This is a genomic window from Noviherbaspirillum sp. (genome assembly GCF_035254685.1).
Classification (GTDB): Bacteria; Pseudomonadota; Gammaproteobacteria; order Burkholderiales; family Burkholderiaceae_D; genus Noviherbaspirillum.
In genome coordinates this window covers 1-40,396 of sequence record NZ_DATFAI010000054.1, presented here as the reverse complement: position 1 = coordinate 40,396, position 40,396 = coordinate 1, and the positions used below count along the sequence as shown (strand labels likewise).

The following is a 40,396-nucleotide window of genomic DNA, read 5'->3' as shown; positions in this document are numbered from 1 at the left end:
GGGAGATCTGCACGTCCGGTTCGATGAGGAGGGTGTGGAAACGGGGTGATGGCAGACGCTACTAGGGCACCGCATAGCGAAAGCAGCGGCCAACAGACAAGCCGAGCCTAAGACTACCGCGCCACATCCTTACTCTACCGTTTTGGTCTATGCCGGCGGATATCCGGGCTGACCGCTTTGAGTCCATTTCCAGACGGCCTGGCCTTGACCACATATCACGGGACGCGACCCAAACAGGGCATAGCCGACTGCCGAAAGCAGTCATTCGCCAGCAAATTGTGGAGCCCAAAAGTGTCAACGAGACCAATGGCGATTCAAATCGTCCTGTTTTTCGAGATACAGCATCAGGTAAATCTGTCTTTTACCGCGCCGTATCCTATGGAACTATGGAGATGCGGTTTAGATAACGCCGTATCTCAAGATCTGAAGGAGGTTTCCATGCAAGTACATTTCACGACGACCGAGTTCGTATTGACCCCGTCACTTCGGGACCATCTCGCACGCCGCCTGCGTTTTGCATTCGTATCGCTTCAAAACAGGATTCAATCTATCTCTGTGCGCCTGCGGGATTTGAACGGGCCAAGGGGTGGGCGTGACATGTTATGTCAGGTTGCCGTGGTCATTCCTGGCCGTCCGACGGTGTTAATCAAGGACGTACAGGAAGATATGTACGCAGCGATCGATAGCGCATTCAAGCGAGCGGCCTACAGGACGACTCAGATCGTAATGCGTCAACGCAATGTCCTGCGCAAGATTCGTAGGCACGCGAATCGAAGCCCATCTCAGCTTGATCAACAACGGGAGAACGAAGAATAATTGTCTGCAGGGCGGCATCAGCGTTTGATGCGGTCTTGCAGTAACGGGCGCTGCGCTATTGCTAACTTCCCACTCTATTTCTTCGCCTACCCCCATAGCTGGGGGCAGGCGCAATATCTTTCTCTATTGTTCCTGTCACGTTCTGTTTGCTTATACCGTTGAGCGTTTGTCCTGAGCGTCCGTATCTGATCGCACTGCTTTGGCGGTTTCACAGTAAAATTTCAGCCGCAAATTACCGAGAACGACCCATTGCCGACATTTCAGCCTGAGGTCCCGTCCCCGAAGCGGCCTCACATGAAACCTGGATTGCGCGGTAGATAACGTGTCCAGTCGCCGAAGTCGCGTGTTGACATGAGCACCATCGGCAGTGCGAATCGCATGCCTTGGCTGGCCGCGATCGCCAGTGCATTGTTTGTCCCTGGAACGAACACGGAGATCTGCTTGGCATGGCCCGCGCCGGCTATCAACAGCGCCGCCCTGAATGCATCAGGCATCGCATGCGCATGCATGACTGCTAGAGGGCCGATGTGGCCCGTTGCGGCAATGTACGCGTAGCCGGCGCACTCGCCGCCATCTTCCAGGAACACGCCTTCCGTCCTGGGATCACCCAGCAAGTACCGGTGATGCTTCTCTCTCGAGACACCCAAGGTTGCGACGTCGAGCTGCCGCAGCATCTTGTAATCGTCGGCAGTACCCCGGATAGGCGTCGCTCGCAGCGCGGAGCCCTGCGCGTGACGCATCAATGATTCACGCTCGGCACTGCATAAATGGATCGGCACGCGCGGAAACAAACCATGTCGCACGTACAATCCCTGAGACACGACGTTGAAGGCGAAGGTGATCAAACTCTGTTCGGTCGCACCGGCCTTGCTCGCATGCAGCATAGTGCGATCCAGTAGCTCGTTGCCAATGCCCTGTCCCTGCCGGCCGGGTGCAACGAACAGTTCCGCCAGGAACCAGAGTCGGCCGCAAACCCAACTCAGGGCGAAGCCGACAATCTCACTATCCTCCTCGGCCAGCCACACGCCGCGAGGATCGTCTTGAAGGCAGAACGCCTGGAAATCTGGAGACCGCGACGCGGCGATTGGTCCGAAACCGTGGCGGACGGTCAGATCGTTGATGCTGCGGACAACGAGTTCTTCAGCGCCTGCCAGTTCATGAGCACATACAGGTCGAACAACGAGCGACATGGGCACCTCCGCAGTAACAACACAGAGAAGTATGGCAAGAGGCTATCACAGGGCCAACCGCCCAATCAATGACTGGGCTCCGTCTGCTTCTGGCCGGACCCAGACGGTTGTTCTTCCACCTCCAGCGTCCGCTCTCCTTCGCATCGCAGACAAACACGTCCTCCATCGCGAGGATACGCAATGGAGGGCGGTGAACGTCGAATCACCCGTTGAAATTTCTCTCGCACGCTAGGGGTCAGTCGCGGCAACGATGGCTGAGCGAAAGAATCACGTCAGCACCGGCGTCGCTAATCCCATCGATTTGTTTGGTCCGCATGTCGCAGTTACTGTGACGCCCCATGGCGTGCAGTCCAGCCACTCCTGCACCCGGACCTCATGCGTACGATGCATCCGAACCTCATGTGGCCGATCGCATCCTGCCCAGTCTGGCGTTCAGCCGCGTCGCGCGGCTTCGATCGCAGCGATGTCGATCTTTCCCATTTTCATCATTGCTTCAAATGCGCGCTTGGCCACGGCCGGATCAGGATCGGTGACGGCAGCCGTCAGCGCACGCGGTGTGATCTGCCACGACACCCCCCACTTGTCCCTGCACCAGCCGCACACATTTTCCTCACCGCCATTTCCGACAATCGCGTTCCACAAGCGATCCGTTTCGGCCTGGTCGTCAGTCGCTACCTGGAATGAAAATGCCTCGTTGTGCTTGACCGATGGCCCGCCGTTCAGGCCCATGCAAGGGACGCCCATCACCGTGAAATCGACCATCAGCACATCGCCCTGCTTGCCTGCCGGATAGTCGCCGGGTGCGCGATGAACCGCTTTCACCTCGCTGTCCGGAAATGTTTTCGCATAGAATGTCGCGGCGTCGAGTGCGGTACCGTCGTACCAAAGACAAATGGTGTTCTTGCTGATCATCATGGCCCTCCTGAGCTGGAACAGAGAGATGCATTCAGGCCGCGCAAGCGGTTGAAGTCATCCTAACAGAGGAAAGCGCGAACTGCAGGATGCCAGCCAGTCGCCAGCTGCGACGAGGGAAATCCGCCCCTGGCAGACCGGGGAGAAAAATCAGCGGTAATCAGCGGTACATCGACTCGATCAATTCCTTGTACTTCTCATTGACCAGCTTCCGCTTCAACTTCATTGTCGGCGTCAATTCTTCATCCTCCGCGGTCAGCTTCTGCTCGATCAGGCGAAACTTCTTGATCTGCTCCACCCGCGCAAATTTCGCATTCACCTTCTCGATCTCCCGCTGGATCAGTTCCTGCACCGGTTCGCTGCGGCATAGGCTGGCATAGCTGGAAAACGGAATGGCATTGTCCTGCGCGAACTTCTCGACATTTTCATGATCGATCATCACCAGGCAGGTGAGATAGGGCCGCCGGTCGCCGATCACGACGGCGTCCGTGATATACGGCGAAAACTTGAGCTGGTTTTCCCACTCCGATGGCGTGATGTTCTTGCCGCCGGCGGTGATGATGATGTCCTTCATCCGGTCGGTGATCTTGACGAATCCCTCTGCGTCGATCTCGCCGACGTCGCCTGTGTACAGCCAGCCGTCGCGCACGGTCTCGGCGGTTTTCTCCGGCTGGTTCAGGTAGCCCATGAACACATGCGGGCCGCGTATCATCAGCTCGCCTTCCGGCGACACCTTTACATCGGCCCAGTCCGGCGCACGTCCCACCGTGCCCGGTTTGATGCGCCCGGCCGGCATCACCGTCGTCATGCAGGAGCATTCGGTCTGCCCCCACAGCTCGCGCATTTCGACGCCCAGCGCAAGATACCAGCGCACCAGTTCCGGCGAGATCGGTGCGGCACCCGTGATCAGGTAATGCGCACGATGAATGCCTATCAGCTTGCGCACATTGGTCAGCACAAGAAAGCGTGCAAGGCCGTGCAGCAACGCCAGACCAGCGGAAGGCCTGCGCCCGGCCAGGCGTAGCTCGGAGACGCGCGTACCGATGGCAATTGCCTTCTCGTACGCCCAGCGCTCCAGCGGCGTCGCTTCGGCGACCTTGATCGTTACCGTCGAATAAAATTTTTCCCAGATGCGCGGCACGGCAGCAAAGATCGTCGGTGCGATCTCGCGCACGTTTTCCGGAACGGTATCGGGATTCTCGACGAAGTTCATGCGTGTGCCGGTGAGCATGGAAAAATAGCAGCCCATGACCCGCTCGCCGACATGGCACATCGGCAGGAAAGCCATGCGTTCATCGTCCTCGCCCTGCGGCATGTAATCCGCATAGCCGCGCACCGCCGCAATCACATTGGCATGGCTGAGCATGGCGCCCTTGGGCTTGCCGGTCGTGCCCGAGGTGTAAATCAGTATCGCGAGGTCCTCGGGGCGCCGCGCAATCAGGCGCTCCTCCCAGAAGCCCGGATGCTTCATGTCGAATTCGCGCCCGATCTCGCGCAGCCGGTCCAGGCTGATTACCTGCGGGTCGTCCAGGTCGCGCAGGCCTTCCATGTCGAACACAATGATCGTGCGCACGCCGGGCATGCGCGACCGCACTTCGAGCGCCTTGTCGAGCTGCTCGTCATCCTCGACAAACAGGAAACTCGAGCTGGAATCGTTCACCAAGTATTCCACCTGCGCCGCCGCGTCGGTCGGATAAATGCCGGAGGAGACGCCACCTGCGCCCAGCACGCCAAGGTCCGCAAAGAGCCATTCCTTGACGGTGTTGGCAAGGATCGACGCCGTGTCCCCCGGCGCAAATCCGAGCGCGGCCAGCCCCATGCCAATTTCGCGCGCCACCTGTCCCGCCTCGCGCCACGTCACGCTCTTCCAGATGCCAAATTCCTTCTCGCGCAGCAAGATCTTGTCGGCGCGAATTCGGACGCCGTTCCAGAACATGCAGGGAATGGTGTCGCCGGGAAGGAGGTGCGGCGCAGGCGATGCGACAATGGGCCGCTGGCCATGCAAGGGCGTAGCGGCAACGTGTTCGATGCCTGCCTTTTTCCGGTCAAGGGTCTGAGCGCTCACTTGTGTCATGCCTCCTTGTTTCGGCGGGTCAGCGCCAGGTTTTCTTCTTCTTCCAACGCCGTGTGCCGCGCACGCCGCTATCCTTCTGGCCCAGATAGAATTCACGGATGTCCTGATGCTGCAGCAGCCGCTCGCAGCTGTCTTCCATGACGATGCGGCCGACTTCCAGCACATAGCCGTAATCAGCGGTATGCAAGGCGACGTTGGCGTTCTGCTCCACCAGCAGGATGGTGGTGCCGCGCTCGCGATTGATGCGCCGGATGATGCTGAAAATTTCTTGGGTGAGCCGGGGCGAGAGTCCGAGGCTGGGTTCGTCCAGCAGCATGATTTTCGGCCGTGCCATCAGCGCGCGGCTGATGGCCAGCATCTGCTGCTGGCCGCCCGACAGCTGTCCGGCATCCTGTTTCGCGCGCTCCTTGAGAATCGGGAAATAGTCGTAGACCGTTTCGAGGTCGCGCGCCACTTCGTCGCGATCCGTGCGCGTATAGGCGCCCATCATCAGGTTGTCATGCACCGACAGCAGCGGAAAGACCTCGCGCCCCTCGGGCACATGGCCGATGCCGCGCCGCACGATCCAGTCCGGCCGGTGGTTGTGAATCGGCTCGCCCTGGAAGGTGACCGACCCCTTTTGCGGATCGATGATGCCGGAAATAGTTTTCAGGATAGTGGTCTTGCCTGCGCCGTTTGCGCCCAGCACCGTGACGATGCTGCCCTCTTTCACACTGAGCGAGACGCCGCGAATGGCCATGACCGGGCCGTAGCTCGATTCGATGTTGTTCAGTTGCAGGATGGGTGCGTCGCTCATTGGACACCTTCCACAGTTCCGAGATAGGCCGACACCACGGAGGGATGTGCCTGCACTTCCTTCGGCGTCCCCGTTGCCAGCACTTCACCCTGGTTGACGGCGAGCACCCGGTCGGAGACGCGTGACACCAGGCTCATGTCGTGCTCTATCATCAGCACCGTGATGCCCAGTTCACGCTTGATGTCCTCGATCCAGAATGCCATGTCGTCCGTCTCCTCGACGTTCAATCCGGACGAGGGCTCGTCGAGCAGGAGCAGCTTGGGCTCGGTGCATAGTGCGCGTCCGACTTCGACCACCTTGCGTACGCCGTAAGGAAGATTCTTTACGAGACTGTCGCGATGATGCTGCAGGTCGAGCAGGTCGATCACCCGCTCCACCGCATCGCGGTGCGCGATCTCGGCACGACGTACCTTCGGCAGGAACAACACCTCCTCCCACAGCTTGGTGGTGCGGTGCGTGTGCCGCCCGACCAGCAGGTTTTGCAGCACCGTCGCGTGCTCGAACAATTCAATGTTCTGGAAGGTGCGCGCGATGCCCAGCCGCGCCACCTTGTGCGCACTCTCCCGCGTCAGGTCGCGCCCGTCGAACCGGATGCGGCCCTGGCTTGCGCGGTAGATCAGACTGATCAGATTGAAGATCGTGGTCTTGCCGGCGCCATTCGGCCCGATGATGGTGAAGACCTCACCCTTGTCGACGGTGAAGCTCACGTCATTCACCGCGCGCACGCCACCGAACTGGATGCCGATGTTCTGTACTTCAAAGTAGGCCATGGTCGCTCGCTGGTTCAGGGCACTAGTTAAGCCGCTCGGATTTCATGTAAGTCTTTTGGCGGCTGAACATGGCGCGCCGGTAGAACGGAAACAGTTCGAAGTAGGTGCGGATCTTCACCCATCGGCCATGCAATCCTTCCGGTTCAAACAGAATGAAGCCGATCAGCACGATGCCGAATATCGTCGGCTGCAATCCTGTCTGCTGCGCTATCGCCGGGGGAAGGTAATCCTTGAACGCCGAAATCGCTTCGGGCAGGGCGATGATGAAGATGGCACCGAGGATGGCGCCATGCAGCGATCCCAGCCCGCCGATCACGATCATCATCAGCAGCTCGACCGACATCTGGATGCCGAACTGCTCCGGGCTAATGAAGCGCAGCTTGTGGGCATACAACACGCCCGCGACACCGGTGATGGCCGCCGACAGCGCGAAGGCCGTGGTCTTGTATTTGGCGAGATTGATGCCCATGCTCTGCGCCGAGATCTGCGAATCGCGGATCGCGACGAAGGCACGGCCGGTTGGACTGCGCAGCAGGTTCAGCGTGCCCAGCAGGATGAGCACCAGTATGGCCAGGCTCAGATAGTAGAACTTCGTCCCGCTGTCGATGGCAAGGCCGGGCAGCTGGATATGTCCGAGCTGCAGGCCGTTGCTGCCGCCGGTGACGCTCTCCCAGCGCGTGAGTGCTTCTTCCACGATAAAACCGAATGCCAGCGTGGCGATCGCGAGATAGATGCCTTTCACGCGCAGCGCCGGCAGGCCGACGATGATGCCGATCAGTCCGGACGCAATGAAAGCCGCCGGCAGGGACACCAGGAAAGGCGCGCCCCACTTCGCAAACACTGCCTCCGTATAAGCGCCGACGGCGAGGAAGGCGGCGTGCCCGATTGAAATCTGGCCGGTATAGCCGGACAGGAGCATCAGCCCGACCGACACCACGGCGTAGATGAAAATCAGGGTGAGCTGCGAGATGTAGTAGCTGTCGAGCCAGAGCGGCGCGATGAGCACGATCGCCGCCAGCAATGCATACCATGTGACATCGATCGGCAGTTCGAACAGGCGAATGTCCTGGCGATAATCGGTCTTGAACGGGAAGCGCATGGTCTATACCTTTTTCGTCAGACGTTCGCCGAACAGGCCATTCGGCTTGATGACAAGCACCGCCAATACGACGATATAGGCCGCGATGTCCTTGAAACCCTCCGGCAGGAAAAACCCTGAGAACGATTCCACCAGCCCGATGATCAATCCTCCCGCAATGGCTCCGGGCACGCTGCCGAATCCTCCGAGAACCGCCGCCGGGAAGGCCTTGAGGCCGATGAAGCCCATGTTGGCATGCACGAAGGTGATCGGCGCCAGCAGGATGCCGGCAAAGCCAGCCACGCCGGCACTGATGCCCCAGATCATGGTGTTGATGCGTCCCACGGGAATGCCCATGTAGTAGGCCGCGAGCTGGTTCTGCGAGCAGGCCTGCATCGCCACACCGACGCGCGTGAAGCGGAAGAACGCATACAGCACCGCGCACAGCACGGCGGTCATCACGATCACGGCAAGCTGCTCGCCGGAGAGTACGACACCGCCCATGCGGACCACCGAGCCGGTGAATGGCGACTTGAGCGTGAACGTATCGGTGCCCCATCCCGGAATCATGGTGACAACGCCGCGCGATACATAGCCCAGACCGATGGTGACCATCACGATCGAGAACGCTGACTGCCCCAACATCGGCCGCAGGATGACGCGTTCCAGCAATCCACCCATCGCGGCCATGGCAAGTACGGAGAGAACAATGGACAGCCAGTACGGCAGTCCAAGCAGGGTGGTGAAGGTCAGGCCGGCAAAACCGCCGAGCATCATGAGCTCGCCCTGCGCGAAGTTCACAACTTCGGTCGCCTTGTAGATGAGGACAAAACCGAGCGCGATCAGGCCGTAGACACAGCCCATCGCGATACCGCCAACGGATAGTTGCAGCAGTTCGCCGAGCACTCTCTCCTCCTTGACGCGTGAATGGTCCTGTCGGGCAGGCTTTGAGGCTAGCTTAGCGGCAGCGCTGCGGCAGATCTTGTGTCAACTGGCTGCCTGCGTCTTGACGCACTGCAATGCCATCGCGGTCAGGCGCAGCCAGTTTGCGCAAGACCTTGCGGAAAACGGCAGGCTAGACTTTTTCGTCCGGAACAGCTGGCCTCGCAACGATGACCTCCAACGAATTCCTCGCATCCCGTCTTCGCGCCATCATCGGCCGCCTCGTTCCAGGCGCGGGCGATCTGGCCGAGCTGCGCGCGTTGCCGGGCGGCGCGAGCCAGGAAACCTGGGCATTCGACGCCGTGACACCTGGCGGTCGCGTGCCGCTCATTCTGCGCCGCGCGCCTCCGGGCTCGGTCAAGCCCGCGGAGGCGGTCGGCCTGGAGATTGAAGCGCCGCTGCTGGAGCAACTGTTTCTCGCGGGCGCGCCGGTGCCTCGCGTGGCCGGCGTCCTGCGCCCGCAAGACGGCATAGGCGAAGGCTACGTGATGGAGCGCATCCAGGGCGAGGCCAATTCACGGCGGATTCTGCGCGAGCCGCGCTACGCGAACGCGCGTTCCCGGCTGGCATGGCAATGCGGAGAGGCGCTGGCACGCGTCCACCGCATTCGCCGCGAAGAACTGCCGTCGCTGCCGCTGGTCCACGCGCACGACGCCGTCGCCTACTATCGCGAACGGCATGACCTGGTCGGCACGCCGCGCCCCGTGTTCGAACTGGCGTTTCAATGGCTGCGCAATCATTTGCCGGATCGCGCGACCAGCACGGTGCTGGTGCACGGCGATTTTCGCAACGGCAACATCATGATCGATGAGCATGGCCTGCGCGCCGTGCTCGACTGGGAGATCGCGCACCTGGGCGACCCAATGGAAGACCTCGGCTGGATGTGCGTCAATTCCTGGCGCTACGGACGCGAGCTGCCGGTGGGCGGTTTCGGCACGCGCGAACAACTGTTCGCCGGTTATGAAGCCGGCGGCGGGCAGGTTGACCCGGCGCGCGTGCGGTTCTGGGAAGTGATGGGGACGCTCAAGTGGGGCGTGATCTGCGAATCGATGGCGGTGTCCTACCAGAGCGGTGATGTACGCACCGTGGAGCGGGCGGCGGTGGGACGTCGCGCCTCCGAAGCGGAGATCGATCTGCTGTGCCTGATGCAGCAAGGAGAAGCATGATGCGTGAACAGCCAACCTCGATCCAGCTCATCCAGTCCGTTGTCGATTTCCTGCGCGACGACCTCATGCCGAAACTCGATGGCCTCACCGCCTTCCATGCGCGTGTCGCGGTCAGCGTGCTCGAGATTGCCCAGCGCGAGCTGGAAACAGGGCCGCGCGCCGACGCGGCGGAGCTTGCCGGCCTGCGCGCGCTGCTCGACATGGATGGCACACCTGAAGAATTGAACAAGGAGCTGTGCGAACGAATCGCGCGCGGCGAGATGTCGGCCGATACGCCCGGCCTGGTGCAGCACCTGTTCGCCTGTGCGATGGACAAGCTGGCCGTCGACCAGCCCGGTTATTCGACCTTTGTACGCTTAAAAGAGCAACAACAGCAGAAGTAAGTTTTTCTAAACAAGGAGAGCGCGAGATGGCAGTGGTGAATGGAGAATCGCACTGGGTTCCGGCCGAGGAGGAATCGGCCGCGTTGCGGGAGATGACCGTCGGCGACCTGCTCGATGAGGCCGCGCAACGCTGGCCGCAGCGCGAAGCGCTCGTCTATGCTGCCTACGAGGATCGCGGCCTCAACCTGCGGTGGTCGTTCACTGAATTGCGCGAGCGCAGCCGACGCGTGGCGCGTGCACTGATTGCCTCCGACATCGGCCATGGCGATCGCGTCGCGGTATGGGCAACCAATTTGCCGGAATGGCTGCTGCTCGAATTCGGCGCGGCGTACTGCGGCGCGGTGCTGGTTCCCATCAACCCGCTGCTGCGCACGTCTGAAGTATCGTACATCCTGCGCACCGCCGGTGTCAGTGTCTGCTTTGCCTTGCCGGAAAACCGTGGCGCCTCGCTGTGGTCGCTGCTGGACGAAGCCGCGCGCACAGCGCCCACCTTGCGCCTGCGCGTGGCCTTCGGCCAGTCGCCCGATGCGCTTGGCGTCAGCTGGGAAGACTGGCTGTCGCGTGCCGATGCGGTGTCCGAGGACATGCTGGAGCAGCGCCGCCTGCAGGTGACGCCGCACGATAGCGTACAGATCCAGTTCACCTCCGGCACCACAGGTTCCCCGAAGGGCGCCGAGCTGTCCCATCTCGGCGTGGTGAATGACGGGCGGCTATTCGCACAGCGCGCCGGCCTGAGCGAAGGCGGTCGCAACGTCAATCCGATGCCCTTGTTCCACTGCGGCGGCTGCGTGATTGCAACGCTCGGCGCGCTTGCCACCGGCTCGACGCATTATCCGATCGTGACCTTCGAAGCGGAGCGTGTGGCCCGCACCGTTGCCAACGAACGCGCGACCGTCTTGAGCGCCGTACCCACCATGATGATTGCCGTGGAAGAAGCGGCGCAGCGCGAAGGACTGGACATCTCCGGACTGCAGCGCGTAATCACGGGCGGTTCGACCGTTCCGCTCGAATTGCTGCAACACTGGAATCGCAAGTTCGGCACGCGCTTTTCCATCACTTACGGTCTGACCGAGGCCTCGCCCATCATTACCCAGAGTTCGCCTTTCGATCCGGATGAACTGCAGATGGGCAGTTGCGGACAAGCGCTGCCGGCAGTGGAAATGGACGTGGTGGACGCCGACGGCAAGCGCGTGCCGCTCGGGGAACAGGGTGAAGTACGCACGCGTGGATGGCTGGTGATGAAAAGCTATTTCGGCAATCCCGCCGCGACACGCGAGACGCTCTCGGCCGACGGCTGGCTGCGCACCGGCGACCTGGGCCGCATGGACAGCAACGGCTATCTCTGGATCAGCGGACGCGCCAAGGACATGATCATTCGCGGCGGCGAAAACGTCTATCCCCGCGAGATCGAGGATGCGCTCATCACACTGGACGAGATCGTGGATGCGAATGTGATCGGTGTGCCCGATGAACGCTACGGCGAGGAGATCTGTGCCTATGTACGGCTCAAGCCTGGCGCCAGCCTTACGGTCGAGGAATTGCGCGAGCGTTTGAATGACCGGATTGCACGTTTCAAGATTCCGAAGTACCTGCGTGTTGTCGAACAGTTCCCGCTGACGCCTTCCGGCAAGGTGCAGAAGTTCAGGTTGCGCCAAATGTTCGCCGAGGAAACCGCATGATGGATAAAGGATGGTAGGTGGGTAGGATAGTAGGGTGGGTAGAACGAAGCGAAACCCGCCAGCGCCTCGACTGCCGTTGGCGCAGCATCAAGGCTCTTCCCAACGCTGAAGGCACGCGGCGCAACCTGCGTCGTCATCCGTACTCCCGGCCGGCGCATTTGCGCCACGTGGTTCAAACGCCCCGGCCGAAGATAACTGCACCGCTATTTGATGATATCGGTCACATTCACCCAGCGCCCGCCCTTGATCTGCTGCACGCGCATGCCTGCCACGCCGAGGTGGTTGGTCTTCGAATACTTGAAGTCCGCACCGAAGATATCGCGCGGGAAGGTCATCGATTGCAGCGTGTCGAGGAAGGTATCCAGCGTCAGGTTGGGTCCCGTCTTTTCCGCTGTCTGCACGAACAGGTTCATGCCGATGTAGCCCCACACCGAGTAGGTGTCAGGATCATCGCCGAACTTGGCCTTGTAGCGTGCCACCCAATCGCGAATGGCCGGCGACGGATCATCCGCATAAGGAAGGCTGAACTGCGAAATCGCATACAGGCCTTCAACCGCATCGCCGCCAAGCTTGTGCGCGACGGCGGAATTGGTTGCGGTCGTCCCGAGGAAATCCGCCTTCCAGCCAATCTTTTTCGCTTCGGTCATGATGGCGACCGGCTCACGCACGACGGCGCCGAGCACGACCAGTTCGCAATTGGCACTGCGCAGCTTCGCGACCTGCGAGGAAAAATCCGTGGCGCCGCGCTTGTACGAGGTCTTTTCGGTCGGCTGCATGTTCAGCGCTTTCAGACCTGCCTCATAACCTTTCAGCACATCCTGGCCAAAGTCATCGTCCTGGTACAGCGCACAGATCCGCTTGTAGCCCTTCTCCTTGACGAGGTAGCGCAATCCAATCACGACCTGGTCGATATAGGGCGGCGCGTAGCCGTATTTCAGCTTGTGCAGCGGCTCGTACATCTGTTGGCCCGCGCTGAGCGCAAACAGGTTGGGCACATTATTTTCGATCAGCACCGGAATGGCGGCCATATTCGTTGGCGTGCCGACGGTGGAAATCATGGCGAAGATCTTGTCCTTCTGCACCAGCTTCTGCGCGCCGAGCAAGGCCTTCTTCGGATCATAGCCGTGGTCCTCCACCACGAGCCTCAGCTTGCGGCCGTGAATGCCGCCGGCAGCATTGGCCTCGTCCACACGCATCTGCAAGCCGTTGCGCCCGTTCTTGCCGAAATTGGCAATCGGCCCGCTCAGGTCCTGCAGCGAACCGACCACGATCTCGTTCTTTGTGACGCCCTGGGTCTGCGCATGGCCAATTCCGGCAAGGCCGAAGCCGGCGGCAGCAATCGCAAGGGCTCGCACGATTTTTCGTTGGTGCATCATCTCCTCCTTTGAATGGCGAGTGGTTAATGTATACACGGAACACACGTCAGCCAGTGGATGCGGTGCAGTGCTTCACCGGCCCAGAAAATTCGGCGGGCGCTTTTCGAGGAAGGCCGCAACGCCTTCCATTCCATCATGAGAGCGCCCGGAAGCGATCATGTATTCACGCTCGATATCCAGATGCTCCGCAAGCGATCGGCTCGATGCGCCGGCAATGAGCCGCTTGATGCGCCCGAGCGAGAGCGTGGCACCCGCAGCGAGTTGGCTGGCCAGCGTCCTTGCCTCGACGGGCAGGCGCTCGTCCGGATATACCGCATCGACGAGGCCACAGGATAGGCATTCACCGGCGGTCAGGACACGATTCAGAAACAGGATTTGCCGCGCGCACGTCGCTCCCGCGCGTTGCACAAGGAACCACGAGGCACCGAGATCCGGCGTGAGGCCGATCGCGGAATAGCCGCCACGCAACTTCATCGATTCGGCTGCAAGCACCAGGTCCGCGCACAGTGCAATGCTCAGCCCGCCGCCGCCGACGGAACCATTGACCGCGCTGATAATGGGAACAGGAAGACTGGCCAGCTTGAGCATTGCGTCATGTAGCGGCGGCAGGTCGCGTTCCATGTTTTGCGCGAGCGCTTCTCCCGCTGCCTTCATGCCGTCGATGTCGCCGCCAAGGCAGAATTTCGTGCCTGCGCCTGTGATGAGCACGGCACGGACGCGCGGCTCGGAGGCAAGCCGGTCAATGGCACGCATCAATCCATCCGCGAGCGCGGCGTCAATGGCGTTGCCGTGTTCCGGCCGGTTGAGAATGATGGTTCCCACCGCATCTTCCAACTGAAGCAGTACTTCATCAGCCATTGTCGCCTCGGGATGGTATGAATCCAGTCCGACAGTAGCAGAGGGGAGGAAGCTCAGTCTTGCGTCAATTGGCTGCGCCGGGATGCGCCACATGGATCGAAGCCAGCCGTGCTTCCACCTCGCGCGTACTTCCCAACACGACCTGGCACAGCCGCGCGCCGCCATCGATATCAATTTCCGCGCCATTGATGTAGGCCGCATCGTCCGAGCAAAGGAAGGCGACCAGCGCCGCGACTTCATCGGGCTTGCCGGGGCGGCGCGCCGGCGTCAGGCTCATCGTGTAATCCATGATGAGTTGCGGCAAGTGGGTAGCGACAACGGGCGTCTCAATCAGGCCTGGAAGAACGGCGTTGCAGGTGATCCCATGCGCCGCATATTCGAGCGTGACGTTGCGCGTGAGGCCAAGCAAGCCGGCTTTCGATGCAGAATAGCCGGCCTGCCGGTGCAATCCTCCCCGCCCCGCGAGCGACGAGATATTCACGATGCGGCCCCATTTCTGCTCCACCATGCGTGGCAGGACCGCGCGTGTCAGGTTGAACGGCCCGCTCAGGTTGACGGCGAGTTCGCGCTCCCATTGTTCATCCGCCATGCGGTCGATGGGAGCGATGTTCGCCGTCAGTGCGGCATTGTTCACCAGGCATGACACCGGGCCGAGCGCGTCGTTCACCTCGGCGACGGCTTCCCTTGCCTGCCTGGCGTCCGCGACATCGGCCAGCACGGTCATTGCCTTGCCGCCCTGGCCCTTGATGATCTCGGCGGTCTCGTTCACGGCGTCAGTGATATCGAGCAACGCTAGATCGGCACCTTCGCCGGCAAGGCGAAGCGCAATGCTCCTGCCGATGCCGCCCGCCGCGCCGGTGAGCAGCGCAACTCTTCCTTTTAATCGCATGGTGTGTCTCCTCCTTGTTGCGCACGCCTTCGGTCAAATGATCCGGCGTTCCTTGAGCTCGTCGATGACGGCGGGATCAATTCCCCAGTCGTGCAGGATTGCTTCGCTGTCAGCACCGGGTTTCGCCGGGGCCGACGGTGTGGCGGGTGCGCTTTTGCTGAAGCGTGGTGCGGGCGCGGGCTGGGTGACGCCGTTCACCTTGATGAAAGTCTCCCTTGCCCGATTGTGCGGGTGTTCCGGCGCCTCGTCCCAATCGAGCACCGGCGCGAAGCACACGTCGGTTCCCTCCATCAATGCGCACCATTCGGCGCGCGTCCGGGTCTTGAAGACATCCGAGAGGCGGTATTTGAGCATGGGCCAGCGATGGGCATCGCGCTGCTGCTCGAAAGCGGGATCGTCGATGCCGCACAACTGGATCAGATTTGCGTAGAACTTCGGCTCGATGGCGCCGATGGAGATGTACTTGCCGTCAGCGCAGGCATAGGTGTTGTAGAAATGCGCGCCTCCGTCGAGCAGGTTCTCGCCACGCAGGTTGTTGAGCGAGCCATCTGCCTTGAATCCATACATCATCGCCGAGAGCAGCGCTGCGCCATCCGTCGTCGCTGCATCCACCACCTGCCCCTTGCCGCTGCGCGCGGCGTCGAGCAAGGCACACAAGACGCCGAATGCGAGCAGCATGCCGCCGCCGCCGAAGTCGCCGATGTAATTCAGGGGAACGACGGGCGGCTCGTCCGATCGGCCTATCGCATGCAGCGCACCGGACAAGGCGATGTAATTGATGTCATGCCCCGCCGCGTGGGCCAGGGGACCGTCCTGCCCCCATCCGGTCATGCGGCCATAGACGAGCCTCGGATTGCGCGCATGGCACACCTCCGGGCCGAGGCCAAGGCGCTCCATCACGCCGGGACGAAAACCTTCGACCAGCGCATCGGCCTGCGTGATCAGCCGCAGGAGCGTTTCCGCGCCGGCCGGCTTCTTCAGGTCGATGGCCAGCGAGCGCCGGCCGCGCGCGGTGACGTCAAACCGGCAATCCTCCGGCGCCACGGGAGACGACGCCCCAAGGCGATCAATGCGGATGACTTCCGCTCCCATATCGGCAAGCATCATGGCGCAAAACGGGGCCGCGCCGGTGCCGACCATCTCCACCACTCTCAACCCCTTCAGCGGTCCTGCCATCCTGTCCCCCGATTCAGAGCGCGATTGTGATGACGGATTATTCCCGAGTACGACAACCGGAGCATCGTCCGAAGCGACGAAATCAGCGCTGCCTGCACTTGCACAATTGCAGCTTGCCCGCGAGCAAGGAAGGAATCGAAACCGGGCGGCCGGTTTCACGCGCGATGAGCACCAGCACGTTGTCCGCGACCGCCAGGCAGGCACCGCCGCTGAACACGCCTACCCGTAGATGCACCGAGGATCGCCCGATGGCCGAAACGCCGGAGGCAAGAAAGACTTCGCTGTCCGGCGGACGATGACTGGCCACTTCGATCTTCACGTGTGCAACGAGAATGCCGAGCGGCCCCTTCCGAAGATCGATACCGCATTCCTGCATGACCTCGGTGATCATCTGGGAGCGTGCCTGTTCCACGTAGCGCGCCAGTGCGGTATCGCTGACACAGGCATCGGCATCCATGTCGCCGAAACGCGATGACAAGGACACCACGCTCGGATAAGCCTGCATATCCATTCCCTCCGTCAGCATGGCGCCGGCTCCCCGGCAAGTCCAAATTCCAGCAGGCGCGCGCGCACATGCGAAGGCAGGCCGCGCCACTCACCGGCGTGCCATGCGCCCGTGCGGCACTCCTGCAGCCCTACGCAGGCGCCGTCCTGGAACATGCCCACTGCGAGAGTGTAATCCCGCTCGTTCACCGCGATCAGGCTGACGCCGCAGGTGACCGGCGCGGGATAATGCGTCACCGCAAGGAAGTCGGTTTCAATCCCCGCTGTGCGCAAGGTATCCGTCTGCGCGAGCCACGCATCCCTGCCGAACAAGGAGAGGTGCAGCCGGCTGCGTGCCTCTGCATGCATGGACAGGACCGCAACATTGTTGACATGCCGCTCCGTATCAACATCCGCATAACGGGTTGGTATCTCTGCCTTGAATTGATAGAACGCGAGCTCGCGCCGCCACTGCTTGCTTCTCATGCCGCACCTGATGAAAGAATTACATTGCATTGAATGGAGGCCGGCCAACACCGGCGCGGCCCACGTGCACATGGTAATTGGCGCCCGTTTGGCAGGCATCGTCGGATCAGACGATTGATGCGGCGTGCATTCACCGTTAACCTTGCAGCTTCGACAGAAAGGAAACCAGGATGAAGGTGAGCGAAGCCATCACAACGCGCCGTTCCGTGCGCGGATTTCTCGACAAGCCGGTGCCGCCCGACCTCATTCGCCGCGTGCTCCGGACGGCGAGCCGCGCTCCCTCCGGCGGCAACCTGCAGCCCTGGCACGTCCACGTCGTCAGTGGCGAATCCATGGCCCGGCTCATGCAGATCATGCAACAGCGGGTGCTGGACCAACCCGACGGCGAAGCGACCGAATACGACATTTATCCGAAGAGCCTGATGTCGCCCTATCGCGAGCGACGCTACAAGGTCGGCGAAGACCTGTATGCGTGCCTCGGCATTGCGCGCGAAGACAAGGCCGGGCGCAAGCGCCAGTTCGCGCGCAACTTCGCCTTGTTCGGCGCGCCCATGGGGCTGTTCTGCAGCATCGATCGCCGCATGGGAAGGCCGCAGTGGGTCGATCTGGGAATGTTCCTGCAAACCGTGATGCTGCTGCTGCGCGAGGAAGGCCTGGACAGCTGCCCGCAGGAGGCCTGGTCGCTCTATCCGCAGACGATGGGAGACTTCCTGAAGCTGCCGGAACACATGATGCTGTTCTGCGGCCTGGCGATCGGCTATGCGGACCCGGATGCGCCGGCGAACCGCCTGTCCACCACCCGCGCGGAACTCGACGAATTCGTGGAGTTCATGGACTGACGACGCCGGTCACACCAGTGTCTGTTCGGGCAGGTTGCTCGCGGCCCAGGAATACAGCGCGATGAAGGCTAGCACGTCGAAGGTCGTCCCGAAGCACATGTAGAGAAGCGGCATGAACAACACGGAGCCGTGTTGCAGCAGGAAACCGTGCACCACTGCCTTGTGCGGAATCATCACCACGAAATAGCCGAAAATGATCGCGGTGTACCACGTCTTCTTCAGCAGGTTTGCATTGAACACGTAGTAGCCGGCACCAAGCATGAAGGGAATGGCCAGCATGACGCGGTAGCCGTTGTTGACGACGCCGGCGACATGGTCATGCGCGGTGAAGGAAAAGGACGCAGGGAAGAACCAGATGGCCGCGGTTGCCGACAGCTGGATGCCGCACAGGATCCGCACCAGGTAGCGGAGCGGCATTTTCTCGCGCTGCAGCCGGTAAGACAAAGCCCATCCCGCGACCGAGACTGCCGCCGTCGCCAGCATCAGCGTCGTGCCGGGCAGGCCAAATGCATCGCCCGGGGCGAGCGGCGCAAAGGCGATGTCGGCATCAGGCGGATGAGGCGCGACCGACCTGAGCGGGACGCCCAGGTACGCCAGCCAGAAGTCCATCACGGCGCGCCACAGCGCCATCAGCTCCGCCTTGAACCCGACCAGCAAAATCCAGAGCAGGATCGGCAAGCCGATGGCGTAGGCCAGGTTGCCCGGCGTGAGCGCGATACGCCCGATGGAGCGATGCAGCGCTTTGCGGCCATGACGCGCCCGTGCGTCCCTGAGCGCCTGGCGCGCTCGCGAGAATGCCGCATCGCGTTTTTCCGGCTTGAGCATGCCACCTCGCCCGCAGATCAATCGAATTCATGGAACAGGTTTGCAGCCACACCGGTACGACGGTAAATCGGATTGTGGTAACGCTCGGCGCGCAGCATGACGCCCGAGTGGCGAGTGAACCAGTGCCGCCATGCGAGGCTCCGTTCACCGCTGTTGAAGCCCACGATACTGCTCGCGGGGCCGATCGCCTGATACCCTTCGCTGCCCCAGGCGACTCTGGCAACGACCAGGTTGGCGCCACTGCGGCCGTAGGTCGCCGCCACGAATTTCTGGGTGGAGTCGACGGCGCCGGGTGCGCTGCGGTTGAAGCGCACGCCCCCTTCGACGACCCATGGTGCGTCGAAATAATAGATGAGCCCGGCGGTCAGGCTGCGATCGATGTGGTGGTCAGGCGCCCGGTAATAGCCCGCGCCGAGCGAAGTGACCAGCTGCCGCGACGGGAGCCACTTCTTGTTGATGAAGGCATCGACGCGATAGCGCGGCAGGAAGAACGCGCCATCGCCAGCGCCGACGGCCAGGCTGCCGTACCAGTCGGGATTGATGGTCCATGTATCCATCACGCCCGCGTACTTGCCATCGGTATCGAAATGGCGCTGCGCCGACAGCTCGCCGCGCAACAGGTGCGCACCGCGCTGCACGCCACCGCGCAGCGTGAAGTCGCGCCAGTCGCCGAATCCATTGCTGAGGTTCGCCTTCAGGGCTTCTGCTTCGATGAAGCCTGTGGACGCGGCCGCCGGTGCAGCCGGAATGACGGGTGTGTTTTCTTCGGCCAGGCCGGGCACCAGCCAGAGCCATGCCGACGCGCCGAGCACCCATGCTTTGATGTTCATCGCTGCTCCCTTGCTCACGATGGATTCTGCGGCATGGCGCCCTCGTCGCTGCCGAGAATGTTTGCAATGCGCTGTCCAGAATGACCATCGCCGAAGGGGCTGGAGTCCAGCTGCATGCTTTGGTATAGGGTAGCATCAGTCAGCAACGCGTGCGCATGCGCATGCGCAACGATACTCGCAATGTCCGTCCCGACCAGCACCGCGCCACCCGCGTCCACCAGTTCCTGCCGCTCGGTGCTCTCGCGCGCCACCAGCACCGGCTTGGCAAAGGCAGACGCTTCCTCCTGGATGCCGCCCGAGTCGGTCAATGTGAAGACGCAGCGGCTGAGCAGATCGATCAGGGAAGGATAGTCGGCCGGCTCCGTCAGGCAGAGCCGCGCGCGAACATCTTCGTCGATGGCTTCCAGCGCTGAACGGATATCCTTGCGCACTGCCGGGTTGGGATGCACCGGCCATACCGCCACGACCTCGGGATGCTGTCGCAGCAGTTCGCTGACCGCCTGCGCGATGCGCCGGATCGGCTGGCCCCAGTTTTCGCGCCGATGCGCCGTCACGAGGAGCAGTTTCCTGTCCTGCATCGCGTCAAGAAAACTGCCGAGGTCGGGCGCGTGCAGTGCAGGGTCAGCGGCGCTGTCGCCCGCCAGCCTGTCCCGCGCCATGAGTGCCGCATCGATCACCGTGTTGCCGACTTCGTAGATGTGCTGGGCAGGAATGTGCTCCTGCAGCAGGTTGCGGCGTGCCTGCGGCGTCGGCGGGAAATGCCAGTAGGCGAGACGACCGATCAGCTCCCGGTTCTTCTCTTCCGGGAAGGGTTCGCGCTGCCATGTGCGCAGGCCGGCCTCGACGTGAGCAACGGGCAAGTCGTGGTAATAGGCGACGAGCGCGCCGACCATGGCCGTGGAGGTATCGCCTTGTACCACCACCGCATCGGCGCGATGCGTGTTCAGGACATCTTCCATCGCGTCGAGCAGGGACGTGGTGAGGTGCGCAAGCGACGGCGATTTGCGGTGCAGGTCAATGCTGACGTCGGGGGGCATGCCGAAGAAATCATACAGGCCCTGTGCCATGCTGTCGTGCTGGCCGGAATGCACGACGCATACCTGCTCTCCCTGTTGCGTCAGCGCCTTGAAGACCGGCGCCATCTTGATGATTTCCGGGCGCGTGCCGATGAACATCATGAACGTCCGTCTTTGCATCTTTCGCTCCCGTCTGTTTCCTTCTTCGCCACTACATTCATGCGTGCCGCGGCATTCTTCTAGCGGCATGACGCCCGCGGACTTGCAGCCTGCACATGCCGCGCCTGCAGGATCTGGAGCACCGTCTCGTCTGTCACCGTCCAGTGCTCCGAATGCCGGAACGGCATTGCTTCCCGCAGCCAGCATCGCGCACTGGGCAGGTCGTCCTGCCGCAACGCGATCAGCGCGATCAGGCCCCACGCGAAGTCATGCCTGATCTGCGCCAGCCATTCCTTGCGGTGCTGTTTCATCCACTCCTTGTAGTACGGACGAGGAGAGGCCGGCAGGTCCGGGTAGCCAAACAGCAGCGGAAAGATCTGTGCCACGCTGTCGGGATAAAAGTGCGGTGCGGCCAACGCCTGCTCTGGCTGCGTCGACACCAGAAAGCGTTTTCCCTTCGCGTCCCAGAACACTCTGTGGATGGCCTGAGCGAGACGCTGCGCCTCGCCCTCGCTGCGTGCGTCGCGGCGGCTCGACTGCGCGGCCCACACCTCGAGGTTGTCCATGAACAGGCCTTGCTGATAGATCGCCGATACCAGGTAAATGCCGCGTCGCGCATCAAACAGGCGCGCCAGCACGTCGGCACTTTTCTTGTAGCTGGTGCGCAGCACGACGTCGGAAGCAAGCGCAGCCGGATCCGACTCAAGCAGTTGCATCCACATGGCCTGCAGGGCATCGTCGGCATCCGCGGCCTTGCAGCCGACCCATGCCGGGCCGGCCCGGCAATAGCGGTCGAACGTGCCATCCAGCTTCTGCCGGCTTACCAGCCATCGGATCCACTTCTCGCGATACGGCGTGATGTCCAGCCCGTTTTGCTGCGCCAGCAGCAAGGCCTGCACGACGAAGTAAGGATCGACGATATCTCCGCCGCGCAAGATGAGGATGGGGCCGGACGGTTCGGCATAGCCCGACAAGTCCAGCGTCGCGGCCGCGGCGGGCGGCTGCGTGAACAGCGACCATCCCAGCATGGCCACGATGACGGCATGGGACAGGAGAGCCTTCATGCTTCCACCAGTCCCGCGCGGCGGGCCCACAGCGTTCCGTGAACGACGGCGCCGATGCGTGCGAGGATGACGGGCGCGGTGATGGTCGTCAGGGCATCGGGCGAACCGATGCGCGCACCGGCACCGAGGTGCACGCGCGCCTCCGACACCACCGGACCCTCGACATGCGCACCGGCCTGGATGTCGATGTCCTGTTCGGAAACCAGCGCGCCGTCGACGAAAGCGCCCCGCCCCGCAATGATGCCGCGGCGAGCCTTGAGATTGCCGACAACTGCCGCCCTGTCGCCAATGCGGAGCAGGCCGGACACGATCAGCGCTCCCTTGAAAAAGCGGCCCGCTGGCAGCACGCAGTCGCCGCTGACCAGCCAGGTATCTGCAGCGCGCCGGATCGCACCGGGAAACCTGGCGACCACGAAATCATCCGCAGACAGACGGCCCATCATCGCATCCTTCATCGCCCCCGGCATCGGTGGACCGAAACGAATGGCCGGTGCGGACACGCGGCTGAAACCGGAACCGGGGCCGAATTCAACCGAGGTATCCGATGACAGCCGGTCCAGCGCGATGCTCGCGGGCCCCAGCCGCACGGCACCCCGCGCATGCGCCCATGCGACGATCTCGCTCTCGTTGCCGAGTTCGAGCGCGCCTTCGCACATCAGTGCATTGAAGCAGCTGCCGGCCGGCAGGGACAGGTCGCCTTCCGCCAGCACCGGCTGCATGCAGTGGACGGGTTGCGCAATGCGTGTGCCGGCGGACAGGAGGATCGGCCTTGTGAGCGTCGACCATGGCACGTTGCTGCAATCGGGTGTTGCGCGCAAGAGCGATTGTTCCTGGTGCTCTTCCTTGCCGGGTGCCGACAGTGCCCGCTGCAGGAAACGGTCGCGGAGATACAGGATGTCGCTGGTCGGGTCATGCGGAATGGGCAGTGGAGCGCAATCGGTCGGATACTGCCACTCCTGCCATGCGGGTACGAATGGCAATAACAGCAAGGCCACGGCAAGAATGGCGAAGGCAAAAAAGACAAGTAGGGTCATCGCGACGGTTCCGGTTGTGAAGGTGCACCTTGGCGGTAGCGCACCGTCTTGTCCCAGATCATCTCACGCTTCATCAGCGAATCGACAAACAGGCGCCACGATGCGTAAGAGATGGAAAACAGGCTGACGAAGAAGCCGAGCAGGTTGAATGGCAGCAGCCGCAGGCGGCGGCGGTTTCCGTCCAGGATCACGGCAATCACGATTTCATAAAACGCGGCGAAGTTTCCCTGCGTCCCGTAGGCGACGAAAACGCTGGCCGGAATCAGGTCCACCAGCGGCGATGTGCGGTTGGCGAAATACAGGACAAGGGTCAATGCCCATCCGGCGAGCAGCAGCAAGGGCATGGCAAAGACAAACAGCAGCAAGGCGCCGTCGATGCGCTCGCGCAGGCTCAGCTGCCTGCTCGTCAGGAAGCGCAGTCCATGCCGCACCAGCACCTGGTTGTGGCCTTTCGACCAGCGCATCACCTGCTTGAGGCGTACAGACCACTCTTCGGGCACTTCCTCGTAGCATTCGGAGCGGTTGCTGTACACCACCTTCCATCCATTGCAGAGCAGGCGATAGGTCATGTCGGTGTCTTCCGCCAGTGTGTCGTCGCGAAAGCCGCCTATTGATTCGACTGCGGACAACCGGATCCCGCCGACCGTGCCTCCATACTGCGGCACCAGGCCGAGGTTCATGCGCGCCTGCTGGTCGACCTGGTATCCGCCGGAGCGTTCAAGGTCAAGCAGGCGCGTAAGCAGATTGCTGCCGGCATTGAGTGGCACCACGCGGCCCATCACTGCGCCGATCTCTGCGTCGAAGAACGGAGCGACCAGCTGCTTGAGCAGGCCGCGCCCCGGCACGTAGTCGGCATCAAAGATGATGATGACATCACCCTCTGCGAAGGCCAGTGCATCCTTCAGTGCCGCGGCCTTGCCGGCCTTGCCGTCGGTGCGGTGAAATGGGGAAATGCGCCCGGGGTGACGGGCAACATAGCTGTCAATGATTTCCCTGGTCTGGTCAGTGGAGCGGTCGTTGACCGGAATGATCTTGAGCCGGTTCGGCGGGTAATTCGTTTCCAGCAACGCCTCGATGCATCCTGCAATCACCTTCTCTTCATTGTGCGCGGCGATGAACACCGTGATCATCGGCCATTGCGCGCAATCGATGTCGATATAGGGATGGCGCTGCCGCCCGAGCAGGCGGCTCAGGGTGAACAGCAGGTGGCGCAGCGCGTAGATGCAGATGATCAGGACGATGACGGACAGAAGGTTCGCCATGACTTCGACCACGCCGGGCAACGTGGCCGACAGGATTTCGTCGAGCTTGCCGCTCCACTCCGCGGGAGGACCGTACGGCAGCAATGCCAGCATGGCGGCCCGCTTGCCGGCGATCGGCCTTTGCGCTCTTGCCGGGCTGCGGCAAAGATCCTCGATGCTTTTCATGGCAGGGTTCTGATCGTTGTGCAGTCGGCAGCCCTGCTGCCCGGGCCGGGGCAGCAGGAATCGCGGTGAAGGAAACTTATCGCGGAATGCTCATGAATACCAGCGAGGTTCCTCCGGTTGCACGTACGATCCAGTCGTCACCGCCATCTGCGACCACCGCCTGGCCGGAGAGCACCAAAGGAGACGAATAGGCGCTCTTCGGCAGCTGCCAGGACATAGTGGCGAGGCTGACCGGATGCGAGGCATTGAACTGGCGCATGCCGAGCGTGGATTTTTCGGTCCACGTTACCTGGTTGCGCGCGGTCATGAAATTCGCCAGTTCAGCCATGGTGTACCACTGGAAGTTCTTGCCGCTCGATTTCGACTTGGCGTAATCCAGCATGGATTTCAGGACGCTGAAGGAATCCACTGCGCCCGGCGGATGCATGTAGATCAGGCGGCTCGTCCTGGTCTGGATGTTGAAGTCGATGAGCTGCTCGTACCAGTTCAACACGTCCGCGTCCGCCACGCCGAAGTCCTGGAACTCTTCGAAGGTCGCGTAGATCCCGAAAGGCATGACCGGGAAGGCCCACATGTTCGGCGTTGTCATCACGCCGTCTCGATAGTCGCGTGTCGGGCCCATGCCGGTGTCGCCGCCGTAGTAATAGCCGATGGTATTGCGCTCTTGCAGCCATCTCAGCGCCCATTTCGGGTTGTTGCCTTCTGGCGAGGAATATTCGATGACGCGGCCCTGGCCGATCACGGCCTGGATGGCATTCCTGTTCAGGTCCAGCAAGTCCTGGAATGTATGCACGCCATCGGCGGTCAATGCGAACTGGTTGTCCTCGGTCGCGTTGAGCCCGTAGTAGTCGTGGATCCATCCGCCGTGGCTTCCCACCTGGTGTCCCTGCTTCACAAAGTCACGCAGGAATTGCTGTGCCTCGGTGTTCTGCGGAAGATTAAAGCCGAGTGCGTCGCCGAAGTTGACGACATCGGGGCCGGCTGTCATGTGGATAGAGAACGGGCCACCCTTCCAGACGTTGTTCGCCTTGAGGAAGCGCATCGGTTCCATCGCCTCCTGCGCATCGAGGTGCCAGTTGAGTGTCATGCCGGGACGTGCGTTGGGTGTCCTGGCGAGGCGCGGCTGGTTGAGCATCTCGCGTGCGAAGACCGACATGAAACCGTGCATCAGCATGCCGTCGGTGGCGCCCTTAAGGTAGGTCAGCGGCGTATTCACGAACAGCACGCGTCCGCCTGCAGTACCGTATGCCGAGATGCCGGCAACCAGTCCGTGATAGGGCGAGGAGGCGATCATGTCGCCTGCATAACTGCCGCGCGTGACGAAACTTGGATAGGTCAGGAAGCCATAGACATAGCCGGAAATGGCTTCCAGGGTATCCGTTGTCGCGGCCAGCGTAGCCAGGGACGTGGTGCTCTGCACCTTGGGACCCTGGACTGCGGTGGAGAAGCGAATCGTCTTGTTGGGGAATGTCGTCTTCGAAGTCTTCGTCCTGTCGACGAAGGCAAGGCCCAGTTGCTGGCTGTGGTCATAACCCTTGAGCCCGCCCGGATTGCTGTTGCTCACGGGGAGGAACAGCGCCTGCGCGGTACTCGTGATGCTTGCTCCGTAGGGCATGCTCTTTCCCGGCGGCACGCTGATGCGCCTGAGCTGGCTTTCCATACCGGTGATGGGACCAAGGCCGGTGGTGCGATCGCCGAGTTCCGCATAGAGGCAATAATCAACGCCGGCCAGGGGACCGAAGCGTGATCCTCCGGAAAGCGGATAGAAGCCGGCGCCGTCCAGCACGCCGAAGTCGAACACCAGCATGACGTTTCCGCCGGCGTTCACATAGGTGTACACCGTGTTCACCAGAGCGTCACTGGCCTGGCTGTGCACCTGGTCGGGCAGGATCACGCCGCGATAGGCTGGCGTTCCGCCTGCCGAGGCCATGAGCATGAACTGGGAATCGGTGATGAGATCAACCCTGAAACCCTCTTCGCGCGCAGCGTCCAGCCAGGATGCGACACGCGAATCAGACGCGCTGACACCATCGGGTACGAGCAAGGCAATCGGTGCGTTTTGCGCCAGCGCGGCACCGGCACCAAGCGCCAGCAGGAGCGGCAGGCCGATGGCGACCAGCCGGGAGGTCAGCCACGCAAGCAATCGATGCGTAAGACTTTGGGAAGCAAGCGAGACAGACAATCCATACTTCAGAGCGAATTTTTTCACAGGACCCTCCGTGGCAGAATGTTGTCATTGAGTCCAGTCTAGGATTTGCCTCAGCGCCGTTGTGTGCTCTAGATCAAGCGCCCCTTCAGCCCTTGCAATCGGTCATTGATTTCTTGATCTGGAATAGTTTTTGGGGCTTGTCGCTTCTTTCCTGCAATGACCTTGCCTCCTGATGCGCAGGGCTGATGAGCTTGCGCGGTTGACCCGCGCTCGTTCCGCGGGCCTCTTCACGCATCTGGTCACGCGTACAGAAATTGTTCTCGGTTTCTGGTAAGAAAAATGCCTGGATTCATTGTTTGGATGCACGATAAATGCAGTTTCCACTTGTACGCTAGAATCTATCCACGGCCCACGGTCCGTGCCATCCGAACGGTCTTTTGCTTTCTCGTTCCTCCAGGTCTTCATTCAATGTTCGAGTCCGAAAACCTTGCCCGACCGTTTCTCTCCACGAAACTGAATCCGCCGACGACGACGGCAACGCAGGTTCCACGAGCCGGAATCTGCGACATGGTCCGCAACTCGACTTCGGTAAAACTGATTCTTGTCCGCGCACCGGCCGGATTCGGCAAGACCACCGCCATGGTGCAGTGCCGGGCGCTGCTGGAAGAGAATCAGGTCGACACCGCCTGGATGACGCTCGACAGCGGCGACAACGACGCATCGCGTTTTCTCGCCTGCCTGTCCGCGGCCCTTGCCGCCATGATGCCGGATCGGGCGGCGGCGCTCGATGCCGCCGCGACGGAGTCAGGCAGATCTCCCGGCGATGTCGCGCTCGACATCATGGCGCGGCTGGAAGAGCATGCTTCGCCGTTTGCCTTGTTCCTCGATGACTTCGAAACGGTGCAGGAGCCGACCGTGCTGCGCCTGGTACGCGAGATCCTTGACCATCTGCCGCGGCGCGGACAACTGGTGATCGGTTCGAGGGGACTGCCGGACCTTGGCCTCGGACGACTGCGCGCACGCGGACAACTGCTGGAAATCGACGCAAGCCAGTTGCGCTTCACCATCAACGAAACCACGGAATTCTTCACGCAGCGCCGACGGCTTGCCTTGCACGAGGACGAGCTCTCGCAATTGCACAGCAAGACGGAAGGCTGGATTGCTGCGCTGTGGCTGGCGTCGGTCGCGCTTGAAAGGCGCGAGGGACGCGCCGAATTCATTGCCCGCTTCTCCGGTTCCAACCAGGCCGTCGCCGAGTATCTGGCCGAAGACGTGCTGGCGCACCAGCCGCCGAAGGTCAGGCACTTCCTTCTCCAGACCAGCATCCTGCGCCACCTCAGCGAGCCGCTATGCGATGCCCTGCTGGGCGGGAACGGCAACGGTGCGATCCTCCGGCGGCTGGAAGAGGCAAATCTCTTCCTGACACCGATCGAGGGCCAGGAACGAACCTATCGTTATCACAGCTTGTTCGCCGGCTTCCTGCGCGAGCAGCTTGCGCGCGAGATGCCGGACGAAGTCGTGCGCCTGCACCGGGCTGCCTCGCAGTGGTATCACGCGCAAGGCCGCCCCATTCCGGCCATCGACCATGCGATCGAAGGCGGCAACTTCGAGCAAGCGGTGCAGATGCTGATGCAGCATGCCGAAAACCTGCTGGAGGCCGGCCGAATGCGGCTCCTGTCGCGCTGGTTCGCCGTCATCCCCGAGCACACCATCCGCTCCTGTGAATTGCTGCAGGTCGTGCATATCTGGGCCTTATGCTTTACCCGCGGCCCGTGGGACGCGATGGCATTGCTGGAGCGCTCGGGCTGTTCACGCACCGAAGATCCGAAAGTCCTGGCCCACGTGCTCGCGCTGCGGCCGATGATCCTGGCCATCATGGACAAAACCGAAGAGGCCTACCGTGTCGGGTGCGACGCGCTGGCCAGGCTGCCGGTCGCCCAGTCCTTCACCGACAGCATCCTGTCCAATGAAATGGCCTTCATCTTTGCAGTCATGGGGGAATACCAGGAATCGCACAAGCTGCTCGATGCGGCGCGACACCGTCAGGGCGGCGAAGCGGCCTACTTCAACCGGATGTATTCCGAATCGGTGGAAGGCATCATCGATCTACAGGAAGGCCGGCTGCGCCAGGCGACCGCACGCTTTCGCATTGCCGTCAGCGCCACGCATGCCGTGTCCTATCGCCATACAGGGGGCAACGCCTGGGCCGGCGTACTCTATGCGGGCACGCTGTATGAAATGAACGACCTTGAACAGGCCGAGCACTTGCTGCAGGTATACGTGCCGCTTGCCAGGGATGTCGGCCTGGTGGACCACATGATCGTCGGCTACACCATGCTCTCGCGCATCGCCTTCCAGCATGGCGACGTGGACCAGGCGTTCCATTGCCTGACCGAACTGGAATATCTCGGGCATCATCGCCAGCTGCCGCGCGTGGTCAGCAGCGCCAAGCTGGAACGCGCCCGCCTGCTGACGATACAGGGCAACTTCCACGCGGCCAGGGAAGAGCTCGACCGCGCGAACAATCGCGAGGTGTGGGAGCGCGTGCGGCGCCTGCGCCTGCCCGCGCACGATACGCACAACATTGATATCGGCGAATGGCGCTGGCAGATCTTTGCCGGAGTAGCGAACAAGGCATTGCCGCGCCTCGAAGCAGCGCTTGCCGATGCCGAACAGTCCCGGCGTCACCGCAGGGCGCTGAAGCTGGGCGTGCTGCTCAGCCTCGCCCTCAAGCAGACCGGTGACCAGCCGCGCGCGACCGCGACCATGACACAGGTGCTCAAGACAGCCGGCGCCGAGGGTTACATTCGGCTGCTGGTGGATGAATCGGAGCGTGCCGGCATGCTGGTGCGCCAAGTCGACGACGCATTGCGCGCGGACAGTGCCGAACGCAGCGATCCGATCTTCAGCGCCTATCTCCAGAAGCTGCTGCAGGCGTTCGGCCCCGCCCTGGCAGCGGAACCGGAGTCCGCGGCACCCACCGCCATGACAGATCTGGTGGAACCGCTGACCACCAAGGAGATCCGCATCCTGTCGCTGCTAGCGGAAGGCTACTCCAACAGCGCGCTCGCCGAGAAGCTCTTTGTCTCCGACAGCACGGTGCGCACGCACCTGCGCAACATCAACGCCAAGCTCAATGCGCAAAATCGCACCCAGGCTGTGGCGCTGGCACGCCGCATCGGCGTGATACGCTGATTCCTGATAAAAAAAACGAATAAAGAACCGTAGGGTGGGTAGAGCAAAGCGAAACCCGCCAGTGCCCCGACTGCCGTCATAACCAGTTTCTCGTCACGCAAGATCACCGCCTTACACGTCCGCACCGGACGCGGTAAACGTCGGCATCCACCGCCCCTCACCGTCCTTCTCAAAGATCAGCGACACCGGCAACCCAATCCGCAAGCGTTCATGGGCAACGCCGCGCAAGGGCGCTGCCACGCGCACGCCCTCCGGCAAATCGACCGTGGCAACCACGTACGGCACCTGTTCGGCAAAGCCCGGTATCACCGTCTGATGCGTGATCGTCCAGCTATGCACCACGCCCTTGCCACCGATCTCGTGCCATCCCGCCTCCATGGAATGACAAGCGGGACACATCGGCTGCGGGTAATGCCTGAACTTGCCGCATTGCACGCATTGCTGGATCACGAGGCGTTTTTCCTGCAGCGCTTCCCAGTAGGGGCGCGTCTCGATTGAATGGCGGTCCATCTTATCCCCTGCGCATGATGGCGATCGCGCCATCGCCCATGTCACCATATCCCGTCACCAGACCGATTTGCGCGTCGGGCACCTGGTTGATGCCGCCGTCACCACGCAACTGCCGCGCGAGTTCGACGACGTGATTCATGCCGACCATGTGCGCCTGCGACAGCAACCCACCGTGCGTGTTCACCGGCAACCGACCGTGCAGCGAAATGCCGCCGTCGCGTACGAACTGGCCGCCCTCGCCCTTCGCGCAGAAGCCCATGTCTTCCAACTGGCACAGGACGATATAGGTGAAGCAGTCATAGATCTCTGCCACGTCGATGTCCGCATGCGCAATGCCCGCCGCCGCGAAGGCGCGGCCCGCAGCCTTTGCAATACCGAGCTGCGTGAGATCCGGCCGCTGCGTGATGGCGACCGGCGAATCCGGATGTCCTTCGGCAGTCGCCATGATCGTAATAGGCCTGTGGCGCAAGTCTCGCGCGGGACCGATCGCGCTGACGACAACCGCCGCGGCGCCATGGCTTTCAAGGCTGCAGTCCAGCAAGTGGAACGGATCGGAGATCATGCGCGAGGACTGGTGTTCTTCGATGCTGATTGGCTTGCGCATGATCGCGTTCGGATTGTTGACAGCATGGCTGCGGATGGCAACTGCGATCTCCGCGAAATCGCGGCTGCTCGTGCCATACAGCTCCATGTGCCGCCGCGCCATCTGCGCGTAGAGCTGCACGGGAGCGAAGGCGCCCAAGGGCATTTCGAATTCGGCGACGGTGCGAAATTGCGGCGCCTGCGCGAGGCGCATGCTGATATTGCCGGCCCTGCCGTCGCGCCCCACGCTCAGCAGCACATGGCGGCAGATACCGGCCGCGATGACAGCCTGCGCCAGCTGTAGCGAGGCGACGGCGCTCGCGCCTCCCATCGGCACCGTCGCGGAAAAGCGCAGATCCTTGATGCCGAAATTCATGATGAAGTCTTCCGCCAGCGCGGAGCCGTTCGACATCGGGATCACCCCGTCGATATCGCCTGGCTCAAGACCGGCGTCGCGCACGGCAGCGAGTCCGGCTTCGAGCTGCAGCGCCAGGCTGCTACGATCGGCGATGCCGCGGCCGTAGACGGTTTCACCGATACCGGTCACCGCGGCTGTTTCCTTGAGCGTGATCATGGCTCGGCACCCTGGCTTGCCGTTGCAGGCTTCAAGCGTTCTTCCAGCTCGTGCCGTTTCACTTTTCCGGTCGTGCTGCGCGGCAGCTCATCGGCACTGATGAAGTGCACTTCTTTCGGCAGTTTGTAGGAGGCGATCCTGCCCCGGCACAGTGCGACCACGTCCTCGGCCGCAAGCGACGCGTCCGCCTTGACCACAAAGGCCACCGGCACCTCGCCCCAACGGCTGTCAGGTTTGCGCACCACCACCGCATCGAGCACCTTCTCGCTGGCGAGCAGCACGCGCTCGATTTCCGCCGGATAGATGTTCTCGCCGCCGGACTTGATCAGGTACTTGCGGCGGTCGACGAAATCGAGCGTGCCATCGGGATTGCGCACGAAGACGTCGCCCATGTGAAACCAGCCGTTGCGAAAATCCTTCGCATTCGCTTCCGGATTGCCCCAATAGCCGCTGAACAGGCTGGGCCCGCGAAACGCGAGCTCTCCCGGCATGCCGTCCGGCACTTCGTTGTCGTCGGCGTCGACCAACCGGATCGTGCAAAAGGAATTCTGGATTTTCGACAGTCGCTCCGGGATCACGCCGACCGGGATATCGCCGCGACTCGCAGGCGCGCCACCCGTTTCCGTCGAGCCGAAGGAATTGCGGTACGGCGCCCGATAGAGCCTGGTGATTTTTGCGATCTGGTCGAGCGGCACCAGGTCGGCCATGCAGCCGATGACGCGCGCTCCCTGCGGCCTGAGCCCGGTCCGGTTCAGTTCGTCGATGACGCGATCGATCATGCCGGGCATCAGCGTCAGATGGCCGATCTGCTCCCGCGCCGTCACCGCAACCAACTTCGCAACGTCGAGCCCGTCCATCACAATCACCTTGCCGCCGTGCGTGAGCGTGCCGAATACGGGATCGGTGGAGACCATGTGAAACAGCGGCGCCCAGGCAATGAAGGTATCGCCGGGCTGCACCGGGCTGTCTATCCGGGTGATCATGGCGCGCGCCACCATCGCACGCTGGCTGATCAGCGCGCCCTTAGGCAGGCCGGTGGTGCCGCTCGTGTAAAGGATGACCAGCCCGTCTTCCGGGTCCAGGTGATCTCGCGCCGGCTCATCATTGCGCGCGGCAGCCAGGATGTATTCATAGGCATCACCCAACTCCAGGACGATGCCAACACCATGGTTGATACGCACTGCATGCGCCGTGAAACGCGGCGAGGCGAACAGGATCTTCGGCGATACGAGCCGGATGCAATACTCGAGTTCGCCATCCGCCTGCCGCCAGTTCTGGCAGGCGAGTATCGCGCCCAGCTTCGCCGCTGCCAGCTCCAGTTCAATGTATTCGCCGCGGTTTTCCGAGAGGATGGCAATGCGGTCGCCACGACAAATGCCCCTTGCCTGAAGCGCATTCGCAAGCCTGTTCACCCTGTCGTCCAGCTGGTCGTAGGTCCAGCGCTTGTCGCCGTCTTCGATGGCGATGCTCTCCCTGCTGAGCCGGACCTGCTGCGCAAAGAGATCGGCGATTGTCAGGCCACCGGCACTTCGCGACAGCGGCAGGTTTATTCCGTTATCCACATTTGTCTCCGTGTTTCCATGCGCTTTGCTCAGACGGGCTCGGCAGGCCGAAACAAGGGCGGCCGTCGTTCCATGTTGGCGTGCACTGCTTCCATCTGGTTCGGGCGTCCCATCACGCGCTCCGCTTCCGTCGACTCGGCGAGCAGCACCGCGGCAGGATCGTGATTCGGCATGTTCAGCAGACGCTTGGCTGCGCGAATGGCATCGGGGCTTTGCGCCGCAATCGTGCGGGCGAGTTCCACGGCGGCGGCATGTGGATCGGCATGAGTGCGCGTTGCCATACCGAGGTGGACGGCTTCCTCACCCGAGAACTGGCGCCCGGTATAGGTGAGTTCACGGACGATATCGGGACGTGCGAGTTCGCGCATCAGCAGAATGCCCGCCATGTCAGGCACGATGCCCCACTTGATTTCCATGACGGAGAAGCGCGCGTCGGGCGCAACGATACGCACGTCGGCGCCAAGCGCAATCTGCAGGCCGCCGCCGAACGCTACGCCGTGCACGGCAGCGATAACGGGAACGGGCATGTCGCGCCAGATGGTGACAACCCGTTGCGCCGCGTTCGCGATGCCGTGCGTGCGCGCAGTCAGCCGGGCCGAGAACGGGCCATCCGGGTCGCTACCCAAGGTTTCGCCATTGCCCAGGCGCTCAAATGTCTGCATGTCCAGTCCGGCGCAGAATGCGCGTCCCTCGCCGGAAAGGACGACAGCACGCACATCCTTGTCGCGCGCCAGGGCCTCACCCACATCGAGCAGCGCCACGAACATGTCGGGATCAAGCGCATTCATCTTGTCCGGCCGGTTCAGGCGGACATCAGCGATGCCGTCACGCAGGGTCAGTGCTACACGTTCATTCATTTGCTCGCTCCTCGCAAGGCCGGCTTAGGGCATGCGCCTTCCATGAACTCGATGACAGTATCGCGAGACACGATCGTAGGGTGGATTGAGCGAAGCGATACCGGTCAATGCCTCGCCTGCCGATCATGCAGCATGAACGCACTTGCCAACGCGGTCATGTTTCCCCCTGCCCCCCCTCCGTCCCTATCTGGATAATCTACAAGCCCGCGATCCATTCAGGTTCGATGGTTTGCGATTGCCATACTGTCAACCCTTCCGCACCGGTATCGGCGCGCTTCGCTTGATGCCTGGTCGTTTTGCGACCTGTCCGCTGCGTATTGTCTTTGCGCGTTGACGGTGGGGCTTCGTCGAAATCGACGATTTTTGACGCAGCCGCAGAAAGAGCTCCGGCAGCCACTTGACACAAGACTGCAGCACCATCCGCGCGCCACAATACCGGGGCGAACTTGTGCCCGCCAGCGGCCGGTCAGTGCGGGCAATAACATCCCACTCTAAGGAGACCAATGTGAAATCCGTATTCCGCAGCCTCGTCCAGGCCAACATCATCGCCCTTGCATTCGCGGCACCCATGGCAATGGCCGATACCGTGCGCATCGCCGTCATCGACCCGCTGTCCGGCCCCTTTGCCGCCTTGGGTGAAAACCAGCTCCACAGCTGGGAAATGATGGCGGACATCGCCAACAAGGGTAAGTGGGCCGGCGAGCATACGCTGGAATTCGTGGCGTTCGACAACAAGGCCAGCCCGCAGGAAAGCCTGAACCAGCTCAAGCGTGCGATCGATCAGGGCTTCCGCTACGTTGCCCAGGCCAATGGCTCCGGCGCGGCGCTCGCCCTGGTGGATGCGATCAACAAGCACAATGAACGCAATCCCGGCAAGGAGGTCGTGTACATCAACCACGGCGCGGTCGATCCGGATCTCACCAACAGCAAGTGCAGCTTCTGGCACTTCAGCTTCGATTCGAACTCCGACATGAAGATGCAGGCCCTGGTCAATTACATGTCCGAGGACAAGAAGATCAAGAAGGTCTACATCATCGGTCAGGACTACGCGTTCGGCCGCTCCGTCAGCCGTACCGCGAAGGAATATCTGGGCAAGAAGCGCCCTGACGTGCAGATCGTCGGCGACGACCTGCATCCGATCGGCCAGGTGAAGGATTTCGCGCCGTACGCCGCGAAGATCAAGGCATCCGGCGCGGATACCGTCATCACGGGCAACTGGGGCGCTGATCTCACGCTCCTGATCAAGGCGGCCAAGGACGCCGGCATTACCGCAAACTTCTACACCTACTACGCCGGCCTGAAAGGCGCGCCGACTGCGATGGGCTCCTCCGGTGAAGGCAAGGTGAAATACGTCGGCGTGTGGAACGTCAACAATGAAAGCTATGCCGGCAAGGAGATCGTCGAAGCATTCAAGGCGAAATACAACGACGACTATACCTGGATGATGACCCACTCCGCAGTGACGATGCTGACCAAGGCCATCAAGGAAGCGAAGTCGACCGACCCGGTCAAGGTTGCCTTCAAGCTGGAAGGCATGAAGGTGAAGAGCCTCAACGGCGACGTCATGATGCGCGCAGCCGACCATCAATTGCAGCAGCCCTTGTATATCGCAACCTGGTCGAAGGTCAACGGCAAGGATGTGAAATTCGATCAGGAAGGCACCGGCTACGGATGGAAGACCGACCGCAAGATCGCTTCCGATATCGCGACGCAGCCGACCACCTGCCAGATGAAGCGCCCGGGCGCATAAGCGCTTGCCAGCTTCACGGCGAGATGCGCGGGGCACGCGTCCCGCGCATCTCGCGCGCCATCCGGTTGATCAGATTCCAGTAAAGGGACTTGCATGCCTCACCCCGCGCCCGTCACGTTCAACGCGACCGACTCTCCCGACACACAACACCCGTGGACGCAACTCTACCCCCCGGAAGACGTGAAGCAGCCCTTTGCGCCGCGCTTCAACGACGGGCTGTCGCTGTTTCTTCATGCGGTGCATGCGGCCGGCGACAAGCCGGCAATCCATTTCTTCGACCGCAGCATGACCTATGCGGAACTCGATCGCCTCTCGGACAGTTTCGCGCGTTATCTTGCTGCGCAAGGTGTCGGCAAAGGTGATCGCGTTGCGCTCTATCTGCAGAACGTCCCGCAGTTCCTGATCACTTTGCTCGCGGCGTGGAAGATCGGCGCCATTGGCGTCACCATTAATCCAATGAACCGCGCACGGGAGTTGCGCGTGCTGCTGCAAGACAGTGGCGCACGCGTGCTGGTGGCGCACCGCGACCTGTACGAGGAGATCGCCCGCGACGTGCTGCGCGACTTCCCTTTCACGCTGTGTGTGACCACCTCGGCGCGCGACTTCCAGGCGCGCAATGATGCGCGCCTCTATACGATGCAGGAACCGGCGCACTGCGAAGGCACGGTGGACCTGTCCACCATTCTTGCGGCCGAGAACGGCACAGGAACCCTTCGCACTGTGACCTCCCCCGAGGATCCCGCGATCATCGTCTACACCTCCGGCACAACCGGCATTCCAAAAGGCGCCGTGATTTCGCATGGCAATTTTGCCTTCGATGCCGAACTATGGCCGATATGGATGGACTTGCGCGTGGGCGGCCCGGTACTGGGCATCGCGCCGCTGTTCCACATCACAGGACTGGTCGGACATATCGGCGCGGCATTTGCCGCGTGCGCGCCGCTCATCCTGTCGTTGCGGTTCCATCCCGCGGTCATGGCCGACGCCGCGCAGGAGCACCGGGCGGAATTCGCGGTGGGCGCCATTACCGCCTTCATCGCGCTGATGAATTCACCCGAGGTGAAGCCAGAGCAGTTGCGCACGCTGAAAAAAATCTACACTGGAGGCGCGCCGGTGCCCGCCAGCGTTGTCGAAGAATTCACGAAAAAGTTCGGCACCTATGTACGCAGCACCTACGGTCTGACGGAGAGCACTTCGCTCACCGTGGCCGTGCCTCGCACGCGAGAGACACCCGTCGACAAGAACGGCGCCTGTGCGATCGGCGTCCCGGTATTTGGCACCGACATCTACATTGCCGACGACGAGGGCCATCGATTGCCTGCGGGACAGGTCGGCGAAATTCTGATCCGCGGACCGCAAGTCATTTCCGGCTACTGGCAACGGGAAGATGCGACACGCGAAGCGTTCTACAACGGCTACCTGCGCACGGGCGACGTGGCCTACATGGATGAGCAAGGCTGGATTTTCATCGTCGACCGCAAGAAGGACATGATCAACGCCTCCGGCTACAAGGTATGGCCGAAGGAAGTCGAGGACGTCATCTACACGCACCCCGCCATCCGCGAAGCGGCCGTGGTCGGCGTGAAGGACGATTACCGAGGCGAGACGGTGAAAGCGGTGGTCAGCCTGAAGCCCGGGCAGACGCTGGACAAGTCGGAGCTGATTGCATACTGCAAGGAGCGGATGGCGGCGTACAAGTATCCGCGCCAGATCGAGATCCTGGATGAGCTGCCCAAGACCGTCACGGGGAAGATCTTGCGGCGGGAACTGCGTTAGTTTCGAAGTGCTATGGCTTCGATGCCTTCGCCGTTGCGGCCCGCCCCGCAGCCTCCAGGGGCGGCTTGACGCTCTCCAGTGCGCCGCCGCCGTCACAGGGAATGAGCGCGCCGGAAATGTAGGCGGCATACGGTGAGCCCAGGAACAGTGCGAGGTTGGCGATATCGTCCAGTGTGCCGAATCGCTTGAGCGGCACAGCGTCCAGCGCGCGCGCCCTTTCCGTTTCATCGTTGGCCATCAGTCTTCTGAATCCCTCGGTTCCCTCGATAGGGCCGGGTGAAATCGAATTGATCCGGATACCGTCGCCGCCCCATTCGAGCGCGAGGTTGCGCGTGAGCTGGTCGACGCCGGCCTTCGCTGCACCGGCATGCGCCTGGTAGCGCATCGGAATAAAAGATTGCGGCGCGGTGATGTTGATGACGGATGCGCCCGGCCTGCGCAGGTGTGCATAGGCCTGACGCAGAACGTGAAAGGTGCCGACCAGATCGATGTCGATCACGACCCTGAAGCCGTTGGACGACATGTCTTTCGCTTCGCATAGGAAGTTGCCGGCGGCGCCGGAGACGAGTACATCCACCGGCCCATGCTGCGCCACTGCCTGCTCGAACGCCCCGCCCACGGCATCAAAGTCGCGCACATCGGCGCACACGCCGAATACCCGGCCTCCGAAGGAAGTCAGCTGCGCCCGGGCTGCGTCGACGTTCTCCTGCTTGCGGCTTGCCACCGTCACGTCCGCGCCCTGCCGCGCAAACGCTTGCGCGATGCCAAAATTGATGCCGGTGGTTCCGCCAAACACAACCACGTGCTTGCCGCTAAAGTCAAAATCGATTTGCATTATTCCAGTCTCGCGATCGGGTACTCATGGAACGGTTTGCCCTCACAAGGCGGACATCAATTGTTCTTCGGGAATGTTCCCATGAACTTGGAAATGATCTGCATCATCACTTCGTCGGCGCCGCCGCCGATGGACGGGAGGCGATGGTCGCGGTATGCGCGGGAAACGGGGCTTTCCCACACATAGCCCATGCCGCCCCAGAATTGCAGGCAGCCATCCGTGACCTCGCGCATCAGGCGCCCCGCCTTGAGCTTGGCCATCGAGGCGAGCTCGGTTGCGTCGCCGCGGTCCACCACGACATCGACAGCGCGATAGCAGAGCGAGCGCAGGGCTTCGACTTCGGTCTTGTACTCGGCCAGCTTGAACTGTACCCATTGATTGTCGAGAATCGTACGCCCGAATGCCTTGCGCTCGCGCGCATATTCGATGGTCTTGTCGATGATGCGCAGCAGCGCACCGCCGGCATTCAATGCGCCCCACAGGCGTTCGACCTGGAATTGTTCCATCTGATAGATGAAGCCCTTCCCTTCTTCGCCGATGCGATAACGTTGCGGCACGCGCACTTCATCGAAGAACAGTTGCGCCGTGTCCGAAGCATTCATGCCGATCTTGCGAATTTTCTTCGCGACCTCGACACCCTTTGTCTTCATCGGCACGACGATCAATGACTTGTTGCGATGCGGTGCGCCTTCCGACGTATTGGCGAGCACCACGCAGAAGTCGGCCTGCGTACCGTTGGTGGTCCACATCTTGCCGCCGTTGATGACATAGTCGTCACCATCCTTGCGCGCCGTGGTCTTGACCGATGCCACGTCCGAGCCGCTGCCCACTTCCGATACGCCAAGACAGGCAACCATGTCGCCAGAAATCGCCGGTGCAAGGAATTCCCTGCGCAATGCATCCGAGCCGCGCTCTGCGAGTGCCGGTGTTGCCATGTCGGTCTGCACGCCGATCGCCATCGGAATGCCGGCGCAATCGATCTCACCCAAGGTCTCCGCCAGCACGGCACCGTAGGAAAGGTCCAGTCCCATGCCGCCGAATTCCACCGGCTTGTTCAGCCCGAGCAGTCCAAGCTTGCCCATCTTCTTGAACACCTCGTGCGCCGGGAAAATTTCCGCCTTTTCCCATTCATCCACGTGGGGATTGATTTCCTGCGCGATGAAACGCTGGATGGTGCGACGGATCTCTTCATGCTCCTGCGTCAGCTTCATGGACTTCCTCCTCGGTATGACTGGCGATGACTTGTGATGGTTATGGGCGTGCGACAGCGAACTGCATCGGTTGCACCTGGCGGACCTGCGCCTCGCGGCAGATCGACAGCACATAGGACAGCACGGCGCGGGTGTCGCGCGGATCGATCACGCCGTCATCGAGCAACTGCGCGCTGGTGCTGAAGACATCCATCTGGCCGTCGAAGTTGTCCACGATCTTGCGCTGCAGCGCATCGAGCGCGGCCTGGTCCACCTCCGCGCCCTTGCGCTTCATGGCCGCCTCGGTGACGATCGCCATGGTCTTCGCCGCCTGCTCGCCGCCCATCACCGCCGTCTTCGCATTCGGCCACGAGAAGCAGAAGCGCGGATGGAAGCCGCGTCCGCACATGCCGTAATTGCCCGCGCCGAAGGATGCGCCGCAATAAATCGTGACCTGCGGCACGGTGGCATTGGTAACGGCCTGGATCATCTTCGAGCCGTGCTTGATCATGCCGGCTTCCTCGTAGTGGCGCCCCACCATGAAACCGGTCGTGTTGTTCAGGTACAGCAAGGGGATCTGCGCCTGGCAGCAGGCCTGGATGAAGTGCGTGGCCTTGGTCGCGCCGGCGGGGTCGATCGGGCCGTTGTTAGTGATGATGCCCAGCGGATGGCCATCGACCCGGGCGTGGCCGCAGACGGTGGACGATCCGTACAAGGGGCTGAATTCGAGGAAGTCGGAATCGTCGACGATGCGCGCGATCACTTCCTTCATGTCCACCGGACGCTTGTAGTCCATCGGCATGATGCCGAGCAATTCCTCGGCGTCGTAGCGCGGCGGCTTGACATTGGCCGGGTGCTCTTGCGGCACATGCCGGTTCCATTCCAGCTTGGCCATGATCTCGCGTGCAATGCGCAGGGCGTCGCGGTCGTCTTCGGCCAGGTAGTCGCCCAGCCCGGAGATGCTGGTGTGCATTTCCGCGCCGCCCAGTTCTTCCTCGGTGGCGATTTCGCCGGTGGCGGCTTTCAGCAGCGGCGGGCCGGCCAGGAAGGCGCGCGAGCGGCCGCGCACCATGATGATGTAATCCGACAAGCCGGTCTGGTAGGCGCCGCCTGCCGTGGACGAACCGTGCGTGACGGTGACCACCGGC

35 protein-coding genes are annotated in these 40,396 nt (G+C 62.0%); 8 read left to right on the top strand and 27 right to left on the bottom strand.

Features of this window, described 5'->3' with window-relative positions:
• Window positions 1–306 precede the first annotated feature (306 nt).
• Entirely contained in the window at window positions 307–816 is a 510-nt protein-coding gene (locus tag VJ698_RS23530; protein ID WP_324105251.1) for an HPF/RaiA family ribosome-associated protein, read from the top strand.
• Window positions 817–1,106: 290 nt separating this feature from the next.
• Here the strand turns inward: VJ698_RS23530 and VJ698_RS23525 are convergent, their stop codons facing one another.
• The 7 genes from VJ698_RS23525 to VJ698_RS23495 all read right to left on the bottom strand — a co-directional run bounded on the left by VJ698_RS23525 (window position 1,107) and on the right by VJ698_RS23495 (window position 8,500).
• The gene (locus VJ698_RS23525) at window positions 1,107–2,006 is read right to left on the bottom strand and encodes a GNAT family N-acetyltransferase (RefSeq protein ID WP_324105250.1); all 900 of its coding nucleotides are present in this window, start codon (window positions 2,004–2,006) and stop codon (window positions 1,107–1,109) included.
• A gap of 432 nt (window positions 2,007–2,438) precedes the next feature.
• On the bottom strand, window positions 2,439–2,918 hold the full coding sequence (locus VJ698_RS23520; RefSeq protein WP_324105256.1) for a VOC family protein: 480 nt from the start codon (window positions 2,916–2,918) through the stop codon (window positions 2,439–2,441).
• A gap of 160 nt (window positions 2,919–3,078) precedes the next feature.
• A complete protein-coding gene (locus tag VJ698_RS23515; RefSeq protein WP_324105255.1) occupies window positions 3,079–4,923 on the bottom strand; it encodes an AMP-dependent synthetase/ligase in 1,845 nt (614 codons plus the stop codon).
• Window positions 4,924–5,011: 88 nt separating this feature from the next.
• Window positions 5,012–5,788, bottom strand: a complete 777-nt coding sequence (locus VJ698_RS23510) for an ABC transporter ATP-binding protein (protein ID WP_324105249.1) — start codon at window positions 5,786–5,788, stop codon at window positions 5,012–5,014.
• The gene (locus VJ698_RS23505; protein ID WP_324105248.1) at window positions 5,785–6,558 is read right to left on the bottom strand and encodes an ABC transporter ATP-binding protein; all 774 of its coding nucleotides are present in this window, start codon (window positions 6,556–6,558) and stop codon (window positions 5,785–5,787) included. The genes VJ698_RS23510 and VJ698_RS23505 overlap by 4 nt, the downstream gene beginning before the upstream one ends.
• Window positions 6,559–6,580: 22 nt before the next feature.
• Window positions 6,581–7,657 (bottom strand): branched-chain amino acid ABC transporter permease, encoded by a 1,077-nt coding sequence (locus tag VJ698_RS23500; protein WP_324105247.1) that lies wholly within the window; start codon window positions 7,655–7,657, stop codon window positions 6,581–6,583.
• 3 nt (window positions 7,658–7,660) lie between these two features.
• The gene (locus VJ698_RS23495; RefSeq protein ID WP_324105254.1) at window positions 7,661–8,500 is read right to left on the bottom strand and encodes a branched-chain amino acid ABC transporter permease; all 840 of its coding nucleotides are present in this window, start codon (window positions 8,498–8,500) and stop codon (window positions 7,661–7,663) included.
• Between the two features lie 248 nt (window positions 8,501–8,748).
• On the opposite strand from VJ698_RS23495, the gene VJ698_RS23490 reads away from it, so the two are divergent.
• The 3 genes from VJ698_RS23490 to VJ698_RS23480 are packed head-to-tail and all read left to right on the top strand — an operon-like array spanning window position 8,749 to window position 11,806.
• Complete coding sequence (locus VJ698_RS23490) at window positions 8,749–9,744, top strand: phosphotransferase family protein (RefSeq protein ID WP_324105246.1); 996 nt, start codon at window positions 8,749–8,751, stop codon at window positions 9,742–9,744.
• Entirely contained in the window at window positions 9,741–10,127 is a 387-nt protein-coding gene (locus VJ698_RS23485; RefSeq protein WP_324105245.1) for a DUF6285 domain-containing protein, read from the top strand. Before VJ698_RS23490 ends, VJ698_RS23485 begins: the two co-directional genes overlap by 4 nt.
• A gap of 26 nt (window positions 10,128–10,153) precedes the next feature.
• On the top strand, window positions 10,154–11,806 hold the full coding sequence (locus VJ698_RS23480) for an AMP-binding protein (protein WP_324105244.1): 1,653 nt from the start codon (window positions 10,154–10,156) through the stop codon (window positions 11,804–11,806).
• Between the two features lie 203 nt (window positions 11,807–12,009).
• On the opposite strand, the gene VJ698_RS23475 is transcribed toward VJ698_RS23480, so the two are convergent.
• The 6 genes from VJ698_RS23475 to VJ698_RS23450 all read right to left on the bottom strand — a co-directional run bounded on the left by VJ698_RS23475 (window position 12,010) and on the right by VJ698_RS23450 (window position 17,074).
• A complete protein-coding gene (locus VJ698_RS23475; protein WP_324105243.1) occupies window positions 12,010–13,182 on the bottom strand; it encodes an ABC transporter substrate-binding protein in 1,173 nt (390 codons plus the stop codon).
• 72 nt (window positions 13,183–13,254) lie between these two features.
• Window positions 13,255–14,040, bottom strand: a complete 786-nt coding sequence (locus VJ698_RS23470) for an enoyl-CoA hydratase/isomerase family protein (RefSeq protein WP_324105242.1) — start codon at window positions 14,038–14,040, stop codon at window positions 13,255–13,257.
• Window positions 14,041–14,104: 64 nt separating this feature from the next.
• Window positions 14,105–14,929 (bottom strand): SDR family NAD(P)-dependent oxidoreductase, encoded by an 825-nt coding sequence (locus VJ698_RS23465; RefSeq protein ID WP_324105241.1) that lies wholly within the window; start codon window positions 14,927–14,929, stop codon window positions 14,105–14,107.
• 33 nt (window positions 14,930–14,962) lie between these two features.
• Window positions 14,963–16,105, bottom strand: a complete 1,143-nt coding sequence (locus VJ698_RS23460; protein ID WP_324105240.1) for a CaiB/BaiF CoA-transferase family protein — start codon at window positions 16,103–16,105, stop codon at window positions 14,963–14,965.
• Window positions 16,106–16,187: 82 nt separating this feature from the next.
• Complete coding sequence (locus tag VJ698_RS23455; RefSeq protein WP_324105239.1) at window positions 16,188–16,631, bottom strand: acyl-CoA thioesterase; 444 nt, start codon at window positions 16,629–16,631, stop codon at window positions 16,188–16,190.
• Complete coding sequence (locus VJ698_RS23450) at window positions 16,625–17,074, bottom strand: hypothetical protein (protein ID WP_324105238.1); 450 nt, start codon at window positions 17,072–17,074, stop codon at window positions 16,625–16,627. Before VJ698_RS23450 ends, VJ698_RS23455 begins: the two co-directional genes overlap by 7 nt.
• A gap of 170 nt (window positions 17,075–17,244) precedes the next feature.
• Here VJ698_RS23450 and VJ698_RS23445 point away from each other — a divergent pair, with 170 nt between their 5' ends.
• The gene (locus VJ698_RS23445) at window positions 17,245–17,913 is read left to right on the top strand and encodes a nitroreductase (RefSeq protein WP_324105237.1); all 669 of its coding nucleotides are present in this window, start codon (window positions 17,245–17,247) and stop codon (window positions 17,911–17,913) included.
• A gap of 9 nt (window positions 17,914–17,922) precedes the next feature.
• Here VJ698_RS23445 and VJ698_RS23440 read toward each other — a convergent pair whose 3' ends face one another.
• The 7 genes from VJ698_RS23440 to VJ698_RS23410 form a co-directional block, all read right to left on the bottom strand.
• Window positions 17,923–18,738: a hypothetical protein gene (locus tag VJ698_RS23440; RefSeq protein ID WP_324105236.1), complete on the bottom strand. Its 816-nt coding sequence runs from the start codon at window positions 18,736–18,738 to the stop codon at window positions 17,923–17,925.
• Window positions 18,739–18,755: 17 nt separating this feature from the next.
• Window positions 18,756–19,568 carry a YaiO family outer membrane beta-barrel protein gene (locus VJ698_RS23435; protein WP_324105235.1) on the bottom strand — a complete coding sequence of 271 codons (813 nt, stop codon included), beginning with the start codon at window positions 19,566–19,568 and terminating at the stop codon, window positions 18,756–18,758.
• A 14-nt stretch (window positions 19,569–19,582) separates the two neighbouring features.
• Window positions 19,583–20,764, bottom strand: a complete 1,182-nt coding sequence (gene wecB / locus VJ698_RS23430) for a non-hydrolyzing UDP-N-acetylglucosamine 2-epimerase (RefSeq protein ID WP_324105234.1) — start codon at window positions 20,762–20,764, stop codon at window positions 19,583–19,585.
• 59 nt (window positions 20,765–20,823) lie between these two features.
• Window positions 20,824–21,807 (bottom strand): hypothetical protein, encoded by a 984-nt coding sequence (locus VJ698_RS23425; RefSeq protein WP_324105233.1) that lies wholly within the window; start codon window positions 21,805–21,807, stop codon window positions 20,824–20,826.
• Complete coding sequence (locus tag VJ698_RS23420; protein ID WP_324105232.1) at window positions 21,804–22,841, bottom strand: polymer-forming cytoskeletal protein; 1,038 nt, start codon at window positions 22,839–22,841, stop codon at window positions 21,804–21,806. The genes VJ698_RS23425 and VJ698_RS23420 overlap by 4 nt, the downstream gene beginning before the upstream one ends.
• Window positions 22,838–24,268: a glycosyltransferase gene (locus VJ698_RS23415; RefSeq protein ID WP_414691220.1), complete on the bottom strand. Its 1,431-nt coding sequence runs from the start codon at window positions 24,266–24,268 to the stop codon at window positions 22,838–22,840. Before VJ698_RS23415 ends, VJ698_RS23420 begins: the two co-directional genes overlap by 4 nt.
• 76 nt (window positions 24,269–24,344) lie before the next feature.
• The gene (locus VJ698_RS23410; protein WP_414691221.1) at window positions 24,345–26,411 is read right to left on the bottom strand and encodes a hypothetical protein; all 2,067 of its coding nucleotides are present in this window, start codon (window positions 26,409–26,411) and stop codon (window positions 24,345–24,347) included.
• A 573-nt stretch (window positions 26,412–26,984) separates the two neighbouring features.
• Between VJ698_RS23410 and VJ698_RS23405 the strand changes: the two genes are divergently transcribed.
• Entirely contained in the window at window positions 26,985–29,612 is a 2,628-nt protein-coding gene (locus tag VJ698_RS23405) for a LuxR C-terminal-related transcriptional regulator (protein ID WP_324105230.1), read from the top strand.
• A 111-nt stretch (window positions 29,613–29,723) separates the two neighbouring features.
• On the opposite strand, the gene VJ698_RS23400 is transcribed toward VJ698_RS23405, so the two are convergent.
• The 4 genes from VJ698_RS23400 to VJ698_RS23385 are packed head-to-tail and all read right to left on the bottom strand — an operon-like array spanning window position 29,724 to window position 33,697.
• Window positions 29,724–30,122: a Zn-ribbon domain-containing OB-fold protein gene (locus VJ698_RS23400; protein ID WP_324105229.1), complete on the bottom strand. Its 399-nt coding sequence runs from the start codon at window positions 30,120–30,122 to the stop codon at window positions 29,724–29,726.
• A 1-nt stretch (window position 30,123) separates the two neighbouring features.
• On the bottom strand, window positions 30,124–31,278 hold the full coding sequence (locus tag VJ698_RS23395; protein WP_324105228.1) for a thiolase C-terminal domain-containing protein: 1,155 nt from the start codon (window positions 31,276–31,278) through the stop codon (window positions 30,124–30,126).
• Window positions 31,275–32,840, bottom strand: a complete 1,566-nt coding sequence (locus VJ698_RS23390) for a class I adenylate-forming enzyme family protein (RefSeq protein ID WP_324105227.1) — start codon at window positions 32,838–32,840, stop codon at window positions 31,275–31,277. Before VJ698_RS23390 ends, VJ698_RS23395 begins: the two co-directional genes overlap by 4 nt.
• Window positions 32,841–32,869: 29 nt before the next feature.
• Window positions 32,870–33,697, bottom strand: coding sequence for a crotonase/enoyl-CoA hydratase family protein (locus VJ698_RS23385; protein ID WP_324105226.1), 828 nt, complete (start codon window positions 33,695–33,697; stop codon window positions 32,870–32,872).
• Window positions 33,698–34,265: 568 nt separating this feature from the next.
• On the opposite strand from VJ698_RS23385, the gene VJ698_RS23380 reads away from it, so the two are divergent.
• On the top strand, window positions 34,266–35,447 hold the full coding sequence (locus VJ698_RS23380) for a branched-chain amino acid ABC transporter substrate-binding protein (RefSeq protein ID WP_324105252.1): 1,182 nt from the start codon (window positions 34,266–34,268) through the stop codon (window positions 35,445–35,447).
• A gap of 93 nt (window positions 35,448–35,540) precedes the next feature.
• Window positions 35,541–37,223 (top strand): AMP-binding protein, encoded by a 1,683-nt coding sequence (locus VJ698_RS23375; protein ID WP_324105225.1) that lies wholly within the window; start codon window positions 35,541–35,543, stop codon window positions 37,221–37,223.
• A gap of 10 nt (window positions 37,224–37,233) precedes the next feature.
• Here VJ698_RS23375 and VJ698_RS23370 read toward each other — a convergent pair whose 3' ends face one another.
• The 3 genes from VJ698_RS23370 to VJ698_RS23360 form a co-directional block, all read right to left on the bottom strand.
• Window positions 37,234–38,058 carry an SDR family oxidoreductase gene (locus VJ698_RS23370; protein ID WP_324105224.1) on the bottom strand — a complete coding sequence of 275 codons (825 nt, stop codon included), beginning with the start codon at window positions 38,056–38,058 and terminating at the stop codon, window positions 37,234–37,236.
• Window positions 38,059–38,114: 56 nt separating this feature from the next.
• The gene (locus VJ698_RS23365; RefSeq protein WP_324105223.1) at window positions 38,115–39,269 is read right to left on the bottom strand and encodes an acyl-CoA dehydrogenase family protein; all 1,155 of its coding nucleotides are present in this window, start codon (window positions 39,267–39,269) and stop codon (window positions 38,115–38,117) included.
• Between the two features lie 40 nt (window positions 39,270–39,309).
• A partial coding sequence (locus VJ698_RS23360) for an acyl-CoA carboxylase subunit beta (RefSeq protein ID WP_324105222.1) occupies window positions 39,310–40,396 on the bottom strand: 1,087 nt, incomplete at its 5' end.

Bases quoted from the DNA above. Each gene is read 5' to 3' on its own strand.
- VJ698_RS23530 (WP_324105251.1), top strand. From the start codon at position 307: ATGGCGATTCAAATCGTCCTGTTTTTCGAGATACAGCATCAGGTAAAT.
- VJ698_RS23525 (WP_324105250.1), bottom strand. From the start codon at position 2,006: ATGTCGCTCGTTGTTCGACCTGTATGTGCTCATGAACTGGCAGGCGCT.
- VJ698_RS23520 (WP_324105256.1), bottom strand. From the start codon at position 2,918: ATGATCAGCAAGAACACCATTTGTCTTTGGTACGACGGTACCGCACTC.
- VJ698_RS23510 (WP_324105249.1), bottom strand. From the start codon at position 5,788: ATGAGCGACGCACCCATCCTGCAACTGAACAACATCGAATCGAGCTAC.
- VJ698_RS23505 (WP_324105248.1), bottom strand. From the start codon at position 6,558: ATGGCCTACTTTGAAGTACAGAACATCGGCATCCAGTTCGGTGGCGTG.
- VJ698_RS23500 (WP_324105247.1), bottom strand. From the start codon at position 7,657: ATGCGCTTCCCGTTCAAGACCGATTATCGCCAGGACATTCGCCTGTTC.
- VJ698_RS23495 (WP_324105254.1), bottom strand. From the start codon at position 8,500: ATGGGCTGTGTCTACGGCCTGATCGCGCTCGGTTTTGTCCTCATCTAC.
- VJ698_RS23490 (WP_324105246.1), top strand. From the start codon at position 8,749: ATGACCTCCAACGAATTCCTCGCATCCCGTCTTCGCGCCATCATCGGC.
- VJ698_RS23485 (WP_324105245.1), top strand. From the start codon at position 9,741: ATGATGCGTGAACAGCCAACCTCGATCCAGCTCATCCAGTCCGTTGTC.
- VJ698_RS23480 (WP_324105244.1), top strand. From the start codon at position 10,154: ATGGCAGTGGTGAATGGAGAATCGCACTGGGTTCCGGCCGAGGAGGAA.
- VJ698_RS23475 (WP_324105243.1), bottom strand. From the start codon at position 13,182: ATGATGCACCAACGAAAAATCGTGCGAGCCCTTGCGATTGCTGCCGCC.
- VJ698_RS23470 (WP_324105242.1), bottom strand. From the start codon at position 14,040: ATGGCTGATGAAGTACTGCTTCAGTTGGAAGATGCGGTGGGAACCATC.
- VJ698_RS23465 (WP_324105241.1), bottom strand. From the start codon at position 14,929: ATGCGATTAAAAGGAAGAGTTGCGCTGCTCACCGGCGCGGCGGGCGGC.
- VJ698_RS23460 (WP_324105240.1), bottom strand. From the start codon at position 16,105: ATGGCAGGACCGCTGAAGGGGTTGAGAGTGGTGGAGATGGTCGGCACC.
- VJ698_RS23455 (WP_324105239.1), bottom strand. From the start codon at position 16,631: ATGCTGACGGAGGGAATGGATATGCAGGCTTATCCGAGCGTGGTGTCC.
- VJ698_RS23450 (WP_324105238.1), bottom strand. From the start codon at position 17,074: ATGAGAAGCAAGCAGTGGCGGCGCGAGCTCGCGTTCTATCAATTCAAG.
- VJ698_RS23445 (WP_324105237.1), top strand. From the start codon at position 17,245: ATGAAGGTGAGCGAAGCCATCACAACGCGCCGTTCCGTGCGCGGATTT.
- VJ698_RS23440 (WP_324105236.1), bottom strand. From the start codon at position 18,738: ATGCTCAAGCCGGAAAAACGCGATGCGGCATTCTCGCGAGCGCGCCAG.
- VJ698_RS23435 (WP_324105235.1), bottom strand. From the start codon at position 19,568: ATGAACATCAAAGCATGGGTGCTCGGCGCGTCGGCATGGCTCTGGCTG.
- wecB (WP_324105234.1), bottom strand. From the start codon at position 20,764: ATGCAAAGACGGACGTTCATGATGTTCATCGGCACGCGCCCGGAAATC.
- VJ698_RS23425 (WP_324105233.1), bottom strand. From the start codon at position 21,807: ATGAAGGCTCTCCTGTCCCATGCCGTCATCGTGGCCATGCTGGGATGG.
- VJ698_RS23420 (WP_324105232.1), bottom strand. From the start codon at position 22,841: ATGACCCTACTTGTCTTTTTTGCCTTCGCCATTCTTGCCGTGGCCTTG.
- VJ698_RS23415 (WP_414691220.1), bottom strand. From the start codon at position 24,268: ATGAAAAGCATCGAGGATCTTTGCCGCAGCCCGGCAAGAGCGCAAAGG.
- VJ698_RS23405 (WP_324105230.1), top strand. From the start codon at position 26,985: ATGGTCCGCAACTCGACTTCGGTAAAACTGATTCTTGTCCGCGCACCG.
- VJ698_RS23400 (WP_324105229.1), bottom strand. From the start codon at position 30,122: ATGGACCGCCATTCAATCGAGACGCGCCCCTACTGGGAAGCGCTGCAG.
- VJ698_RS23395 (WP_324105228.1), bottom strand. From the start codon at position 31,278: ATGATCACGCTCAAGGAAACAGCCGCGGTGACCGGTATCGGTGAAACC.
- VJ698_RS23385 (WP_324105226.1), bottom strand. From the start codon at position 33,697: ATGAATGAACGTGTAGCACTGACCCTGCGTGACGGCATCGCTGATGTC.
- VJ698_RS23380 (WP_324105252.1), top strand. From the start codon at position 34,266: ATGGCAATGGCCGATACCGTGCGCATCGCCGTCATCGACCCGCTGTCC.
- VJ698_RS23375 (WP_324105225.1), top strand. From the start codon at position 35,541: ATGCCTCACCCCGCGCCCGTCACGTTCAACGCGACCGACTCTCCCGAC.
- VJ698_RS23370 (WP_324105224.1), bottom strand. From the start codon at position 38,058: ATGCAAATCGATTTTGACTTTAGCGGCAAGCACGTGGTTGTGTTTGGC.
- VJ698_RS23365 (WP_324105223.1), bottom strand. From the start codon at position 39,269: ATGAAGCTGACGCAGGAGCATGAAGAGATCCGTCGCACCATCCAGCGT.